The 56,036-nt window shown below is 72.6% G+C and carries 52 protein-coding genes (1 of these 52 running past the window's edge); 25 read left to right on the forward strand and 27 right to left on the reverse strand.

Features of this window, described 5'->3' with window-relative positions:
- Together ACIP4P_RS33215 and xseA are read left to right on the forward strand one after the other, a co-directional pair.
- On the forward strand, positions 1-194 hold the end of the coding sequence (locus ACIP4P_RS33215) for an APC family permease (protein ID WP_400924842.1). It extends 1,165 nt beyond the left edge of the window; the window shows 194 of its 1,359 coding nt (coding positions 1,166-1,359); its start codon lies beyond the left edge, outside the window; the stop codon is at positions 192-194.
- Between the two features lie 10 nt (positions 195-204).
- Positions 205-1,419, forward strand: a complete 1,215-nt coding sequence (xseA, locus tag ACIP4P_RS33220; RefSeq protein ID WP_400924844.1) for an exodeoxyribonuclease VII large subunit — start codon at positions 205-207, stop codon at positions 1,417-1,419.
- Positions 1,420-1,451: 32 nt separating this feature from the next.
- On the opposite strand, the gene ACIP4P_RS33225 is transcribed toward xseA, so the two are convergent.
- Positions 1,452-1,940, reverse strand: a complete 489-nt coding sequence (locus ACIP4P_RS33225; RefSeq protein ID WP_400924846.1) for a GNAT family N-acetyltransferase — start codon at positions 1,938-1,940, stop codon at positions 1,452-1,454.
- Between the two features lie 94 nt (positions 1,941-2,034).
- On the opposite strand from ACIP4P_RS33225, the gene ACIP4P_RS33230 reads away from it, so the two are divergent.
- Positions 2,035-2,292, forward strand: coding sequence for an exodeoxyribonuclease VII small subunit (locus tag ACIP4P_RS33230; RefSeq protein ID WP_400924848.1), 258 nt, complete (start codon positions 2,035-2,037; stop codon positions 2,290-2,292).
- Positions 2,293-2,431: 139 nt separating this feature from the next.
- Positions 2,432-3,034: a malonic semialdehyde reductase gene (locus ACIP4P_RS33235; RefSeq protein ID WP_350515086.1), complete on the forward strand. Its 603-nt coding sequence runs from the start codon at positions 2,432-2,434 to the stop codon at positions 3,032-3,034.
- Positions 3,035-3,110: 76 nt separating this feature from the next.
- Here the strand turns inward: ACIP4P_RS33235 and ACIP4P_RS33240 are convergent, their stop codons facing one another.
- A complete protein-coding gene (locus tag ACIP4P_RS33240; protein ID WP_400924850.1) occupies positions 3,111-3,644 on the reverse strand; it encodes a DUF4245 domain-containing protein in 534 nt (177 codons plus the stop codon).
- A gap of 215 nt (positions 3,645-3,859) precedes the next feature.
- Here ACIP4P_RS33240 and glpX point away from each other — a divergent pair, with 215 nt between their 5' ends.
- Positions 3,860-4,900 carry a class II fructose-bisphosphatase gene (glpX, locus tag ACIP4P_RS33245; RefSeq protein ID WP_350515084.1) on the forward strand — a complete coding sequence of 347 codons (1,041 nt, stop codon included), beginning with the start codon at positions 3,860-3,862 and terminating at the stop codon, positions 4,898-4,900.
- 127 nt (positions 4,901-5,027) lie between these two features.
- Here glpX and ACIP4P_RS33250 read toward each other — a convergent pair whose 3' ends face one another.
- Positions 5,028-5,405: a WhiB family transcriptional regulator gene (locus ACIP4P_RS33250; protein WP_400924940.1), complete on the reverse strand. Its 378-nt coding sequence runs from the start codon at positions 5,403-5,405 to the stop codon at positions 5,028-5,030.
- 314 nt (positions 5,406-5,719) lie between these two features.
- Complete coding sequence (locus ACIP4P_RS33255) at positions 5,720-6,412, reverse strand: DUF1707 domain-containing protein (RefSeq protein ID WP_350515114.1); 693 nt, start codon at positions 6,410-6,412, stop codon at positions 5,720-5,722.
- A 237-nt stretch (positions 6,413-6,649) separates the two neighbouring features.
- Between ACIP4P_RS33255 and ACIP4P_RS33260 the strand changes: the two genes are divergently transcribed.
- The 3 genes from ACIP4P_RS33260 (at position 6,650) to ACIP4P_RS33270 (ending at position 9,132) form a co-directional block, all read left to right on the forward strand.
- Complete coding sequence (locus tag ACIP4P_RS33260; protein ID WP_350515082.1) at positions 6,650-8,317, forward strand: fumarate hydratase; 1,668 nt, start codon at positions 6,650-6,652, stop codon at positions 8,315-8,317.
- A 159-nt stretch (positions 8,318-8,476) separates the two neighbouring features.
- Positions 8,477-8,710, forward strand: a complete 234-nt coding sequence (locus tag ACIP4P_RS33265) for a type II toxin-antitoxin system VapB family antitoxin (protein WP_400924853.1) — start codon at positions 8,477-8,479, stop codon at positions 8,708-8,710.
- Entirely contained in the window at positions 8,707-9,132 is a 426-nt protein-coding gene (locus ACIP4P_RS33270) for a PIN domain-containing protein (protein ID WP_400924855.1), read from the forward strand. The genes ACIP4P_RS33265 and ACIP4P_RS33270 overlap by 4 nt, the downstream gene beginning before the upstream one ends.
- Positions 9,133-9,147: 15 nt before the next feature.
- On the opposite strand, the gene ACIP4P_RS33275 is transcribed toward ACIP4P_RS33270, so the two are convergent.
- Positions 9,148-9,906 carry a GntR family transcriptional regulator gene (locus ACIP4P_RS33275; RefSeq protein ID WP_350515079.1) on the reverse strand — a complete coding sequence of 253 codons (759 nt, stop codon included), beginning with the start codon at positions 9,904-9,906 and terminating at the stop codon, positions 9,148-9,150.
- Between the two features lie 137 nt (positions 9,907-10,043).
- Between ACIP4P_RS33275 and ACIP4P_RS33280 the strand changes: the two genes are divergently transcribed.
- A complete protein-coding gene (locus ACIP4P_RS33280; protein ID WP_400924858.1) occupies positions 10,044-10,262 on the forward strand; it encodes a hypothetical protein in 219 nt (72 codons plus the stop codon).
- Between the two features lie 497 nt (positions 10,263-10,759).
- Here the strand turns inward: ACIP4P_RS33280 and ACIP4P_RS33285 are convergent, their stop codons facing one another.
- On the reverse strand, positions 10,760-11,032 hold the full coding sequence (locus ACIP4P_RS33285; protein ID WP_400924860.1) for a hypothetical protein: 273 nt from the start codon (positions 11,030-11,032) through the stop codon (positions 10,760-10,762).
- A 214-nt stretch (positions 11,033-11,246) separates the two neighbouring features.
- On the opposite strand from ACIP4P_RS33285, the gene ACIP4P_RS33290 reads away from it, so the two are divergent.
- The 3 genes from ACIP4P_RS33290 (at position 11,247) to ACIP4P_RS33300 (ending at position 17,434) form a co-directional block, all read left to right on the forward strand.
- Positions 11,247-14,210 (forward strand): BTAD domain-containing putative transcriptional regulator, encoded by a 2,964-nt coding sequence (locus ACIP4P_RS33290; RefSeq protein WP_400924862.1) that lies wholly within the window; start codon positions 11,247-11,249, stop codon positions 14,208-14,210.
- 482 nt (positions 14,211-14,692) lie between these two features.
- A complete protein-coding gene (locus ACIP4P_RS33295) occupies positions 14,693-15,457 on the forward strand; it encodes a methyltransferase domain-containing protein (protein WP_400924864.1) in 765 nt (254 codons plus the stop codon).
- Between the two features lie 81 nt (positions 15,458-15,538).
- A complete protein-coding gene (locus tag ACIP4P_RS33300) occupies positions 15,539-17,434 on the forward strand; it encodes a SpoIIE family protein phosphatase (protein WP_400924866.1) in 1,896 nt (631 codons plus the stop codon).
- A gap of 116 nt (positions 17,435-17,550) precedes the next feature.
- Here ACIP4P_RS33300 and ACIP4P_RS33305 read toward each other — a convergent pair whose 3' ends face one another.
- Positions 17,551-19,734, reverse strand: a complete 2,184-nt coding sequence (locus ACIP4P_RS33305; protein WP_400924868.1) for an MMPL family transporter — start codon at positions 19,732-19,734, stop codon at positions 17,551-17,553.
- A gap of 144 nt (positions 19,735-19,878) precedes the next feature.
- Between ACIP4P_RS33305 and ACIP4P_RS33310 the strand changes: the two genes are divergently transcribed.
- Positions 19,879-20,559, forward strand: coding sequence for a TetR/AcrR family transcriptional regulator (locus ACIP4P_RS33310; protein WP_400924870.1), 681 nt, complete (start codon positions 19,879-19,881; stop codon positions 20,557-20,559).
- 9 nt (positions 20,560-20,568) lie between these two features.
- Here the strand turns inward: ACIP4P_RS33310 and ACIP4P_RS33315 are convergent, their stop codons facing one another.
- Positions 20,569-21,591, reverse strand: a complete 1,023-nt coding sequence (locus ACIP4P_RS33315) for a LysR substrate-binding domain-containing protein (RefSeq protein ID WP_400924872.1) — start codon at positions 21,589-21,591, stop codon at positions 20,569-20,571.
- 192 nt (positions 21,592-21,783) lie between these two features.
- Here ACIP4P_RS33315 and ACIP4P_RS33320 point away from each other — a divergent pair, with 192 nt between their 5' ends.
- The 3 genes from ACIP4P_RS33320 to ACIP4P_RS33330 all read left to right on the forward strand — a co-directional run bounded on the left by ACIP4P_RS33320 (position 21,784) and on the right by ACIP4P_RS33330 (position 24,623).
- Positions 21,784-22,335, forward strand: coding sequence for a peroxiredoxin (locus ACIP4P_RS33320; RefSeq protein ID WP_350515070.1), 552 nt, complete (start codon positions 21,784-21,786; stop codon positions 22,333-22,335).
- A gap of 3 nt (positions 22,336-22,338) precedes the next feature.
- Positions 22,339-22,881, forward strand: a complete 543-nt coding sequence (locus ACIP4P_RS33325) for an alkyl hydroperoxide reductase (protein ID WP_400924874.1) — start codon at positions 22,339-22,341, stop codon at positions 22,879-22,881.
- A 104-nt stretch (positions 22,882-22,985) separates the two neighbouring features.
- The gene (locus tag ACIP4P_RS33330; RefSeq protein ID WP_400924876.1) at positions 22,986-24,623 is read left to right on the forward strand and encodes an alpha/beta hydrolase; all 1,638 of its coding nucleotides are present in this window, start codon (positions 22,986-22,988) and stop codon (positions 24,621-24,623) included.
- 12 nt (positions 24,624-24,635) lie between these two features.
- Here the strand turns inward: ACIP4P_RS33330 and ACIP4P_RS33335 are convergent, their stop codons facing one another.
- From ACIP4P_RS33335 to ACIP4P_RS33350, 4 genes are all read right to left on the reverse strand, one after another.
- Positions 24,636-26,108, reverse strand: coding sequence for an AI-2E family transporter (locus ACIP4P_RS33335; RefSeq protein WP_400924942.1), 1,473 nt, complete (start codon positions 26,106-26,108; stop codon positions 24,636-24,638).
- Between the two features lie 518 nt (positions 26,109-26,626).
- Positions 26,627-27,367: a transglycosylase SLT domain-containing protein gene (locus ACIP4P_RS33340; RefSeq protein ID WP_350515068.1), complete on the reverse strand. Its 741-nt coding sequence runs from the start codon at positions 27,365-27,367 to the stop codon at positions 26,627-26,629.
- Between the two features lie 448 nt (positions 27,368-27,815).
- Positions 27,816-29,150 (reverse strand): PhoH family protein, encoded by a 1,335-nt coding sequence (locus ACIP4P_RS33345; protein WP_350515067.1) that lies wholly within the window; start codon positions 29,148-29,150, stop codon positions 27,816-27,818.
- A gap of 242 nt (positions 29,151-29,392) precedes the next feature.
- Positions 29,393-30,187 carry an isoprenyl transferase gene (locus tag ACIP4P_RS33350; protein ID WP_350515066.1) on the reverse strand — a complete coding sequence of 265 codons (795 nt, stop codon included), beginning with the start codon at positions 30,185-30,187 and terminating at the stop codon, positions 29,393-29,395.
- A gap of 374 nt (positions 30,188-30,561) precedes the next feature.
- Between ACIP4P_RS33350 and ACIP4P_RS33355 the strand changes: the two genes are divergently transcribed.
- The gene (locus ACIP4P_RS33355) at positions 30,562-32,172 is read left to right on the forward strand and encodes a chitinase (RefSeq protein WP_400924880.1); all 1,611 of its coding nucleotides are present in this window, start codon (positions 30,562-30,564) and stop codon (positions 32,170-32,172) included.
- 164 nt (positions 32,173-32,336) lie between these two features.
- Here the strand turns inward: ACIP4P_RS33355 and ACIP4P_RS33360 are convergent, their stop codons facing one another.
- Entirely contained in the window at positions 32,337-33,056 is a 720-nt protein-coding gene (locus ACIP4P_RS33360) for a prepilin peptidase (protein WP_400924882.1), read from the reverse strand.
- Between the two features lie 270 nt (positions 33,057-33,326).
- Here ACIP4P_RS33360 and ACIP4P_RS33365 point away from each other — a divergent pair, with 270 nt between their 5' ends.
- The gene (locus ACIP4P_RS33365) at positions 33,327-34,541 is read left to right on the forward strand and encodes a pyridoxal phosphate-dependent aminotransferase (RefSeq protein ID WP_350515063.1); all 1,215 of its coding nucleotides are present in this window, start codon (positions 33,327-33,329) and stop codon (positions 34,539-34,541) included.
- A 182-nt stretch (positions 34,542-34,723) separates the two neighbouring features.
- Here ACIP4P_RS33365 and ACIP4P_RS33370 read toward each other — a convergent pair whose 3' ends face one another.
- Positions 34,724-36,553 carry a phosphoenolpyruvate carboxykinase (GTP) gene (locus tag ACIP4P_RS33370; RefSeq protein WP_400924884.1) on the reverse strand — a complete coding sequence of 610 codons (1,830 nt, stop codon included), beginning with the start codon at positions 36,551-36,553 and terminating at the stop codon, positions 34,724-34,726.
- Between the two features lie 285 nt (positions 36,554-36,838).
- On the opposite strand from ACIP4P_RS33370, the gene ACIP4P_RS33375 reads away from it, so the two are divergent.
- Positions 36,839-37,531: a hemolysin III family protein gene (locus ACIP4P_RS33375; RefSeq protein ID WP_400924886.1), complete on the forward strand. Its 693-nt coding sequence runs from the start codon at positions 36,839-36,841 to the stop codon at positions 37,529-37,531.
- On the opposite strand, the gene ACIP4P_RS33380 is transcribed toward ACIP4P_RS33375, so the two are convergent.
- The 3 genes from ACIP4P_RS33380 to ACIP4P_RS33390 form a co-directional block, all read right to left on the reverse strand.
- Positions 37,502-38,092 carry a hypothetical protein gene (locus tag ACIP4P_RS33380; RefSeq protein WP_400924888.1) on the reverse strand — a complete coding sequence of 197 codons (591 nt, stop codon included), beginning with the start codon at positions 38,090-38,092 and terminating at the stop codon, positions 37,502-37,504. The two genes, ACIP4P_RS33375 and ACIP4P_RS33380, sit on opposite strands and share 30 nt — an antisense overlap.
- Before the next feature lie 299 nt (positions 38,093-38,391).
- On the reverse strand, positions 38,392-39,315 hold the full coding sequence (locus ACIP4P_RS33385; RefSeq protein ID WP_400924890.1) for a hypothetical protein: 924 nt from the start codon (positions 39,313-39,315) through the stop codon (positions 38,392-38,394).
- An 8-nt stretch (positions 39,316-39,323) separates the two neighbouring features.
- The gene (locus tag ACIP4P_RS33390; protein WP_400924892.1) at positions 39,324-40,013 is read right to left on the reverse strand and encodes a papain-like cysteine protease family protein; all 690 of its coding nucleotides are present in this window, start codon (positions 40,011-40,013) and stop codon (positions 39,324-39,326) included.
- Between the two features lie 268 nt (positions 40,014-40,281).
- On the opposite strand from ACIP4P_RS33390, the gene ACIP4P_RS33395 reads away from it, so the two are divergent.
- A complete protein-coding gene (locus ACIP4P_RS33395) occupies positions 40,282-41,208 on the forward strand; it encodes a hypothetical protein (protein ID WP_400924944.1) in 927 nt (308 codons plus the stop codon).
- 12 nt (positions 41,209-41,220) lie between these two features.
- Here the strand turns inward: ACIP4P_RS33395 and ACIP4P_RS33400 are convergent, their stop codons facing one another.
- Both ACIP4P_RS33400 and ACIP4P_RS33405 read right to left on the reverse strand, forming a co-directional pair.
- A complete protein-coding gene (locus tag ACIP4P_RS33400) occupies positions 41,221-41,793 on the reverse strand; it encodes a hypothetical protein (protein WP_400924894.1) in 573 nt (190 codons plus the stop codon).
- A gap of 38 nt (positions 41,794-41,831) precedes the next feature.
- On the reverse strand, positions 41,832-43,508 hold the full coding sequence (locus ACIP4P_RS33405; protein ID WP_400924896.1) for an alpha/beta hydrolase: 1,677 nt from the start codon (positions 43,506-43,508) through the stop codon (positions 41,832-41,834).
- 124 nt (positions 43,509-43,632) lie between these two features.
- Here ACIP4P_RS33405 and ACIP4P_RS33410 point away from each other — a divergent pair, with 124 nt between their 5' ends.
- A complete protein-coding gene (locus tag ACIP4P_RS33410; RefSeq protein ID WP_400924898.1) occupies positions 43,633-43,962 on the forward strand; it encodes a hypothetical protein in 330 nt (109 codons plus the stop codon).
- 11 nt (positions 43,963-43,973) lie between these two features.
- Here the strand turns inward: ACIP4P_RS33410 and ACIP4P_RS33415 are convergent, their stop codons facing one another.
- The 4 genes from ACIP4P_RS33415 to mca form a co-directional block, all read right to left on the reverse strand.
- Positions 43,974-44,840 carry a GNAT family N-acetyltransferase gene (locus ACIP4P_RS33415; RefSeq protein WP_400924900.1) on the reverse strand — a complete coding sequence of 289 codons (867 nt, stop codon included), beginning with the start codon at positions 44,838-44,840 and terminating at the stop codon, positions 43,974-43,976.
- 119 nt (positions 44,841-44,959) lie between these two features.
- On the reverse strand, positions 44,960-47,035 hold the full coding sequence (locus ACIP4P_RS33420; protein ID WP_400924902.1) for a thioredoxin domain-containing protein: 2,076 nt from the start codon (positions 47,033-47,035) through the stop codon (positions 44,960-44,962).
- Positions 47,036-47,220: 185 nt separating this feature from the next.
- Positions 47,221-47,412, reverse strand: a complete 192-nt coding sequence (locus ACIP4P_RS33425; RefSeq protein ID WP_350515052.1) for a hypothetical protein — start codon at positions 47,410-47,412, stop codon at positions 47,221-47,223.
- A 48-nt stretch (positions 47,413-47,460) separates the two neighbouring features.
- Positions 47,461-48,366, reverse strand: a complete 906-nt coding sequence (gene mca / locus ACIP4P_RS33430) for a mycothiol conjugate amidase Mca (protein WP_400924905.1) — start codon at positions 48,364-48,366, stop codon at positions 47,461-47,463.
- 238 nt (positions 48,367-48,604) lie between these two features.
- Between mca and ACIP4P_RS33435 the strand changes: the two genes are divergently transcribed.
- Both ACIP4P_RS33435 and greA read left to right on the forward strand, forming a co-directional pair.
- Entirely contained in the window at positions 48,605-49,018 is a 414-nt protein-coding gene (locus ACIP4P_RS33435) for a DUF4307 domain-containing protein (RefSeq protein ID WP_400924907.1), read from the forward strand.
- A 350-nt stretch (positions 49,019-49,368) separates the two neighbouring features.
- The gene (gene greA, locus ACIP4P_RS33440; protein WP_350515049.1) at positions 49,369-49,869 is read left to right on the forward strand and encodes a transcription elongation factor GreA; all 501 of its coding nucleotides are present in this window, start codon (positions 49,369-49,371) and stop codon (positions 49,867-49,869) included.
- 114 nt (positions 49,870-49,983) lie between these two features.
- On the opposite strand, the gene ACIP4P_RS33445 is transcribed toward greA, so the two are convergent.
- From ACIP4P_RS33445 to ilvA, 3 genes are all read right to left on the reverse strand, one after another.
- Positions 49,984-50,841, reverse strand: coding sequence for an ABC transporter permease (locus ACIP4P_RS33445; protein ID WP_400924910.1), 858 nt, complete (start codon positions 50,839-50,841; stop codon positions 49,984-49,986).
- A 1-nt stretch (position 50,842) separates the two neighbouring features.
- Positions 50,843-51,916 (reverse strand): ATP-binding cassette domain-containing protein, encoded by a 1,074-nt coding sequence (locus ACIP4P_RS33450; protein ID WP_400924912.1) that lies wholly within the window; start codon positions 51,914-51,916, stop codon positions 50,843-50,845.
- A 192-nt stretch (positions 51,917-52,108) separates the two neighbouring features.
- Positions 52,109-53,320 (reverse strand): threonine ammonia-lyase, encoded by a 1,212-nt coding sequence (gene ilvA / locus ACIP4P_RS33455; protein WP_400924914.1) that lies wholly within the window; start codon positions 53,318-53,320, stop codon positions 52,109-52,111.
- 147 nt (positions 53,321-53,467) lie between these two features.
- Here ilvA and ACIP4P_RS33460 point away from each other — a divergent pair, with 147 nt between their 5' ends.
- The gene (locus ACIP4P_RS33460; RefSeq protein WP_350515046.1) at positions 53,468-53,950 is read left to right on the forward strand and encodes a MarR family transcriptional regulator; all 483 of its coding nucleotides are present in this window, start codon (positions 53,468-53,470) and stop codon (positions 53,948-53,950) included.
- Positions 53,951-53,962: 12 nt separating this feature from the next.
- Here the strand turns inward: ACIP4P_RS33460 and ACIP4P_RS33465 are convergent, their stop codons facing one another.
- The gene (locus ACIP4P_RS33465; protein ID WP_188303140.1) at positions 53,963-55,117 is read right to left on the reverse strand and encodes a cystathionine gamma-synthase; all 1,155 of its coding nucleotides are present in this window, start codon (positions 55,115-55,117) and stop codon (positions 53,963-53,965) included.
- A gap of 192 nt (positions 55,118-55,309) precedes the next feature.
- On the opposite strand from ACIP4P_RS33465, the gene msrA reads away from it, so the two are divergent.
- Positions 55,310-55,975, forward strand: coding sequence for a peptide-methionine (S)-S-oxide reductase MsrA (gene msrA / locus ACIP4P_RS33470; protein WP_400924946.1), 666 nt, complete (start codon positions 55,310-55,312; stop codon positions 55,973-55,975).
- Positions 55,976-56,036: the final 61 nt, after the last annotated feature.

A 56,036-nucleotide genomic window follows, 5' to 3' on the forward strand; every position in this document is an offset into this window, starting at 1 on the left:
ACACCCTCCGGCACGGCTCGCGGGACCGGCTGCGACACCTGGTCGTCCCGCTGCTGGGGATCGCGGTGATCGGTGCGGTGGTCTACGAGGCCTCGACCACGGCGCAGCTGGTCGGGCTGGTCTGGCTGGCGGTCGGCCTGGTGGTGCTCGGTGTCCAGGGCAGTACGGCGGCCGGTGTCGGCGGGCGCCGCTAGCCTCGTACGCATGGCCAACTCCAGCTCCCCCGAAGCCCCGATCCCGGTCGGCAAGGTCTCCGCGCTGATCGGCGGCTGGATCGACCGGCTCGGCGCGGTGTGGGTCGAGGGTCAGATCACCCAGCTCAGCCGCCGGCCGGGGGCGGGCGTGGTGTTCCTGACCCTGCGCGACCCGCAGGCCGACGTGTCGCTCACGGTGACCTGCTTCCGCTCGGTGTTCGAGCAGGTCGCGGACGTGGTGCAGGAGGGCTCGCGGGTCGTCGTGCACGCCAAGCCGGAGTGGTACGCGGCGCGCGGGCAGCTGTCGCTGCGGGCCTCGGAGATCCGCCCGGTGGGCCTGGGCGAGCTGCTGGCCCGGCTGGAGCAGCTGAAGCGGCGGCTGGCCGGGGAGGGCCTGTTCGCGGCCGAGCGCAAGCGGCGGCTGCCGTTCCTGCCGCAGTGCGTCGGGCTGGTCACCGGGCGCGGCTCGGCGGCCGAGCGGGACGTGCTGGAGAACGCCAGGCGGCGCTGGCCGGCCGTGCGCTTCGAGGTGCGCAACGTCCCGGTGCAGGGGGTCAGCGCGGTGGAGCGGGTGAGCGCGGCCGTCCGGGAGCTGGACGAGCACCCCGAGGTGGACGTGATCATCGTGGCCCGCGGCGGCGGCAGCGTGGAGGACCTGCTGCCGTTCTCCGACGAGGGGCTGGTGCGGCTGGTCGCGGCCGCCCGTACTCCGGTGGTCAGCGCGATCGGGCACGAGCCGGACCAGCCGCTGCTGGACTTCGTCGCCGATCTGCGCGCCTCGACCCCGACCGATGCCGCCAAACGGGTGGTTCCGGACGTCGGCGAGGAGCTGGCCAAGGTCCGCCAGCTGCGCGACCGGGCCCGCCGGCACGTGCAGTCCCGGGTCGAGCGCGAGCAGCACGGGCTGGACGGGCTGCGCAGCCGCCCGGCGCTGGCCGCCCCGCACCGGATGCTGGACGGGCGCGGCCAGGAGGTGGAGGGCCTGCTGGAGCGGGCCCGCCGGACGCTGCGGCACCGGCTGGACCACGCCCAGAGCGACCTCGGGCACACCCTGGCCCGGGTGGTCGCGCTCTCCCCGGCGGCCACCCTGGAGCGCGGCTACGCGGTGCTGCAGCGGGCCGACGGCACGGTGGTGACCGACCCGGCGCAGGTCGCGGCCGGGGACGGGCTGCACGCCCGGGTGGCGGGCGGCGGCTTCGACGTGACCGTGGGGCCTCAGCACTAAGGCCTCAGCAGTGGGGCCTCGGTAGCGGGGCGTCAGTAGGAGCGCTGGCGGGAGAGCGCCGTCGAGTGCTCGCCGAAGCCCAGGCTGCGGTAGAGCGCCTCGCCGCCGCTGCTGGCGTGCAGGTCGATCCGGCCGGTCCGGCGGTCGTCGAACCAGTCCAGGAGCGCCTCGGTGCACGCCCTGGCGTGGCCGCGCAGCCGGTGGCCCGGGTCGGTGCAGATGTTGAAGACGAAGCCGAACAGGCCCTCCGGGTTGCCGGGCGAGGGCAGACGGCGCTCCAGGGTGCCCACGGCGCAGGCGGCGAGCCGGCCGGGCCGCCCGGGGTCGTCCACCACGAAGGCGGGCATGGTGAGCTCGCCGGGCGGGACGGCCAGGCGCTCGCGCAGCAGCCGCTCGGCGGCGGCCTGCCAGGGGCCGGGGCCGGCCACCGCGGCCATGCTGGGCATCGCCTCGAACATCAGGTTGCGCAGCCGGACGAGTTCGGAGGCGTCGTCCGGGACGGCGGGGCGGACCTCGGTCATGCGGCGGAGGCTAGCGCCGGGCGGGGCCCGGCCGCACCCGGGTTTCGGCCCGTGGAACCGGCCGCTGTCGGCGCCAGCCCCTACGCTGGCACGCATGGCAGAGCAGCAGGAGCAGCAGGACGCGGCGGCGCCGACCCCGGACGACGCGCTGGGCTACGAGCACGCCCGGGACGCGCTGCTGGACGTGGTCCGGCAGCTGGAGAACGGCGGCACCTCCCTGGAGGAGTCGCTGGCGCTGTGGGAGCGCGGCGAGCAGCTGGCGAAGGTCTGCCAGCGCTGGCTGGACGGCGCCCGGGCCCGGCTGGACGCCGCGCTGGCGGCCGAGGAGGGCGAGGGCCCGGGCGGGGAGTGAGCACCCCGGGTCCGCACGGCCGTCCGTGAGGCAGGTCACAACGGCTTGGGGAATCGTTGAATCTTCACCTATGTTGGATCGTGTGATCGGCCGCGCCGGTCACTCCGACGAACCCCCCTCCCGCATGAGGTGCAGAAGCATGACCACCGACGCCCTGGTACTCGACGCCGCCGCTCAGGACCTGCTGTTCCGCGAGGCCCGCACCGCGAACACCTTCACCGACGAGCCGGTCACCGAGGAGCAGGTCCAGGCCATCTACGACCTGGTCAAGTACGGCCCGACCGCCTTCAACCAGCAGCCGCTGCGCGTCGTCCTGGTCCGCTCGACCGAGGGTCGCGAGCGCCTCGTCCAGCACCTGGCGGACGGCAACAAGGCCAAGACCTCCACCGCCCCGCTGGTCGCCATCCTCGCCGCGGACAACGAGTTCCACGAGGAGCTGCCGACCCAGTTCCCGCACTTCCCGCAGGCCAAGGACGTCTTCTTCTCGGAGCGCTCGGTCCGTGAGTCCTCCGCCGCGCTGAACGGCGCCCTGCAGGCCGCGTACTTCATCATCGGCGTGCGCGCCGCCGGCCTGGCCGCCGGCCCGATGACCGGCTTCGACGCCGAGGGCATCAACAAGGAGTTCTTCGGCGAGGGCGACCACTCGGTGCTGGCCGTGGTCAACATCGGCAAGCCGGGCGAGGATGCCTGGTTCCCGCGTTCCCCGCGCCTGGCCTACGACGAGGTCGTCACCACCGTCTGATCGCGCCCCGCGACGGCGAAGGGCCCGCACCGGTTCGTCCGGTGCGGGCCCTTCCGCGTGCGCGGCCGGCCGGGCGCTACTTGAGCGCCTGGGCGAGCTCGGCCAGTTCCTCGTAGGAGGCGGTGCCGGTGATCAGTGTGGTCGCCGAGCCGGTCTGGGCGGCCAGCGCCCGGGACTTGTCGCCCTGCACCCGGTCCCAGCTGTGCCCGGCCGCGTCCGAGCTGCCGTCCGGCTGGGCGCCGGCGACCTTGTCGGCGAGCAGCCGGTCGCGCGGGACGTCGGCCTGCTCGACCGCCGCGTACTGGCCGGAGGGGGTGACGAAGCCCAGGTGCCAGGCGTTGCCCTTGCCGTTGTTGATGGCGGCCGGGGTGTAGCTGACCGAGGTGGCCCGCCACTTGTCGGGCAGCCCCTCCGGGGACAGCAGCGGGTAGGGCGCGGCGCGCTTCGCCGAGGCCGCCTCCACCTTGTACCCGACCACGTGCACCGGGTCGCTGTCCGCGTCGTGCGGGAGGAACAGGTATCCGATCCAGACGACGAAACCGACCGCCAGCATCGACAGGACCATGTCCCGTACGGTCTGCCGACCCCTCATGCCCTTGTTTGCAGCCACCCCCACATGGTGACTCATCCACATCCCGGCCCGGCCACCAGGGGTGGGCACGTACGGGTGAACCGGGACGAACCGGTGGTTTCCGCTCCGGGATGGCGACCCGCGCCACAGACAGTCATCTCGTGGGCAGATACGATCGCAATACCCTCACCACGGCGTTCGACCAGGCAGTAGTCGGGCGCTCACTGGCCGTCGCGTACAGAGAGGTAACGACGATGACCGCGCAGTACCCGCACCACCTTCCCAGTGCCCTGGAGGTCGCGCCCGAGGCTCCGGACCGGAACCTCGCACTCGAGCTCGTCCGGGTCACCGAGGCCGCCGCCATGGCCGCCGGCCGGTGGGTCGGCCGGGGCGACAAGAACGGCGCGGACGGTGCCGCCGTGAAGGCGATGCGCACCCTCGTCTCGACCGTCTCGATGAACGGCGTGGTCGTCATCGGGGAGGGCGAGAAGGACGAAGCCCCGATGCTCTACAACGGCGAGCGGGTCGGTGACGGCACCGGCGCCGAGTGCGACGTCGCGGTCGACCCGGTGGACGGCACCACGCTGACCGCCAAGGGCATGAACAACGCGGTGGCCGTGCTGGCCGTCGCCGACCGCGGCACCATGTTCGACCCCAGCGCCGTGTTCTACATGGACAAGCTGATCACCGGGCCGGAGGCCGCCGACTTCGTCGACATCACCGCTCCGCCGGCCGTCAACATCCGCCGGGTCGCCAAGGCCAAGGGCAGCGCCGTCGAGGACGTCACCGTGGTCGTGCTCGACCGCCCGCGCCACGACGACCTGGTCCGGCAGATCCGCGAGGCGGGCGCCCGGATCAAGTTCATCTCCGACGGCGACGTGGCCGGCGCCATCATGGCCGCCCGCGAGGGCACCGGCATCGACCTGCTGATGGGCGTCGGCGGCACCCCCGAGGGCATCATCGCGGCCTGCGCGATGAAGTGCATGGGCGGCGTCATCCAGGGCCGGCTGTGGCCCAAGGACGAGGCCGAGCGGCAGAAGGCCCTCGACGCCGGACACGACCTGGACCGGGTGCTCACCACCAACGACCTGGTCAGCGGCGAGAACGTGTTCTTCGTCGCCACCGGCATCACCGACGGCGAGCTGCTGCGCGGCGTGCACTACCGCTCGGAGACCGCCACCACCAGCTCGCTGGTGATGCGCTCCAAGAGCGGCACCATCCGCGAGATCAACTCCGTCCACAAGCTGTCGAAGCTGCGGGCCTACAGCGCGATCGACTTCGACCGCGCCAACTGACCCGGCCACGACCGGCCCAGCACGAGGCCCCGGCGGAATCCCCCTCCGCCGGGGCCTCGTGGCGTTCCGGCCACGGTCGCGGTCGCGGCCCGACCGCCCGCCCGCCGGGCGGGTCTTCGGCCCGCCGTCAACCCGCTATCCGACGCCCGGCCGTGGCCACCCGGGCCGCCTCGCGCAGCTCCGCGTCCCGGCGGCGCCGCCGGGCCAGCACCACCCGGCGCTCGGCGGCCGTCAGCCCGCCCCAGACCCCGTACGGCTCCGGCTGGGCCAGCGCGTGCTCACGGCACTCCAGCAGCACCGGGCAGCGGGCGCAGACCTGCTTGGCCTGCTCCTCCCGCGACAGCCGGGCCGCCGTCGGCTCCTTCGAGGGCGCGAAGAACAGCCCCACCTCGTCCCGTCGACAGGCCGCACCGGTGTGCCACGGATTGTCCTCGCCCGCGGCCGTGCCCGCCGTGCCGCCCGGGGGCTGCGGCTGGGGGCGGACGGCCGGACGACGCTCCAGCAACTGGGCGGCGGCGACTGGCGAAGTGGTGCGGGACTCGATCGGATGCAGCACGGCCGTACTCCTGACGAGGCTCTCGGACACGGGGAACCCCGCTCCCCTGCACGGCTGCGAGCCCCCGCTGTCCAGCACCCGACACGGCCACGGGGCCGCGTCCGGTGCACAGCCGTTCAAGAAGCGATGTGCGGAAGGAACTACCCCGCCCGGCCGCGATTCATGCACACTGCACGCAATCGACTACGGAGTGCACCGATCACAACGCCGAACGCCCGGCCGGGAGTTGATCCACGGACGGGCGTTCATCGGGTCAATTCGGGCTAATCCGTGCCAAGTTGCTTACGGACCCACTCCTTGAGCTTCTTGCCCCGGCGCGGCTTCGCGTCACAACCCCCGAACATCGCAACGCCCTTGACCCGCACGACCGGAGCGTACGGGTCCGCCGCGGTCTGCTCGCGGACGTCGAAGCCGCCGAAGATGCCGACCCCGGAACCGAGCAGGCTGACGTTCTCCGGCACCCGGATCTCCACCCCGCCGAAGATCGCCGTCACCGTGATCTCCACCTCCGGGGACTCGAAGACCGCGTCGGACAGGTCGATCTCCACCCCGCCGAACGCGGCGAAGGCGGTCAGCTGCGAGCCCACCCGCCAGCGGCCCTTGCGGGAGGCGCCGCCGAACACCGCCACCACCGACGGGGACTCGTGCCGCGCGGGCGGCAACGGCCGGGCGCCCGACGGACCCTGCGCGGGGGCGTCCAGCGGCGGCTTGTCGAAGGACACCGACCGGTGCGCCGGCAGGTCCCTGGTCAGCGGGACCAGATCACCGAAGGTCTTGGCGGCGTACGCGGCCTCGATCCGCTCGGCGTGCTCGTCCGCGTCCAACCGCCCCTCGGCGTAGGCGTCCCGGAGCAGCTCCGCGATCCGCTCGCGGTCGGCGTCCGAGACCCGCATCTCCGCCTGCGCCACCGGGGCGTGCGCGGGCTGCGGCGTGGCCACGGGCTTCGGCTGGGGCATCGGTTCGGGCTTGGTCAGGGGTACGGGCGCCGGCACCGGCGGCTGCCCCGGATCGTCCTGCGACGGCGAGTTGTCCGGCGTGTTGTTCACGGCCCAAGCCTAGTCGGTCGTACTGCTGCCCGAGTGAGCCCCGTCACGCAAGGGCGACCTGTCCGCATGCGTCCCGCGGCCGGGTCCTACCCTGGATGGTGCTTCGCCGACGCAGCCGCACCAACTGGACACCTAAGGACCGCCCCGATGGCTCCCACGCCAGACTTCGAGTACAGCGACCTGCTCCCCCTGGGCGCTGACCCGACCCCGTACCGCAAGCTCACCTCCGAGGGCGTCTCCACCTTCGAGGCCGGCGGCCGCACCTTCCTCCAGGTGGAGCCCGAGGCCCTGCGGCTGCTCACCGCCGAGGCGATGCACGACATCTCGCACTACCTGCGCCCCGCCCACCTCGCCCAGCTGCGCCGCATCCTGGACGACCCGGAGGCCAGCCCGAACGACCGCTTCGTCGCGCTCGACCTGCTGAAGAACGTCAACATCTCGGCCGGCGGCGTCCTCCCGATGTGCCAGGACACCGGCACCGCGATCGTCATGGGCAAGCGCGGCCAGAACGTGCTCACCCCCGGCGCCGACGAGTCCGCCATCGCGCGCGGCGTGTACGACGCGTACACCAAGCTCAACCTGCGCTACTCCCAGATGGCCCCGGTGACCATGTGGGACGAGAAGAACACCGGCAACAACCTGCCGGCCCAGATCGAGCTGTACGCCACCGACGGCGACGCGTACAAGTTCCTCTTCATGGCCAAGGGCGGCGGCTCCGCCAACAAGTCGTACCTGTACCAGGAGACCAAGGCCATCCTGAACGAGGCCAGCATGCTCTCGTTCCTGGAGCAGAAGATCCGCTCGCTCGGCACCGCGGCCTGCCCGCCGTACCACCTGGCCATCGTGATCGGCGGCACCAGCGCCGAGTTCGCGCTCAAGACCGCCAAGTACGCCTCCGCGCACTACCTGGACAACCTGCCGACCGAGGGCAACGCCAAGACCGGCCACGGCTTCCGCGACCTGGAGCTGGAGGCCAAGGTCACCGAGCTGACCCAGAAGATCGGCATCGGCGCCCAGTTCGGCGGCAAGTACTTCTGCCACGACGTGCGGGTGGTCCGACTGCCCCGCCACGGCGCCTCGCTGCCGGTCGCGATGGCCGTCTCCTGCTCGGCCGACCGCCAGGCGCTCGGCAAGATCACCGCCGAGGGCGTGTTCCTGGAGCAGCTGGAGACCGACCCGGCGAAGTACCTGCCGGACACCACCGACGAGCACCTGGACGACGACGTGGTGCGCGTCGACCTCAACCAGCCGATGTCCGCGATCCGCGCCGAGCTGTCGAAGTACCCGGTCAAGACCCGGCTCTCGCTGACCGGCACCCTGGTCGTCGCCCGCGACATCGCCCACGCCAAGATCAAGGAGCGCCTGGACGCCGGCGAGGGCATGCCCAAGTACCTCCAGGACCACCCGGTCTACTACGCGGGCCCGGCCAAGACCCCCGAGGGCTACGCCTCCGGCTCCTTCGGCCCCACCACGGCCGGCCGGATGGACTCCTACGTCGACCAGTTCCAGGCGGCCGGCGGCTCCCTGGTGATGCTCGCCAAGGGCAACCGCAGCAAGCAGGTCACCGACGCCTGCGCCGCGCACGGCGGCTTCTACCTCGGCTCCATCGGCGGCCCGGCCGCCCGCCTCGCCCAGGACTGCATCAAGAAGGTCGAGGTGCTGGAGTACGCCGAGCTCGGCATGGAGGCCGTCTGGCGCATCGAGGTCGAGGACTTCCCGGCCTTCATCGTCGTCGACGACAAGGGCAACGACTTCTTCCGCGAGACCACCGAGGGCCCGCTGATCACCAACCTGCGGATCCGCTCCAAGGAGTAGCCGCCCACTGGGGCGGCCGTCAGTTCGCACGCCCTGCACGCCCCCGAACCGCCCCGCACGCCCCTGCGTCCGGGGCGGTTCCACGTTCCGGGCGGAACCGCATGTGGGTACCGTGGACGATGTAGGTGGCCCATCCACATGACCCACGGAGGTGCACCGATGAGCATGACCAACGTCGACGTCGACGACACGATCCTCGCCGAGGCCATGCGGCTGATGGGGACGACGACGAAGAAGGACACGATCAACAACGCCCTCGCCGACTACGTCAACCGTCTGCAACGGATCGAGGCCATGGAGAAGCTGGCCCGCCGGGCCGAGGCGGGCCAGTTCGAGCCGACCCTGCGGGTGCACGAGGCGCGCAAGCGGGCGCAGCGAGAGGAAGCGGAATGATCGGGGGCTTCCTGATCGACACCTCGGCCTACGTCCGTCTGGTGTCGGACCGGGACCTCCGGTCGCAGTGGTGGAGGCACATCGAGTCCGGCCTGATCAGGATCAGCAAGTCGACCCGGACCGAAATCCTCTTCTCCGCCCGGAACTCGGCGGACCGGGACGAGCTGGAGGACGAACTCGCGGCGCTGTTCGGCGCGGCCGTCAGTGCCCCGAAGTCGATCTGGGACTGGATCGACACCACCCAGTACAAGCTGACCCAGAAGGGCCAGCACCGGGCGGCCGGACTCGCGGACCTGTTGCTGGCCGGAACCGCCGTCCACCACGACATGACCGTGCTGCACCTGGACGACGACTTCGCCACGGTCGCCCGAGTGGTCGGCGAGTTGCGCGAGCAGGACATCCGCCGATCCGCCGCCGACTGACGGAGGTGCCGCCGGTCAGGCGTCGAAGTCGTACTCCAGGACGTAGGAGGCGGCGTCCAGGATCATCTCGTTGAGCTCGACGACCTGGCCCTCGTCGGCGAAGGCGGTGCGGCAGATCAGGATGACCGGGGTGCCGGCGGAGAGTTCGAGGCGGGTGGCCTCGTCGGCGGCGGGCATCCGGGAGCGGACCTCCTCGCGGAAGTGCACCGGCTTGGCGCCGATCTCGGCCAGTCGGGCGTAGGTGCCGCCCGGGCCGGTGTCCTCGCGGGTGATCGCGGTGCCGGCGACCAGGACGGCCGGCAGGTAGGAAGTGGAGAGCAGCACCGGCTTGCCGTCCAGGACGAAGCGGCGGTGCCGCACGCACATCGGGACGCCCGGCTCCACCCCGAGCACCCGGGCCACGTGCTCGGGGGCGCCCCGCTCGGTGACCGACACCTGGTCGACCACCAGACTGCGGTTGTCGATGTCCGCGGACCATATCGACCGGCCGGAGCCCCACTGACCCTGCGCCAGCCGCTGGATGCCGCGCCGGCGCAGCGGCCGGAAGTCCCGGACGAACACCCCGGCGCCCCTGCGGGCCTCCGCGATGCCCTCGCTCTGCAGCACGCCGAGCGCCTGACGGGCGGTCATCCGGGCCACGCCGTACTCGTCCATCAGGTCGTTCTCGCCGGGCAGCCGGTCGCCCGCGCGGTAGCGGCCGGTGTCGATGGCCGCCTTCAGGGACTCGGCGATCCGCTGGTACTTGGGCTGTTTGTCGCCACCGCTGCCGCTCATCGCCGCTCCCTCTCCCTCGGATGAATCGTAGGCGCGCCCGCGGTCGCTGATAAGGAGATACGACCGTTGACATCTCTAGAGATATTAGCTTCTCTAGAGATGTCTGCCAGTCGCTGACCGAGCGAAGGAGCAGTGCGGTGAGCACCCGACAGCGCAACGCCCCGGCCTACCGGCCGCACGTGGGTGAACTCGTCCTCGACCGGAGGACCGGACGCACCGGCATCTACATGGACACCATCGGCGGCGAGTACTACCTGCGCCCCGAGCACGGCGGTCTGGAATGGGCCGCCGAACCGCACGACGTCTCCCCGGCCCCCCAGCCCCGCGATTCGGCTGAATGCGATCAGCCTCGGTAATTGCGGATGAATCCACGCAAACCATGGCATTCGGAACCCGGTAATCCCCCCGGTGAATCCGGAATTCCGGAACGCCCCGGGCGAGCCGCCGGGCACGTTACGGATGACGACGGTCACCTTGCGTGCACCGGGGACGGGAATCGGCCACCCGATGGACCGGCACACGAATTGGCACGCACATCACCGACAACAACGCCCCCGCACCCGGACGGGATGCGGGGGCAGTGGACCGGAACGGCCTACGGGTGGCCGCCAATGATGCTCGCGAAGGCGCCAGCGGCGGTCGCCATGTAGCCGGCGGTCACGATGGCGGTCGACACGGCGACCACAGCAACCCGACGAAGCTTGCTCACAGAACCCCTCCAACTCATCAGGCCCACCCCTCCGGGTGAACACTGGTTCGATGATGCAACATCATCAGGCGCTTTGTTCCAGGACCGACATGTACGTACCCCCGGCACCCGGACGGGGGCGCGGAGGCTCTGGCCGGGGACCGCCTACGGGTGACCGCCGACGGCGCTCTCCGGCTTGAGCGGGCCGCCCGGCACGCCGGCGGGCTCGTTCACGTAGTCGCCCTCGTCGCCGAACGTGCCGTTCTCGAACGCGATCTTGTCGGCGTCGGTCGGCGCGGTGTACCCGGCCGGGTTCGAGGAAGCGGTCACCGCACCCTCGACAGCGCTGCCCGCCTCCACAGCGGCTGCCGGGGCCACGGTCTGCGTCGCGGTCTGCGGCGTCGACGGCACCGGGGTCTCGCTCTGGTCATTGGCCATTGGGCGGCCGCCTTTCGGTCATCAAAGGTGTTCGGCCCGACCTCCGTGGCGCGGGCACGCGGACAGTATCGTAGGGTTGATTAAATGTCCGATAAACATCGTGCGGCTTGCGGTGCCGTCCGGCAGAGTCGGGCGCCCGCCTAAGCTGATCCATCGCGGCGGACCGCCGAGCGCCCAATCACGGAATCGACATCTCAGGCCATCGGGGGACCTCATGGAGTTTCGGGAGACGCCGCAGGAGCATGCGCTGCGCTTCCAAGTCCTCGGCCCGGTGGAGGCCTGGCTCGACGGCAAACCGCTATCGCTCGGATCCCCCCAGCAGCAGGCCGTCCTGACCACCCTCCTGCTGCACTCCGGCCGTCCGGTCACCACCCAGGACCTGGTCGACGCGCTGTGGGGCGATCGGCCCCCGACCCAGGCCGTCGCCGCGCTCCGCACCTACGTCTCCCGCCTGCGCGCGGTCATCGAGCCCCAGCGGGTGGTGCGCCGACCCGCCGAACTGCTGGTCTCCGTCGCCGACGGCTACGCACTGCGCATTCCGGGCGAGGCCCTCGACCTGTCGGTCTTCGAGCGGCTCTCCACCGAGGCCGCGGCCGCCCGCGCCGCAGGTGACAAGCGGGAGACCCACCGTCTGCTGGCCCAGGCGCTGGACCTGTTCAGCGGCCGTCCGCTCACCGGCATCCCCGGCCCGTACGCCGACACCCAGCGGCTGCGGCTGGCCGAACGTCAGGTCGCCGCCGCCGAGGAGCTGTGCGCGGCCGCCCTCGACATCGGCCTGCACGCCGAGATCGTCGTCGAGCTCAACAACCTGACGACCGAGCACCCGCTGCGCGAACGCCTGCGCGAACTGCTGATGTTGGCGCTGTACCGGTGCGGACGGCAGGCCGAGGCCCTCGGCGTCTACACCGACACCCGCAAGCTCCTGATCGAGGAGCTCGGCGTCGAACCGGGCACCGGCCTGTCCAGGATGCACAACCGCATCCTGGCGGGCGACCCGGCGCTCAACCTCCCGGCCGTCCCCGCGCCCGCCGCCCGCGAGGACGGCCCGGCCAGTCCGCCGGCTCCGGCTCAACTCCCGGCCGATGTATCGGACTTCAGCGGGCACTCCGAGCTGGTGGACGACCTCTCGGCGGTCCTGATGAACGTCACCGGCCAGGCAGTGGTGGTGACCTCGTTGGCCGGCATCGGGGGCGTCGGCAAGACGACTCTCGCCGTCCACGTCGCCCACCGGGTCCGCTCCGACTTCCCTGACGGCCAGCTGTACGTCGACCTGCGCGGAGCCGGCGCCTCGCCGGCCGACCCGGCAGTCGTCCTCGGCGATTTCCTGCACGCCCTCGGCGTCACCGAGAACCCCGAGTCGCTCGAACAACGGGCCGCGCTCTACCGCTCGTTGCTCGCCAGCCGGCGGATGCTGATCCTGCTGGACAACGCACGCGACGCCGACCAGATCCGACCGCTGATCCCCGGCGTCTCCGGCTGCGCGGTGCTCGCCACCAGCCGGTCCCGGCTGGCCGGCATTCCGGGTGCCCAGCTGTTCGACGTCGAGGAGCTGACACCGGACGAGGCACTCTCACTGTTCTCGGCCATCGTCGGCGAGCACCGGGTCGCCGCCGAGCCCGAGGCGTCCATGAAGGTCGTCACCGCCTGCGGTCTCCTGCCGCTGGCCGTCCGCATCGCCGCCGCCCGGCTGGCCAGCCGACCGCGCTGGAGCGTCTCCGACCTGGCCAGTCGGTTAGCAGATCAGCGGCGTCGACTGGACGAACTCCAGCTCGGCAACCTCGCCGTGGAGACCACCATCGGGCTCGGCTACGGACAGCTGTCCGTGGACGAGGCCCGCGCCTTTCGACTGCTCGCCCTGATCGACTCGCCCGACATCCCGCTGGCGGCCGCCGCGGCGCTGCTCGGCGTGGCGGAGTACACCGCCGAGGACCTCGCCGAGGCGCTGGTCGAGGCGAACATGCTGGAGTGCTTCGCCCCAGGCCGCTACCGCTACCACGACCTGCTCCGGCTCTACGCCCAGCGAAAGAACGAGCGGATCGGGGACACGGACGAGCAGGAGCGGGCGATCCTGCGGCTGCTCGCCCTGCTGATCCCGACCGTGCGCAACGCGCTCCAGGTCATCGAGCCGGACGAACCGCTGATCGAGCAGCTGACCACGCTCTCCTCGCCGGGAATCGGCTTGCCCACGAGCCACGCGGCACGGGACTGGCTGCGCACCGAGGGCGGCCTTCTGCTCAGCGCCGTCGAGGCCGCCGCGAGCGGCCCCAGCACCCTGCAGCGCGCAGCCGTCGACCTGCTGAACTACCTCGTCAGCATCGATCCGGACCCGACCCGCGGTCCCCGGGCGCTCCGGAGTCTGAAGGCCCTCGGCGAAGAAGCGGAGCGTCGTGACGACTCGGCCGCACTCGCCCGGGTGTACTTCGCCCGCGGCACCTTGCAGTCCGTCATCAGCGACTTCCAGGGAGCCGGGCAGTCCTTCCGCCGGAGCCTCGACCATCAGGTGCCGGACGACTCGGCCGTCCTGCTCGTGGCCACGGCCAACATGCTGGGCGTGATGCTGAACGTCAGCAATCGTCCGGCCGAGGCGCTGGTGTTCCTCGAACAGGCCCGGGCCACCAGCCAAGCCGTCGGCGCACCGGACATCGAGGCGCGGGTGGTCAGCAACATGGCCCGGGTACAGCACCGGCTCGGCATGATCGACACGGCGGTCCAGTCCGCCGGCGAAGGTGTCGCCGCCGCTCGCGCGGCCAAGAACGACCCGCTGCTCGCCCAGACCCTCTACCAACTGGGCGTGGTGCTCCCCGGCCCCGAGGCCGTGCCGCACCTGCGCGAGGCCCATGAGCTCTACCGGTCCCAGCGCAACGCGCTGTGGGAGGGCTACGCCCTCGCGCGGCTGGCCTCCGCCCTGTTCGCCGCCGAGCAGCACACCGAGGCCGCCGAGGCCGCCGGCGAGTCGCTGGCGATCGCCCAGGAGATGGACTTCGCCTTCTGCCAGGGCCTGGCCAACGCCGCCCTCGGTGAGGCGCTGCTCGCCCTGGCGCAGCCGGCCCGTGGCCTGGCCTGCCTCCAGGAGGCGCACGCCATCTTCACGCGGCTCGGTGTGCCGGAGGCCTCCCCCGTAGCGGACCTCATCTCCCGACAGCACACCGAGCCCTTCTCATCTCCCCCCGCGCCTTGAGGCCTCCGCTCCCCCTCGGAGCACCTCCCCCGATCCGCGCGTCGGCGCTCCCGCAGCCCCCCGGCTGCGGGAGCGCCATCAACGCTTCCCCGGCGCTGGGCTCCACTGTGCACCGCGCCGATTGACGTTCGATAAACGTCCGATAGTCAGCCCGCGGACCGGTGAAACCGCAGGTCAGCGCCGCCACCCCGGCGCGCCCTGCGGCGTGCGCGGCCGGACGCACCACCCGGCCCGCACCCCTGTGCTTCCGCGGACCCGGTCCAGATCGGCCCAAGCATGACGAGTTGGCCGGAAAGGCACCCCATGGCGCAGTGATCACGCATATTCTCAGATGCCAGTACGCACACGAGTGTCTGCCGGCAACGTGTCGGGGTGCAGGCCGTCTGTGTGATGCGGGGAGCGTGACGTACCGCCACCGGCAGCGGCCCAGGAGGCTGCGGAGGAGCCGACCGGAGGCCACGGGTGGAAGGGTGTCCCTCAACGTGACGACCGGACAGATATCCGACGCTTTCCCGGTCGGCGAGGACGCCGGCGACGACGGCCCCGACGTGCGACGACGCCGGGCGGCCCGGGCCCTGCAGGCGGTCGCCTTCGACACCATCGGGGCCTGTTACGGCGAGGCGTTCCCGGCCAAGGACGGCCAGTTGGAGTGCGGGCGGCAACTGCTCGCCGAGCTCGAACCCGGGGCCCGGGTGCTGGACGTCGGCTGCGGCACCGGCGAGCCGACCGTCCGCCAGCTGACCGCCGGCGGGCTGCGGGTGACCGGGATAGACCTGTCCGACGGGATGCTCACGCTGGCCCGGCAGGCCGGGTTCGCCGGCCCGCACCCGGCCGAGTTCCACCGCATCGACCTGTACGATCTGGCCACCGAGCGGGCCGGCCGGGTCTGGGGAGCCCCCGGGCTGGGCCCGACGGGCCGGGGCGGGTTCGCCGCGATCACCGCGTTCTTCTCGCTGATCCTGCTGCCGCTGGACGAGATCCCGACCGTGCTGGGGCGGCTGCGCGAACTCCTGCGGCCCGGCGGACTGCTGGTGCTCGGTATGGTCGAGGCGGACCTGGATCACGTTCCGCTTCCGTTCCTTGGCAGAGAGCTGCGGATCAGTGGGTATCTGAGGGAGGATCTGGAGCGGGTTCTGGTCGCGGCCGGTTTCGCCGTCGAGGAGTGCTCGGGGCATCCGTACGCGCCGGCCAGTACCACGCTGCCGCCGGAGGAACAGCTGTTCCTGTGCTGTCGACGCGTCGGCTGACCGACCGCAGGACCGCCGCAGGACCAGCAGGCCCACCGACCAGACCGCCCGACCACCACACCGAATCCAGGACAGGCAGCCGTGCGCGACCAGCTCAAGACCGAGGCGGAGCAGCCGCCCGCCGTCCCGGGCCAGCGCAGCGTGGTCCCGCCCCGGGCGCACGCCCCGGTGAGGCCGCCGACCGCCCGGCCGGCCCCCGCCACCCCGGCGGAGGGGGCGGCGGCGGGAACGGCGACAACCGGAGCACCCGCGACCGGGGTGGCGGACCGCCTGGCCTACCTCGACGCGGCGACCCGGCGGATCAACAGCGCCCTCGACCTGGCCGCGACCCTGCGCAACATCGGCCGGGTGCTGGTCCCGACCCTCGCCGACGCCGCGGTCGTCCACCTGCGCGACCCGCTGCCCAACGTCGAGCGCGAGCCGGGCTTCCCGGAGGAGCTGCGGATCCACCACAGCACCGGCACCCGGATCGGCCGGCGCGGCCGCAAGAGCGGCGCGGACGACCGGCACCGCTCCCGGTTCGGCTCCCGCTCGACCGCGGACACCGGCCCGGCCACCCCGGTCACCCGCGGCGGGCCGCTCGCGCACATCCTGCTGAGCCGCCGCCCGGCCGAGTCGGCCGTCCTCGGCACGCCCGCCGCCGAGCGCACCGAGGCGCTGCTGCGCGAGCTGTACGGCACCCGCGGGCTGGCCCGGCTGGCCGCCGGCACCTCGGTGGTGGCCCTGCCGCTACGCGGCCGCAAGGCCGTCCTCGGCCTGCTGGTGCTGATCCGCCGTCCCCCTGAACGCACCGGCCGCCCGGCCTTCGACGCGGCCGACACCGCGACCGCCGCGCACCTGGCGACCCAGGCCGGACTGGCCGTGGACACCGCGCTGCGGTACGCCCGCGAGTGGGAGATAGCCAACGAACTCCAGCGCAGCATGCTGCCGTTGCGCCTGCCGCAGTCGCACGGCGTCCGGCTCGCCCAGCGCTACCTGCCCGGCGAGCGCGGCGCCCAGGTCGGCGGCGACTGGTACGACGCGGTCCCACTGCCCGGCAACCGGGTCGCCCTGATCGTCGGCGACGTGATGGGCCACTCGCTCACCTCGGCCGCCATCATGGGCCAACTGCGCACCAGCGCCCAGACCTTGGCCGCCCTCGACCTGCCGCCGCACGAGGTGCTCTACCACCTGGACGAACAGGCCCAACGGCTCGGCCGGGAACAGCACCTGGCCACCTGCGTGTACGCGGTGTACGACCCGATCGCCAACCGGGTGGTGCTGGCCAACGCCGGACACGTCCCGCCGGTGCTGGTCCGCCCGGACGGCACGGCCGAGTTGGTGGAGCTGGACTCCGGGGCGCCGATCGGGGTCGGCGGGGTGGACTTCAACTCGGTCGAACTGCCCGCGCCGCCCGGCTCGGCGCTGCTGCTGTTCACCGACGGCCTGGTGGAGACCCGCACCCGCCCGCTCAGCGACGGGCTGGAGGTGCTCCGCGCGCGGATCGAGGCCGCCCGCTGGCAGTCTCCCGAGCAGCTGTGCCAGGAGGCGCTGCGGATCCTGCCGCCCGGGGACCGCGGCGACGACATCGCCCTGCTGGGCGCCTGCTTCGACGGCATCCCGGCCGGGGACGTCGCCCACTGGTACCTGCAGCCGCGCAACGAGACGCCCGGCCGGGCCCGCCGGCTGGCCGCGCACACGCTGCGCCGGTGGGGGCTGGACGAGTTGAGCGAGGCGACCGAGCTGATGGTCAGCGAGCTGGTGACCAACGCCGTCCAGCACGCGACCCGGCCGGTCACCCTGAGCCTGGTGCGCACCGCCCGACTGCGCTGCGAGGTGGGCGACGACAGCCCGCTGCTGCCGCGCCCGCGCCGTACCGGTCCGGAGGACGAACGCGGGCGCGGGCTGCAGATAGTGGCCCGGTGCGCGGACCGCTGGGGCGCCACCCGGCTGGGCACCGGCAAGGTGGTCTGGTTCGAGCAGCGGCTGCCGCAGTAGCTGCGCGCGGCAGCCGCCGCGCGTGGCTACGAGCAGGAGCTACGAGCAGGAGCTTCGAGCAGCGCCCGCCGCAGGGGCGGAGCGGGCCCGGCGGGGTGCGCCGGGCCCGCCGCCGGTCACACCTTCACCGGCTCCTCGGCCCGGTCCCGCTCCAGCCGGGCGATCAGCTGCTCGCCCTCCATGTCGACCTTCGGCACGACCTTCTCCAGCCGCTTCGGGAACCACCAGGCGGCCCGGCCGAACAGCGCCATCGCGGCCGGCACCAGCGCCATCCGCACCACGAAGGCGTCCACCAGCACGCCCACCGCGAGGGCGAAGCCGATCGGTTGGACGATCGGGTCGTGGCCGAGGACGAAGGCGCCGAACACCGAGATCATGATCAGCGCGGCCGCCGTCACCACCCGGGCGCCGCCCTTCACCCCGCCGACGACCGCCTCGCGCGGCGCCTTGCCGTGGACGTACTGCTCCTTCATCCCGGAGACCAGGAACAGCTCGTAGTCCATCGCCAGCCCGAACAGCACACCGATCAGCAGGATCGGCACGAAGCTGACCACCGGGCCGACCTTGGGCACGTCGATCAGGCCGTCCAGCCAGCCCCACTGGTAGACCGCGACCACCGCGCCGAGCGAGGCCAGGATGCTGAGCAGGAAGCCCAGCACCGCCTTGAGCGGCACCAGCACCGAGCGGAAGGCCAGCGCCAGCAGCACCAGGGCGATGCCGACGATCACCGCGACGAACGGCGGCAGGGCCTGGCCGAGCTTGTCGGAGACGTCGATGTTGGCGGCGGCGGTGCCGGTGACGGCGATGCTCGCGCCGGTCGCGGACTCGATCGCGGCGCGCTGGTCGCGGATCTCGCCGACCAGCGCCACGGTGGCCTGGTCGTCCGGGCCGGTCTTCGGGATGACGGGCAGCAGGGCGGTGCCGCTGGCCTGGTCGACCTTCGGCGGCAGCAGGGTCTGCACGCCCTTCAGGCCCTGCAGCCGGCCGGCCGTCTCCTTCACCGCCTGCTCCGGGTGCGGCGCGCCGTGGGCGTCCACGACCACCACCAGCGGCGCGTTGAAACCGGGCCCGAAGCCGTCGCTGACCAGGTCGTACGCCTTGCGGGCGTCCGTCCCGACGGCCTGTGAACCGCCGCCGGGCAGGCCCAGGTCGAGGCTCGCGGCGGGCACCGCCATGGCGCCCAGCCCGGCCAGGCCGACCAGCAGCACGGGCAGCGGGCGGCGGACCACGAAGCGGGCCCAGCGCTCGCCCAGGGTGACCTTGCCGTTGGTGGTCAGCGCCCGCTTCCAGATCGGCAGCCGGTCGATCGCCCGGCCGGTGAAGCCCAGCACCGCGGGCAGCAGGGTGATCGCGACCAGGACGGCCACCACGACGGCGCCGGAGGCGGCCAGGCCCATCACGGTGAGGAACGGGACGCCCGCGACGGCGAGTCCGGCGAGCGCCACCACCACGGTCAGCCCGGCGAAGACGACGGCGCTGCCGGCGGTGGCGGTGGCCCGGGCGGCGGACTCCTCGGGCTCCAGGCCCTCGTCCAGGTGGCGGCGGTAGCGGAACAGGATGAACAGCGCGTAGTCGATGCCGACCGCGAGGCCGACCATCAGCGCCAGCACCGGCGCGGTGGTGATGATCTCGAACGAGCCGGTCAGCGCGAGCAGTCCGGCCATCGCGACGGCCACCCCGACCAGCGCGGTCAGCAGCGGCAGCCCGGCCGCGACCAGGGTGCCGAGGGTGATCACCAGCACCAGCCCGGCCACCACCAGGCCGATCGCCTCGGAGCCGCCCTCGATCTGGGCGAACCGGTTGTAGGCGTCGCCGCCGAAGGCCACGTCCAGCCCGGCCGCGCGGGCCGGTTCGGCGGCGGCCCGGACGGCGTCCCGCTGCTGGTCGGTGACCTCGGCGAGCTTGTGGTCGAAGGAGACCAGCGCGATCGCGACCTTCCCGTCCGGGGAGACCGCGCCGGTGGCGTACGGGTCGGGCGCCGCGGCCACGCCCGGGACGTGGGCGATCCGGGCGACGGCCTCGCCGACCGCCTTGGCCGACGCGGGCGAGGCGATGCCGCCGGGCGCGTCGGCGGCGAAGACCACCTGGGCGGAGCCGTGGCCCTGCTCGGGGAAGGTGCCCTTGATCCGGTCCAGGGTGGCCTGCGCCTCGGTGCCGGGGACCTTGAACTCGTCGCTGGTCTTGCCCGCGAAGGCGCCCGCGGCCCCGCCGATCGCGATCAGCAGCGCGACCCAGACGGCCAGCACGGCGCGCCTTCTCCGGAAGCAGTGGCGGCCCAGTCGGTACAGGTACGTGGCCAAGGTCTGACCCCTCGCGGTGCGGTCGGCGGACAGGCGGATGCCTGAGCGAACCCCTCCCACGGTAGACCTAAGTTTGTCGGGTGACAAAGTTGGGTGACAAGATCGACTGACACAGTTGTCCGATCGTGGCGCTACCCTGGCCCAATGGCTCATGTCCCCGCCTCCGAACGCCGACCCCAACTGGTCCGGGCCGCGATCGACCTGATGACCCGGGAAGGGGTCTCCGCCGGCAGCACCCGCGCGATCGCGGCCGAGCTGGGCGTGGCACAGGCGACGGTGCACTACACCTTCGGCACCAAGAAGGACCTCTACCGGGCCGTCGTCGAGGAGGTCGCCGCCCAGTTCATCGGCCAGGTGCGCGCCGCCTCCCCGGGCGACGGCCCGTTCGGCGAACAGGTCCGCACCCTGGTACACGCGCTCTGGGACGCCGCCACCGGCGAGGAGGGGCGCTGCGTCCTGCTGAGCGAGTTCGGCGCGCTGGCGATGCGCGACCCGGACGTCCGGGAGATCATGCTCGGGCTCCAGCGCGCGATCGAGGGCACCGCCACCGAGATGCTCGCCACCCTCGCCGCCACCCACGGGCTGACCCCGGCACTGCCCGCCGAGCGGATCGCCGTCCACTTCCTCAGCGGCTTCGACGGCCTGACCGCCCGCCACCTGATCCGCCGGCAGCCCGGCGAACAGCCCGACCGGAACACCGTGGAGGCGCTGGACCTGCTGGTGGCGAGCACGGTCGGACTCTGCCTCGGCGAACCGGCGACCGAGGACCGGCCGCAGGCCCAGGGCCGGGCCCGGTCGACGCCCCGGGCCCAGCCCCAGTCCTAGTCCCAGCCCTTAGTCCTGATCCTGGTCCGCGGCCCGGTCCTGGTCCGCGCCCCGGCCCTGGTCCGCGCCCCGACCCTCGCCGCCGTCGACGATCCGGACCGGCAGTTCGGCCAGCACCTCGCGCAGCGCGGCGGCGAAGCGCTCGTACTCGGCGCTGCGGGCCGAGCCGGGCCGGGTGGCCAGGCCGATCCGGCGGCCGGGCGCCGGGGCGGCGAAGCGGACGGCGGCCAGCCGGTCGGCGCGGCCGGCCTCGACGTCCAGCGCGGTGGCGGGCAGCAGGGTCACCCCGAGGCCGCCGGCGACCAGCTGGACCAGGGTGGACAGCCCCGCCGCCCGGGTGGTGGAGCCGGCCGGGTCGGCGCCGACCTCACGGCAGATGTCCAGCGCCTGGTCACGCAGGCAGTGGCCCTCCTCCAGCAGCAGCACGTCCAGGTCGAGCAGCGCGTCGCGCGGGACGTCGACCCGCCCGGCGAGCGCGTGCCCGGCCGGGGTGACCAGCACGAAGTCCTCGTCGAACAGCGGGATGTCCCGGGTCGGCGAGGAGCCGCCGGCCGGCAGGGCGAGCAGCAGGACGTCCAGCCGCCCGGCGGCCAGGCCCTCCAGCAGCGAGGGGGTGCGCTCCTCGTGGACGTGCAGCTCCAGCTCCGGGAAGCGGTCGCGGACCAGCCGCAGCACGGTGGGCAGCAGATACGGTGCGACGGTGGGGATCACCCCGAGGTGCAGCGGCCCGGTGAACGGACGGCGGGCGGCCTCGACCTCCTCGGTGAGAGCCTGCAGCGAGGCGAGCACCCGGCGCGCGTGAGCGTGCACACGCTCCCCCAGTGGGGTGACAATCACCTTGCGCGTCGTACGCTCGACCAGCTGCGCGCCCAGCGACTCCTCCAGCGCCGCGACCGCCCCGGACAGCGCCGGCTGGCTGGTCCCGGTCGCGGCGGCGGCCTCCCGGAAGTGCCGGTGCTCGGCCACCGCGACGAAGGCCCTGAGCTGGGCCACCGTCGGGGTGCGCGGGTTGCGGAATGTGGCGCTCCCCACAGTCGGCTCGGGTTTGCCGGCGACGGCCCTGCGGGGGCGGGGACGGGACGTGGGCGGTTCGGTACTGATAGCAATCTCCGATCAGACACATCCAGTCTAGCTATTTCCCTGATCAGTCCACGATGTGGAATTGTGGGTGGTGTCCGGAATCCGGACAAAACTCCCCTCAGTCTCACTTCAGGAGAAGCGAACGTGCTCACGATCGGTGACAAGTTCCCCGAGTTCGACCTCAAGGCCTGTGTCGACCTGGATGCCGCGAGCGCCTTCGCCGACATCGACCACAAGACCTACGAGGGCAAGTGGAAGATCGTCTTCTTCTGGCCGATGGACTTCACCTTCGTCTGCCCGACCGAGATCGCCGCGTTCGGCAAGCTGAACGACGAGTTCGCCGACCGTGACGCCCAGATCCTCGGTGTCTCCGGCGACTCCGAGTTCGTGCACCACGCCTGGCGCAAGGACCACAAGGACCTGCGCGACCTGCCCTTCCCGATGCTGGCCGACATCAAGCACGACCTGATGCGCGCCTGCGGCGTCGAGGGCGAGGACGGCACCGCCCAGCGCGCCGTGTTCATCGTCGACCCGAACAACGAGATCCAGTTCGTCATGGTCACCGCCGGCTCCGTCGGCCGTAACCCCAAGGAGGTCCTGCGGGTGCTGGACGCCCTGCAGACCGACGAGCTGTGCCCGTGCAACTGGACCAAGGGCGAGGACACCCTCGACGCCCAGGCCCTGCTGGCGGGCTGACCCATGGCCCTCGACGACCTGAAGGCCGCCCTCCCGGACTACGCCAAGGACCTCAAGCTCAACCTGGGCTCGGTCATCGGCAACTCCGACCTCCCCGCCCAGCAGCTCTGGGGCACCGTGCTGTCCTGCGCGATGGCCACCCGCAGCCCCGGCCTGCTGCGTGAGCTGGAGCCCGAGGCCAAGGCCAACCTCTCCCCGGAGGCGTACACCGCCGCCAAGGGCGCGGCCGCGATCATGGGGATGAACAACGTCTACTACCGGACGCTGCACCTGCTCTCCGACAAGGAGTACAGCACGATGCGGGCCGGTCTGCGGATGAACATCATCGGCACCCCGGGCGTCGAGAAGGTCGACTTCGAGCTCTGGTGCTTCGCCGTCTCGGCCATCAACGGCTGCGGCCAGTGCCTCGACTCGCACGAGGCCGTGCTGCGCAAGGCCGGTGTCGAGCGCGAGGTCGTCCAGGCCTCGATGAAGATCGCCGCCGTCCTGCAGGCCGTGGCCAGCGTCCTCGACTCCGAGGCCGCCCTCGCCGCCGCCGGCGCCTGACGCACCCCGCACTCCCTGACGGGCCCCTCCGCTTGCCGGAGGGGCCCGTCGGCGTTTGCGCAGGCAGCTGGCGAGCCCAACTCCGCTACAGTGCAAGGCGATCCGTGCACGACACCACTGCGGGCAGGGGGCCGACGGCCATGGACCTCGCGACGCTGCGCGACACCGACTTCACCCTGCTGCACGGCACCGCCGACGCGTACGAGCGACTGCGCGGCGACTTCGGACGACACCTGGAGAACTGGCGCGACGGCGTCGAGCGACGGCTGACCGCCGCCGACTGGACCGGCCCCGCCGCCGACGCGGCGGCCCCCGCCCTCCGGCGCGCCACCGGCGGACTGACGGCGGCCCGCACCGAACTCGGGCAGATCGGCCAGGCCCTCCGGACCGGCGCCGACGCCCTCGTCCTCGCCCAGTCGGCCCTGCGCAAGGCCCTGGAGGACGTACGGGCCGCGGGCATAGCGGTCGACGAACACGGCGTCGTCGACCCGGCATCCGCCTCCCCCGCCGACCGACACGACTCCGCGGACGAGGGCGCCCGTGCCCGGACCGCCGAGGCCCTCGCCACCCGCATCGGCACCGCCCTCACCGAGGCCGACACCGTCGACCGGGCCCTCGCCACCCGGCTCCGGCACTACACCGCCCGCGCCCGCGACGGCACCGGCCTCGACCCGCACCGCGCCCTCGGCGACCGGCTCGACCTCGGCCTCGCCCCGGACAACCTGCTGCTCGGCAGCGTCCCGGCGGACGGAGCGTCACCCGTCGAGGTGAACGCCTGGTGGAACGCGCTGCCCGCCGACCGGCAGCGCTGGCTGATCGAGGAGCACCCGGACCTGGTCGGCGACCGCGACGGCGTCCCCGCCGCGGCCCGGGACCGGGCCAACCGGATCCTCCTGCCGCGACTCATCGCCGGGTACCGGCCCGGCGGGCCGTCGTCCGACCCGTACGGCGAGCTGAAGCTGAGCGGGTACCTGGGGATCGCCGAACGGCTGCGCCGGACCGACGGGACGGACCCACCGGTCCTGCTGCTCGGCGTCGGCGGGCGCGGGCAGGGCCGCGGGATCATCTCCTTCGGCGACCCGGACACCGCCGACGACGTCACCACCCTGGTCGGCGGCCTGGGCACCACGCTGCGGCGGATCGGCGGCGGGGACGCCGACCGGGCGAAGGCCGTGTACGACGCGGCCCGGCGCGCCGACCCGACCCGCAGCACGGCGTCCATCGCCTGGCTGGGCTACGACGCCCCGCTCACCTTCCCGGAGGCCGGCGACCGGGCCCGCGCCCGGGGCGGCGTCGACGCCTACCGCAGGTTCCTCGACGGACAGCGCGTCACCCACCGGGGTCCGCCGGCCCATGTCACGGCCCAGGGCCACAGCTTCGGTTCGCTGCTGGTCGGCCTCGCCGCGCGGGGACCGGTCGGGATCGCGGCCGACGACGTCATCCTGGTCGGCAGCCCCGGCACCGACGCGTCGCACGCCTCGGAGTTCTCGGTGGGCGCCGATCACACCTACGTCGGCGCCGCCGCCTGGGACCACGTCTCGCACCTCGGCTGGTACGCCCGGGACCCGGCCGGCGCGGACTTCGGCGCCCGCCGCTTCGCCGTGGACGGCGGCTCCCCCGACTTCACCGCGCACTCGTCCTACTGGGACGACGGCCCCGGCGACGACCACACCTCGATCGACAACATCGGCCGGATCGTCAGCGGCCACGGCGACCGGATCAGCCCGGACGACCCCCGGTGACGGACCGACGTCCTAGTCCACCGCAGGTTGGGCCGTTGTCGCCGGTGTCGGCTGGCCCGTTGTCGCCGGTGTCGGCTGGGCCGCGGCGGTGCGTTCGGCGGCCTCGCGGGCGGCTTCGAGGGCCGTGAACACCGCCTGGCCGGCTTCGTTGCGGCGCCGCAGATGGGCGACCACGGTGTTGATGACGGCGATCAGCGGGACGGCGACCACCGCACCGCCGATGCCGCCGATGATGCCGCCGGCCGCGACGCCGAGGACCACGCCGAGCGGGTGGACCCGGACGGCCCGGCCGAGGATCAGCGGCTGGAGGATGTGGCTCTCCACCTGCATCACCGCGATCAGCACGACCAGCACCATCAGCGCCGTCCACGGCCCCTGGGTGACCAGCGCGATCAGCACCGCGACCGTTCCGGTGACCAGGGCGCCGACCAGCGGGACGAAGGCACCGAGGAAGATGATCACGGCCAGCGGCATGGCCAGCGGCACGCCCAGCAGGTCGATCCCGACGCCGATGCAGACCGCGTCGATGAAGGCCACGCAGACGGTGCCGCGCACGTACGCGGTGAGCGTGATCCAGGCCTTCGGGCCGGCCCCGGCCATCGCGAAGCGGGACTGCCGGGGCAGGCCGCGCAGCGCCCAGTTCCAGATCTTCGCGCCGTCGTAGAGGAAGAAGAAGGTGGTGAAGAAGGTCATCAGCAGCGCGGTCAGGATCTCGACGGCGATCTGCGCGCCGGTGATCGAGGCCGAGGTGATCTGGTCGGTGTTGGTGGTGATGGCCTTGGTGATCTGGTTGGCGAAGTCGGTGATCTGCTGCTGGGTCAGGTGGAACGGCCCGGTGATCAGCCAGTCGCGCAACTGGTTGACGCCGGTCTTCACCTGGTTGGTGACGTCCGGCAGGTTGGTGGACACCTGCCAGACCACGAACCAGCCGACCAGCCCGATCCCGGCCAGGCCGCTGAGGAACACCCCGCCGGCCGCCAGCGAGCGCGGCACCCCGCGCCGGCGCAGCCAGGAGACCGAGGGCTCCAGCAGCGCGGTGATCAGCAGCGAGGCCAGCACCGAGAAGGCGACCAGCCGCAGCATGTCGACGACGTAGAAGAGGACGTAGAGCGCGGCGCCGAGCAGCAGCAGTCGCCAGGTCGACTCGGCGGCCACCCGCAGGCCCCAGGGCACCGCCTCGGCGGGGGTGGCGGGCCGTCCGGGGTGGTGCTCCCGGCCGAGTCCGCCGGGCGCGGCGGGCGCGGGGACCGCGGGCACCGGGGCCGGAGCCGCGTCGGCGACCGGCTCGGGACCGGGAACGGCGGGGACGGCGGCAGGGACAGGAGTGGGAGCGGGAGCCGGGTCGGCACGCGGGACCGGCACCGGGCCCGGCACCTCCGCGTGGACGGGAACCGGGAGCTCGTGCGGATCGGCCGCCATCCCGGCGCGTCGGCGCCGTTCGATCACGGCGGCCGCGCTCGCCACCACGGCCATGCCCTTGGCCACGGCCTTCAAGGCCTTTCCGCCCCGCGCCATCCGCACTACCACCGCTTCCCTACCGGACCCGCCGAGTCCGGCGGTACGCCGTGGGTCCCGCCACGGCCGTCAGGGATGACGCTACCCGGCAGGGGTGGGGCGAGTCCGCCCGCCAGGGGTGTTCGACTCGACGGGTTCTTTCCACAAAGTGGGACAAATCGCCGGATTCACGATGGTTTCGCCCAGGTTTCGCTGGGGAGGAGTCCGAACGGGACGACGAGTCGTTCCTGCGGAACCACTCGTCCCCGTCGGACCAACCGCCGGCGGACCGGCCGGTGCGGGAAGCATCCAGGACCCCTTCCCGCGCCCCGCGTCCGCACCCAGGACCGCACCGCCCGCGGGCGCACTGGTCAGCGCAGCCCGGGCGGCGCGGCCCGCCCTCCTCCGGCGCCCGCCGGAGAACGCCACGGCCCCCGGCCGCCCGTCGAACGGGACGAGCGGCCGGGGGCCGTGCGGAAGGGTTCGCTGCCCGGGGGCGGCGGTCCCTCCTAGTACCAGCTGTGGGCCTGCCAGAACGACCAGGCACCGCAGGGGCTGCCGTAGCGGCTGTTCATGTAGCCGACACCCCACTTGATCTGGGTCGCCGGGTTGGTGCGCCAGTCGGCACCGGCCGAGGCCATCTTGGAACCGGGCAGCGCCTGGACCAGGCCGTAAGCACCGGAACCGCTGTTGGTCGCGGTGTAGTCCCAGCCGCTCTCGCGCTTCACGATCTGGCTGAAGCACTGGAACTGGGCGTCGTTGCCGACGATCTGCCGGGCCATGTCCTGGACGGAGCCGGGGCTGACCGAGACCGGCGGCGCGCTGTTGTCGACCGCGGACATCGCCGAACGCGCCTTGGAGCGGTTGGCGGCGGCGTCGGCGGCGGCGCGCTGGTCGGCGGCGGCCTTGGCGGCCTTGTCCGCGTCGGCCTTCGCCTGGGCGTCGGCCTTGGCCTGGGCGTCCGCGGCGGCCTTCTGGCGCGCGGCCTCCTCGGCGGCCTTCTGCTCGGCGGCGGCCTTGGCGGCCGCGTCGGCGGAAGCCTGCTGGGCGGATGCCTGCTGTCCGATGTTGTCACTGGCGGTCTGTGCCTGGGCGCCTGAGGGGACTTCGGCGAGCAGGGTCGCGCCGGCGACGTCGACCGTCTGCGTGGTCTTGCCCTCGCTGCCCGAGGCCATACCCACGACGGCACCGACAGCGGTGACGGCGGTGGCGGAGGCCACAGCAACTCCCCGGACCGAGATCCGAGTCACATGGTTTCCTTCCAGCATCGCCCACGCGTGACCGTGCGGACGCAACATGCCCCTTGGCACGGACCTCCGTAGGTGCTCTGGTCACGGGAGGTGCTGACCCGGCGTCCGGTCGGTTGAGGCGACCGGGCGTTGGAATCGGGCGGCGTACGGCTCTCGGTCTTCAATTGTGCGTCCACCGACCGGAGTTGGCGGACCTTCCGGGGCCGGACTCCCGGAGTCCGGAAGCCCTGCCGCGCCGTACGCGGGGCCTGACAGAACCCTCACCATGCCGCACCGGGCACTGTCGACGCAATTCCCGCCTGCGTGGCGCATGTCACATTCACCGTGCGGGAGTTCTCCGGACAGAAAGCACTCGATGTGATGAAAGGGACGGGGCCTGCCCCGTCAGGAGCAGGCCCCGCGCCGCGAGTTGACCCTATTGTCCGACTATGCCCCGATCAGGGGCAGTTCACGGGTTGATGTCCTCCAGCATCTCCGTGACCAGCGCCGCGATCGGCGAACGCTCCGAGCGGGTGAGGGTGATGTGGGCGAAGAGCGGGTGCCCCTTCAACTTCTCCACCACCGCCACCACGCCGTCGTACCGGCCGACCCTGAGGTTGTCCCGCTGCGCCACGTCGTGGGTGAGCACCACCCGCGAGCCCTGGCCGATCCGGGACAGCACCGTCAGCAGGACGTTGCGCTCCAGCGACTGCGCCTCGTCCACGATCACGAAGGCGTCGTGCAGCGAGCGCCCCCGGATGTGGGTCAGCGGCAGGACCTCCAGCATCCCGCGGGCGATGACCTCCTCGATCACGTCCGGGGTGGTGACCGCCGAGAGGGTGTCGAAGACCGCCTGCGCCCAGGGGCCCATCTTCTCCGCCTCGGAGCCCGGCAGGTAGCCGAGCTCCTGGCCGCCGACCGCGTACAGCGGCCGGAAGACCATCACCTTGCGGTGCTGCCTCCGCTCCAGCACCGCTTCCAGTCCCGCGCACAGCGCCAGCGCCGACTTGCCGGTGCCGGCCCGACCGCCCATCGAGACGATGCCGATCTCCGGGTCGAGCAGCAGGTCCAGCGCCACCCGCTGTTCGGCACTGCGACCGCGCAGCCCGAACGCCTCGCGCTCACCGCGCACCAGCCGGACCCGCCCGTCGCCGGTCACCCGGCCGAGTGCCCGGCCGCGCTCCGAGGTGAGCACCAGTCCGGTGTGCACCGGCAGCTCCTCGACCCCCTCGACGTCCACCGCGGCGTCGTGGCCGGCCGCGAACAGCGCGTCCACCTGGTCCGCCGCGACGTGCAGCTCGGACATCCCCGTCCAGCCGGAGGTGATCGCCAGCTCGGCCCGGTACTCCTCGGCGAGCAGGCCCACCGAGCTGGCCTTGATCCGCAGCGGGAGGTCCTTGGAGACGACGGTGACGTCGTACCCCTCGGCCTGCAGGTTGCGGGCGACCGCCAGGATCCGGGTGTCCGCCTCGCCGCCGCCCGCCCGGTAGCCGACCGGCAGTATCGAGACGTCCGAGTGGTTGAGCTCGACCCGGATCGTGCCGCCCAGCTCGCCGACCGGGATCGGCTCGTCGAGCCGGCCGTGCCGGATCCGGTAGTCGTCGAGCAGGCGCAGCGCCTGGCGGGCGAAGTAGCCCAGCTCGGGATGGTGGCGCTTGGCCTCCAGCTCGGTGACGACCACCACCGGGAGGACGACCTCGTGCTCCTCGAAGCGCGTCATGGCGAGCGGGTCCGCCAGCAGCACGCTGGTGTCGAGAACGTACGTGCGCCGGTCTGGTGTCCGGCGGCTCTTGGAACTGACCACTAGGCCTCCAGAGCGGATGACCCTGCGTCATCCGCGGCATGCCGGCCCCCGCTGCCCCGGTGGCCTCGGGACCGGACTGACTGGAGTATTCCCAGGCGGGGGGCGGTGCATTCGCGCCCCCGGCGAACTGACGGATCATTGCCGGTGAACGTTTGGCCTCGCGCGGGGCCCGGGTAGGCCATCCCAACGGCGGTCATTCCACCCGGATGCGCCACCCGGGATGCCCGGACGGGCGCCCCGGGTCAGAGGCCGAGCCGCCGGTTCCGCTGTTCGAAGGCGCGCAGCGCGCGGAGGAAGTCGACCTTGCGGAAGGCCGGCCAGTACGCCTCGCAGAAGTAGAACTCGCTGTGGGCGCTCTGCCAGAGCAGGAATCCGGACAGCCGCTGCTCGCCCGAGGTGCGGATGATGAGGTCCGGGTCGGGCTGGTTGCGGGTGTAGAGGTGCTCGGAGATGTGTTCGACGGTCAGGATCTCGGCCAGTTCCTCGATCGCGGTGCCGCGCCCGGCGTGCTCCTGGAGCAGCGAGCGGACGGCGTCGGCGATCTCGTGCCGGCCGCCGTAGCCGACCGCGACGTTGACGGTGATGCCGTCGATCCCGGCGGTCTCGTCGGCGGCGCGCTTGAGCACGTCGGCGGTGTGCTGCGGGAGCAGGTCCAGCGCGCCGACCGGGTTGACCCGCCAGCGGCGGGCGGCGGCCAGGCCGGTGACGGCGTCCTCGATGATGCCGAGCAGCGGGACCAGCTCGTCGGCCGGGCGGTCCAGGTTGTCGGTGGAGAGCATCCACAGGGTGACGACCTTGACGTGGGTCTCGTCGCACCAGCCGAGGAACTCGCTGATCTTGTCGGCGCCGCGCTGGTGGCCGTACGCGGTGGAGCCGCCGGCGGCCTTGGCCCAGCGGCGGTTGCCGTCCAGGATCACGCCGATGTGGTGCGGGGTGCGCGCGAGGTGGACCTCGACCCGGCGGCCGTAGAGCCCGTACATCCCGCCCAGCAGGGTGCGGAGCCCCGGCGTCCGTTCGGCGACATCGCGCAGACCCATGCTTTTCCCGGCCCCTCCGTGCTCGTTCGGGCTGGTGCGGCACCGCCCCGGCGCAGCCTACTCCCGCGTGCGGGTACTGGGTAAAGCAGCAGGTAGCGGTCTGGTCACGGTCCTGTACGAAGTCTGTCCCGACGGGCGTGTCCGGACCTCCGGGGCGGGGCTCCTGTCGTGGACACGGAACGGTCTCCGGTTCCTTAAGGGAGCCGTAAACCGGTCCACCGATGCTTGACGGCCGGCAATGGTCTAGTCCAGCTTTTGACCCGGGGCGGAACGAAACCCGAACCGCCCCGTGAGTCACCTGCGGACCCCTCCCCCACACGCGGCCGCCGCGCCCCCCACCGCGGCGGCCGCTCCTTCCCCAGGAGCGTCACCCCATGGCCCGTACGCCGAACCAGCCCGCGCACCGGCGCCGGCGCAGCCCCCTCCCGGCCCTCGCGGCCGGTGCCACCGCCCTCGCCCTGGCCGGCGGCGGCCTCGCCCTCTTCGCCGGCGGCGCCAGCGCGGCGGACGGCAACCTGGTCACCAACGGCGGTTTCGAGTCCGGCCTGAGCGGCTGGTCCTGCACCGGCGGCGCGGCCGCGGTGTCCTCGCCGGCGCACTCCGGCAGCGGCGCGCTGCAGGCCACCCCGGGTGCGGGCGACACCGCCGAGTGCACCCAGACCGTCAGCGTGCTGCCCAACACCAGCTACTCGCTGAGCGCCTGGGTGCAGGGCCCGTACGTCTACCTCGGCGCGCGCGGCACCGGCGGCACCGACCCGTCCAGCTGGTCGAACCAGAGCAGCTGGAACCAGCTGTCCAGCACCTTCACCACCGGGGCCAACACCACCAGCGTCACGGTCTACCTGCACGGCTGGTACGGGCAGAGCGCCTACCTCGCCGACGACGTCGCGCTGGTCGGCCCGGGCGGCGGCGGCTCCACGCCCTCGCCGACGGCCACCCCCAGCTCCACCCCGACGCCGACGGCCACGGCCAGCCCGTCCCCGACGGTCACCCCCACGGCGACGCCCACCCAGACGCCGACCTCCACCCCGACCCCCACGGCCACCCCGACCCCGACGCCGACCGGCACCACCCCGCCGGCCACCGGGCTGCCCGCGCACGCGCTCACCGGCTACTGGCAGAACTTCGACAACGGCTCCACCCCGCAGCGCCTGAGCGACGTCCAGAACGCGTACGACATCATCGCGGTCTCCTTCGCCGACGCCGTCCCGACCCAGACCGGCGCGATCAGCTTCACCCTGGACCCGGGCCTGTCCAAGGCGCTCGGCGGCTACACCGACGCCCAGTTCCGCGCGGACATCAAGGCCAAGCAGGCGGCCGGCAAGAAGGTCGTCCTCTCCATCGGCGGCCAGAACGGCGCGATCAGCGTCGGCGACGGCACCGCCGGGGCGAACTTCGCCAACAGCGCCTACTCGATCATCAAGGACTACGGCTTCGACGGCATCGACGTCGACCTGGAGAACGGCGTCCAGGCCGGCCCGCTCGGCGACGCGCTGCACGCCCTGCAGGCCAAGGTCGGCCCCGGCTTCGTGCTCACCATGGCCCCCGAGACGATCGGGATGTACAGCACCGCCGGCGCCTACTTCCAGCTGGCGCTGAACACCAAGGACATCCTGACCGTCGTCAACACCCAGTTCTACAACTCGGGTGGCATGAACGGCTGCGACGGCAAGGTCTACAACCAGGGCACGATCGACTTCATCACCTCCCAGGTCTGCACCCACATCCAGGGCGGCCTGCGGCCCGACCAGGTCGGCATCGGCGTCCCGGCCTCCGGCAAGGCGGCGGGCGGCGGCTACGTCGACCCCTCGGTGGTGAACAACGCGCTCAACTGCCTGGCCACCGGCAACAACTGCGGCAGCTTCGTGCCGCCGGCCAAGTGGCCCACCATCCGCGGCGCGATGACCTGGTCCACCAACTGGGATGCCAACAACGGCAACGCGTTCTCCAACGCGGTCGGCCCGTTCGTCCACAAGATGCCGTAGCACTCCTCCTGAGCCGCAACTCCCTGCGGCGCGCCGCTCCTTGAGGGTGGGGCTCGCGCGCCGACGGCGGGGCCCGTCGTACCGGAACCGGTACGGCGGGCCCCTTCCGCGTCAGCGGGCCTTGCGTATCAGCGGGCCCTTGCACGCCAACCGGCCCTTGCGCGTCAGCGGGCCAGCACCGCCGTGAGGGCGCCGAGCAGCAGGAACGGGCCGACCGGAACGTCGAGCCCCCGCCACGGGCGGCGGCGGACCAGCAGGGCGAGCGCCCGCAGGGTGCCCCACAGCCCGGCCAGCACCACCGCGGCGACCAGCCCGCCGATCGCGACCCACCAGCCGTACCAGCCGAGCAGCCCGCCCAGGACGAACCCGAGCGGGGAGTCGCCGGGCCCCAGGGCCCCGACCTGGACGGCGACTTCGAGCAGCGCCCCGACCGCCAGCGCGACCAGCAGGCAGCGCAGCAGCACGCCCGGGCGCCCCTCGGCCAGCGCCGCCACCGTCAGCAGCACGGCCACCCCCGCCAGCAGCGGCCCGGTCAGCCGGTACGGCAGCCGGCGCACCCGGACGTCGGTGAAGCCGAGCGCCACGCCGAGCGCGCCGGCCCAGGCGAGCGCCGCCACCGCCGCCCCGTCCGCCGCGTACGCGACCCCGACCGCGACCGCCGCCGTGACCGCCTCCACCGTTCCCGCGCCCGCGCCCAGCCGCCCCCGGCAGCCCGGGCAGCGACCGCTCGGCGGCAGCAGCAGCCCGACCGCCCGGCCGCACAACGGGCAGGCCCCGCACCGGGGTTCGCCCTCGGGCACGGCGAAGCGGGCGATCAGTCCGCGCAGCAGCGGAGCCAGCAGGAGCCCGACCAGCACCGCCCCGGTCACCATCACGACCACCACCGGCGCACCCCCTCCTCGTCGACGCACCGGGCCCCATCTTCCCGTCCCGTCCGGACGGACGGTGTGCCGTCCGTCTCGTTCGGGGCGGGATTCCATCCCAGGATTCGGCGGCCTTCCTCGCATACGTGAGCATTCCGGACATTCGGCCAGCGGTTTGGAAGGCGGTTCGACGCCCCCGCCTGTCGATCCAAGGAGGCCCGTCCGGGCCCGGCGAGCCACCCTCCCGGACTCCCCGCGCGGGGCCCCGAGGTGCCCCTAAAGTAGGCAGGCATGCAGGTCATCCAGTCCAGCAAGCTCGCCAACGTCTGCTACGACATCCGCGGCCCGGTGCTCGACGAGGCGATGCGGCTGGAGGAACAGGGCCACCGCATCCTCAAGCTCAACACCGGCAACCCGGCCGTCTTCGGCTTCGAGGCGCCCCCGGAGATCCTCCAGGACATCCTCCGCAACCTCTCGAACGCGCACGGGTACGGCGACTCCAAGGGCCTGCTCTCGGCCCGCCGCGCGGTGGTGATGCACTACGAGGACCGCGGGCTGCACGGGCTCTCCGTCGACGACGTCTTCCTCGGCAACGGCGTCTCCGAGCTGATCCAGCTCGCCATGACCGCGCTGCTGGACGACGGCGACGAGGTGCTCGTCCCGGCGCCGGACTACCCGCTGTGGACCGCCTCGGTCTCACTGGCCGGCGGCACCGCGGTGCACTACCGCTGCGACGAGCAGGCCGAGTGGTACCCGGACCTCGCCGACATCGAGTCCAAGGTGACCGACCGGACCAGGGCGATCGTGGTGATCAACCCGAACAACCCGACCGGCGCGGTCTACCCGCGCGAGGTGCTGGAGGGCATCGCAGAGATCGCCCGCCGGCACCAACTCGTGGTCTACGCGGACGAGATCTACGACAAGATCCTCTACGACGACGCCGAGCACGTCCCGCTGGCCACCCTGGCCCCGGACCTCTTCTGCGTCACCTTCAACGGACTGTCCAAGTCCTACCGGGTCGCCGGTTTCCGCTCCGGCTGGATGGTGCTCTCCGGCGACCGCCAGCGCGCCCGCAGCTACGTCGAGGGCCTGACCGTGCTCGCCTCGATGCGACTGTGCGCCAACATGCCCGCCCAGCACGCGGTGGCCGCCGCGCTCGGCGGACGGCAGTCGATCAAGGACCTGGTACTGCCCGGCGGCCGGCTGCTGGCCTCCCGGGACGCGGCGTACGAGCTGCTGAACCAGATCCCCGGGGTGAGCTGCGTCAAGCCGAAGGGCGCGCTGTACGCCTTCCCCCGGCTGGACCCGAAGGTCTACAAGATCAAGGACGACGCCCAGATGGTGCTGGACCTGCTGCGCTCCCAGCGGATCCTGCTGGTCCAGGGCACCGGCTTCAACTGGCCCGAGCCGGACCACTTCCGGCTGGTCACGCTGCCCCGGCCGGAGGAGATCACCGACGCGGTGACCAGGATCGGCGACTTCCTCAGCGGCTACACCCAGCCCTGACCACCTCACCGGAGGGGGAACACCCGGCGAGGGGCCAGGGGAAAGCACTACGGCCGGAGTCCCGGCCCGGGCGGTCTCCTTGGTCGGGGAAAGACCGCCCGGCGGAACTCCGGCCGTCCTGTCACTCGGTCGGCGCGCCGTTCGTGCGGCGCGCCGACCTCTCGCTCGACTGAGGCTCAGGCTCAGCCGAGGCGCGCGACGAGGCTCCGGTACTCGTCCCACAGCTCCTTCGGGGTGTGGTCGCCGAACAGCTCCAGGTGGGCCGGCACCAGCGCGGCCTCCTGGCGCCAGATGTCGGCGTCCACGGTGAAGAGCAGGGCGAGGTCCTCCTCGGACAGCTTCAGGTCACCCAGGTCGAAGCCGTCGACCTTCGGCAGGACGCCGATCGGGGTCTCGACGCCCTCGGCGGTGCCCTCCAGGCGCTCGACGATCCACTTGAGCACGCGGCTGTTCTCGCCGTAGCCGGGCCAGACGAAGCTGCCCTCGGCGTTCTTGCGGAACCAGTTGACGTAGTAGATCTTCGGCAGCTTGGCGGCGTCCGCCTCGGCGCCGACCTTCAGCCAGTGGGCGAAGTAGTCGCCCATGTTGTAGCCGCAGAACGGCAGCATCGCGAACGGGTCGCGGCGCAGCTCGCCCACCGTGCCCTCGGCGGCGGCGGTCTTCTCGGAGGCGATGTTGGCGCCCAGGAAGACGCCGTGCTGCCAGTCGAAGGACTCGGTGACCAGCGGGACGGCGGTGGCCCGGCGGCCGCCGAACAGGATCGCCGAGATCGGCACGCCCGCCTGGTCCTCCCACTCGGGGGCGATGGTCGGGCACTGCGCGGCCGGGACGGCGAAGCGGGCGTTCGGGTGGGCGGCCGGGGTGCCGGACTCGGGGGTCCAGTCGTTGCCGCGCCAGTCGGTCAGGTGCGCCGGGGGCTCCTCGGTGAGGCCCTCCCACCACACGTCGCCGTCGTCGGTGAGGGCGACGTTGGTGAAGACGGTGTTGCCCCAGAGGGTGTCGATGGCGTTGGCGTTGGTGTCCACGCCGGTGCCGGGGGCGACGCCGAAGAAGCCGGCCTCGGGGTTGATCGCGTAGAGGCGGCCGTCCTCCTTGTTGAACCGCATCCAGGCGATGTCGTCGCCGATGGTCTCGACCTTCCAGCCCGGGATCGTCGGCTGGAGCATGGCCAGGTTGGTCTTGCCGCAGGCCGACGGGAAGGCCGCCGCGACGTACTTGACCTCGCCGGACGGCGGGGTGAGCTTCAGGATCAGCATGTGCTCGGCGAGCCAGCCCTCGTCGCGGGCCATGGTCGAGGCGATGCGCAGCGCGTAGCACTTCTTGCCGAGCAGGGCGTTGCCGCCGTAGCCCGAGCCGAAGGACCAGATCTCCTTGGTCTCCGGGAAGTGCGAGATGTACTTGGTGCTGTTGCACGGCCACGGCACGTCCGCCTGGCCGTCGGCCAGCGGGGCACCGACGGTGTGCACGGCCTTGACGAACTCCCCGTCCTCGCCGAGCTGGTCGAGCACGGCCTGGCCCATCCGGGTCATCACGCGCATCGACACCGCGACGTAGGCGGAGTCGGTGATCTCGACGCCGTACGCGGCCAGCGGGGAGCCGACCGGGCCCATCGAGAAGGGCACGACGTACATCGTGCGGCCCTTCATCGAGCCGCGGAACAGGCCCTGCTCGCCACGGAAGATCTCCCGCATCTCGGCGGGGGCCTTCCAGTGGTTGGTCGGGCCGGCGTCCTTCTCCTGCTCGGAGCAGATGAAGGTGCGGTCCTCGACGCGCGCCACGTCCGAGGGGTCCGAGGCGGCGTAGTAGGAGTTGGGGCGCTTCTCCTCGTTCAGCTTCCTGAAGGTGCCCTGAGCCACCAGCAGGTCCGCGAGGCGCTGGTACTCCTCGTCGGAACCGTTGCACCACTCGATGCGGGCCGGCTGGGTGAGCTCGGCGATCTCGCTCACCCAAGCGAGCAGCTGCTTGTGGCGGGTGGGCGCGGATGCGCTGAGAGCAGAGATCTCGTACGACACGATCGCTCCGTTTCACGCCATCCCGGCGGGGAGATGGCGTTGCGGGGGTCTGAGGGTGCTTGCAGCGTAGCTCCGGGTCTGAGCCCCCAACGCGGCACTGCGGCGAAATTGACGCATCTTTTACTACAGTAAGTACGATTACTGATCGGTAACCAGACGCCCGCGCCGGAGCCGGAGTGCGCGGCGCCACACTCCAATTGCTCCAAAACGTCTAAGAGTGATGAGCGCCACTTCATTACGCGCTAGTAACCTACGGTTCCGTAGGTAACGGGTAGCATGCTGCCCATGACTGCTGCTGCGCTCGCGGAGAGCACTGGGGAGGGCCCGGCCGGACACCGGGAGGACAAGCCGAAGTGGCGCGGCTGGCTGCACGCCGGGATGTTCCCCGCCACCGTCGCCGCCGGGATCGTGCTGATCTGCCTGGCCGACTCCACGCCGGCCAAGATCGCCTGCGCGATCTACTCGGTCAGCGCCTGGCTGCTGTTCGGCGTCAGCGCGGTGTACCACCGCTTCACCTGGGGCCCGCGCGGGGACGCCGTGCTGCGCCGGCTGGACCACGCGAACATCTTCCTGATCATCGCCGGCACCTACACGCCGTTCACGATGCTGCTGCTCAAGGGCGCCGACCAGCAGATCCTGCTCTGGGTCGCCTGGGGCGGAGCCCTGGCCGGCATAGCCTTCCGGGTGTTCTGGGTCGGCGCGCCGCGCTGGCTCTACACCCCCGTGTACATCGCGCTGGGCTGGGCCGCCGCGTTCTTCCTGCCGGACTTCCTGCGCACCGGCGGGGTGGCCGTCCTGGTGCTGATGATCGTCGGCGGGGTGCTCTACAGCATCGGCGGCGTGGTGTACGGGCTCAAGCGGCCCAACCCCTCACCGCGCTGGTTCGGCTTCCACGAGGTGTTCCACGCCTTCACCCTCGGCGCCTTCATCGTGCAGTACGTCGGCGTCTCACTGGTGGCGTACAGCGCGGCCGGCTGAACCCGGCGCACCCCGACGGGCGGTCGTCCGGTCCGCGGACCGGGCGGTCGCCCGTTCCGCCGTCCAGGGCCGCTCGTACCCGGCCCGGCCCTGCGGGCGGTGCGGGAGGGACGGGTGCTCGGCACCGTCCGAGGCCGACTGCGCCGACCGTGCCGACGGCCGGGCATCCGGGAAGTGCAGCGCGTCGGCCGACTCCAGCGGCTCCAACGCCTCCGGCAGCTCCGACTCGATCTCCGGACGCACCGCCCGGGCGGCCGACCCGCCCCGCCCGCGCGCCTGCCGGGCGTCCAGCGCCTCGCGGGCCCGGCGGCAGCGCTCGCAGTGGGCGGCGTCCGGGATGCCCCGCCGGGACCGGTGCCCGGCCGGGGAGGCCTGCCGGTGCATCGCCCGCCACCGCCGGCCGACGTACACCATGAGCAGCAGCGTCTCGATCCCGGCGACCGCGAGGACCAGCGGCGCACCCTTGATCAGATAGGCCGCGACCACGGCCAGCGCGGACCCCACCACCACGACCGCGCCCCACATCTGGGCCATCGCCTGCCTGTCGTCACTGTCGGCCACTTCGGCTCCCCTTTCCCGGCGCCGGGCTCGTGGTCGGCTCCTGCCGCCCCACCCCTTCTCCGCTCTCGGCACGCGTCCGGTCAGCACTGACCGATTGCCACATGCTATCTACCGTCAGTCACCCGTCACCGCCCCGGGGCGGCGAACGACAGATCAACGTTGCGTCAATTCCTCGTGCGGAAGCCGCACTTCCAGGACACATCACGGAGCGTGATCGCTCGGTCGGCCCTATCGGGGCGCCCCGGACGCCGAAGGGGCCCGGCTCTGGTGAGCCGGGCCCCTTCGTGGTGCTCCGTCCGTCAGTCGGCGCTCCGCCTGCGCCGCAGCACCGCCCCCGCGCCGACCAGCGCGGTGGCCCCGAGCGCCGCGGCCGCCGTCACGGCCGGCAGCGTCGAGCCTCCGTCCGACCCGGCCGCCGTGGTCACCGTGGTCACCGTGGCGTTCCCGGCGTTCCCGGCTTGCCCGGCTTCCCCGGCTTCCCCGGCGGCGTTCACGTCGTACCCGCCGCCCTTGCCCGCCCGGTCGTACGCCGAGCCGGGCAGCTTGTCCCCGTACCGCTGGTGCACCAGCTTCTGGTACGCGGCCAGCGACACCCCGCCCGCGCCCACCGAGCGCCGGGCCTCGTCGTCCAGCGGCAGCACCCGGCCGTCCCGCAGCACGTACCAGGCGTTGACCTGCGGCTCCCGGAAGGCCGTACCGCCGCCGCCGTCCGCCGCCTTCGCCGCGTAGTCGCTCTCGTCGCCGCCGGAGGCGATGTTCACCACCCGCCAGGCGTCACCCTGGCGGACCGTCCAGACCGAGGCGGTCTGCCCGTCCGCCGCGACCACCTTGCTCGCCGTGAACTCGGCCTTCGCCACCGGTGCACCCGGGGTGCCGGCCACGAAACCGGCGTCCAGGGTGTAGACCGGCACGGTGTCCCCGGCCAGCCGGGGCGCCGCGTCACCGGCCGCCTTCGCCTCCTCGGCGGCGCCGATGGTCAGCTGCTGGGTCGGCGGGACGCCCTTGCGGGCGAAGAAGTGGCCCACCTTGTCGAGCACCGACGGGTCCTGGACCGCGCTGCGGGCCTGGGCCAGTTCACCGGCGGGCACCGGTACCGGGGCACCCGGCGCGGCCTGGGCGTCGGCGCGGGCGTCGGCCTGGGCGACCGGGGCGAGCCCCAGTCCGAGGCCGGCGGCGAGCAGGACGGTGACGGCGGCCCGACGGGCCTTGCTGAGCTCGGTCATGGTCGTCCTCACGCGCCGATCCGGTACAGGGAGTGGGTCCAGGAGAACGTGTCGTTGTTCACGTAGTACCAGTAGTCCGCCCAGTTGTAGCGGTAGTTGGACGGCCACGGGTCGCCCCAGTAGACCCAGTTGTTGCCGGTGTCGTAGCCGTACAGGACGTGCATGTGCCCGCCGCCCGAACTCCACTGGATGCGCGTCTCCACCGGCCGGTTGGCGTCCACCTCGGACTGCACGGTGCTGTAGCGAAGGTAGCCGGTGACGTACGAGCCGGGGGTGATGCCCACCCAGCTCAGCCCGTTCTGCACATCGGCCAGCGAGGCCTGGCTGTTCGGGCAGTTGGAGTCGACCGAGCGGCCGAACGCGGCGTTGCAGAACTGGTTCTGGCTGTAGTTGTAGCCGAACCAGGTGGCGATGGTGTTCCCGCTCGCCGCCCAGCACCAGTTGGTCTGCTGTTGCTGCTGCATGGTGATGTTGAGCTTCTTGAACGTGCCGGCCAGGTCGGCCGTGCTGCCGGGCGCGGCCGCCGGGCGGACCTGGGCGGGTCGCCCCTGGACGCCGGCCGGGTCGGCGAGCGCCGGGGTGGCCGTCGCGGCGGTCAGCGCCGGGCCCAGCACGCCGAGGGCCAGCAGGGAGACCGCGCGGCGCAGCCGGACCCCGGGCGCGGTTCGCGCCCGGGTCCGTATCCGTGGAACTGGCATGGGGGAATGCCTCCTTGCACGAGTGGAGCGAGGTGCCGTGTGGGGGACGCGGTCCGGATCGCGCCCCGAGCATCGCGCCGTTGACGAAGGCTGGTCAACGGCGCCGGAACGGGCCGGAACACGGTGTGAACGCGACGGCGTGAATGTGAACGGCACCCCGGAAACCACCGCGCGAGCTGCCCGGACCGGTGACAAACCGCCGTGCGGATGTGAATATTCACGGTCAAAACCCGGTCCGCGACCGACCGGTACCAGCCAGGAGGCCGCCATCCACCGAAGCGACCCAGCCGACCTCGCCGCCGCCCTGCGCACCGGCCCCTTCCACCTCGCCCTGCGCACCGCCATCACCGCCCGCGGCCTCGCCCTGCACCGCGTCCGCCGCCACCTCGCCCTGCGCGGCGTCAACGTCGGCCTCACCAGCCTCAGTTACTGGCAACAGGGCCGACGCCGCCCCGAACGCCCCGAATCACTGCGCGCCGTCGCCGCCCTCGAAGACGTCCTCGAACTCCCCGAACACTCCCTCACCCGACTGCTCGGCCCCCGGCGCACCGCCACCACCCCCGGGCCACCCGTCCGCCCCTACCGCGACCTGATCTCCCCGCCCACCGCCGTCGACGACCTCCTCGCCACCCTCGCCGGCCCGCGCGACACCGGCCTGCACACCATCACCCACATCGAACGCATCCGGATCGGCCCCGACCGCCAACTCACCCGCCGCGACTCCCAACACGCACTCCGCGCCCACCGCGACGGCATCGACCGCTACCTCGCCCTCTACCAGGGCGACCCCGGCAGCGACATCACCCGCGTCGGCGTCCGCGCCGAGGAGAACTGCCGCCCCGGCCGCATCCGCCGCGACCACACCCACCACCTGCTCGCCGCCGAACTCCTCCTCGACCGCCGCCTCCGCGCGGGCGACACCCACCTCCTCGGCTACGGCTTCGACGACGCCCCCTCGCCCGAACCCAGCTGCGAATACGTCCGCGGCTTCAACTCCGGCGCCGGCCAGTACGTCCTCCAGATCACCTTCCACCCCACCGCCCTCCCGGTCCGCTGCCACCGCTTCGCCCTCCACTCCCCGGGCGAAGCCCCCTACGAGACCGAGGAGTTGACCCTCGACGGCCACCACTGCGTACACCTGGTGGCGACGGCCCTACGACCGTGCATCCTGGGGATCCGGTGGGACTGGGAGTGAGGCGTGGGGCGGTCAGTGCGACCAGTACGGATCGTCGACATCGGGGGCGGGCTCGTGGCCGGTCAGCCGCGGGCCGACCGGGGAGACGCCGTAGTGCCCTGCGGGCTGGTAGCGCACCTCGAACGCCTCCGCGCTCATGAGCACCCGCACGGTCGAGTCGTCCGTGGAACTGACGACCGACAGCGTGAACAGGGCGTCCCCGCGTCCGGAGCAGTTCAGGTCCGTGTAGCGTTTCGCGCCGTCTTCCGTGGTTCCCTCCGGTCGGCACCCCCCACCCCAGAGCTGCTTCACCCGGTCCAGCAGCACCGGCACCTTCGCGGGGGTCACCTTCGTCCGGACGGAGACCGAAGCCGTGACGCTGGAGCGCAGGCTCGGCTCGCCATCGGCGTGCTCCGGAGCGCGTTCGACCACGTAGACCCCGCCGAAGTAGCTCAGCGACGGGCTGATCGCGCCCATCGCCGCCTGCAGGGTGTCGTCGAGCTGCCCCTTCGCCTCACGCGCGCTCCGCGTGGAGTTCCGGTCCATCAGGGCCATCGGACCGTACCCCTGGTGGAACAGACCCGCCGCCGTGGCCAGCACGACCACCGCTGCCACGGAACAGCCCAGCGCACGTCGCGGCCGCTTCACCCGCGTTGGCCCTGCAGTCTGACGCCCCCGCTGCCGCTGACGACGGCCGCGATGTTGTCCAGCGAGGGCCCGCCCCGCCCGTTCAGATACTTGGTGTGCGCGTCGATGGGGTTGCCACGGCTCCAGTCGTCGACGGTGAAGCGGTTCGCGCCGAAGTGCTTGCTCGACGGGTCCCGCCCGTACCAGCGCTCGTCCGGGTCGAGGCTGAGCTTCGACGGGGCGTGCGTCACGATGTCGTTGTCGGCGGCGCCGACCCAGACGTGGCCGGAGGGCATCTTGAGGTCGGCGGCCTTGTCCACTCCGACGCCCGGGCTGCCGATGAAGACCACGTCGTCCGGGGGCACGTAGTGCGACCCCGGCTGGGTGGCGAGCTTGGTGGCCTGGCCGACCAGGTACGAACCGTAGCTGTGCCCGACCGAGGTGAGGTGTGGCGGCTGAGTGCCCTCATGGCTCGCCCGCACGCCGCTCAGGAACCTGGCGTACTCCGGAGCGCCATCCTTGCCCGCCTTCGTCGACGCTGCCCCGAGGTCCATCCCCGGCGAGTCGTACCCGAGCCAGACGACCGAGGCGACGGAGTGGCCGGCCGGAGCCTTGCCGCTCGCGGCGCGGTAGAGGTTCAGCGCGTTCTCCGCCTCGTTGGTCCCGTCGTTCGCCCCCGGCCCGAGGCTGGCCATGGTGGTGGTGATTCCCGGCACGTAGGAGGAGATGTCGGTGGCGGTGTCCGGGTTCCCGAACGAGAGGACCGCCCGGCCCTGGCCTTCGCTGCCGAGGCGCAGGAGGTAGATCGGCGGGTCGCCCTTGCTGTCGCCGAGGCGGGCGCCGATCGGCCCGTAGAGGGCGAGGTTCGCCTTGTCACTGGAGTCCAGCGGCTGGCCCAGCCTCTGCTTGGTCCTGATGGGCTCCATCAGGTCGTTCAGGTGCTTGCGGTTCACCTGGTCCCGGACCTCCGCCGGGATCCCGTCGAGGTTGCCGAGCACCTCCGGGTGGTGGCTGAGGAACCACTGCCGGCCCTGCGGTCCGAGCCCCTTCCACCACGAGTTGACCTCCGTCGGGGCGGCGTCCTTGAGCGGCATGCTCCGCTGCCACATCGGATTCGACGCATCGCCGAACTGGGCCAGGTACGCATCGGCGGCGGCCGTCTTCTCGTCCAGGCCCGACTTGTCCTTGGCATGCCGCGCGAACAGGTTGAGCATGCCGGCCAGGCTGGTGTCGGCCTCGACCGCGTCGGACAGGGCCTTGGCGATCTGCTTGCTGATCCCGTCGGCAGCCGCCTTCTGCTTGGTCTCCCAGTCCGTGGCCTGGTACGGGTTGGTCGACGCCGGCCAGCTCACGGAGCCGGTGTCGCTGACCGAGAAGCCCTTGGACTGCGCCTCGAACAGCGCCTGGGTGAGCTCGCCCTGGGCGAGCGTCATGGCGTCGGCACAGTCCCGGATCCCCTTGCCGATGAGGCTGACCTCGGTCAGCGCCGCGCGCATCTTGTCGGTGAGGCCGTCGAGTACCGGGATCGCGGCGTCGGCCGAGGGCCCGGTCCACTGGGAACCGTGGACCCGGTCGGCGGTCCCGCTCTGCCAGTCCGTGACGTGCTGCGACATCGCCTTGGACAGCGTGTCGTACGCCCCCGCCGCCGTGTAGAGGTCCGCCAGTCTGGCGTTCCGCAGGCTTGCGACGTCCATCCCCAGCCCCCCGCGCTCCTTGTGTCCCCCGCGACACTCACAGCTACCATAATGTCCGCAGCCGACACGGATGTCAGGGGAACCAGTGGGTCAGGATCCGGGATTCACGGTCAGGCCGGGCGAGTTGACCGCCGCCGGGAACAACGCGCTGACGGTCGCCGGGAAGATCCCCGACGAGACCGCGAAGCTGGCGGAGCCCAGCAGTGCGGCCGCCGGGAGCCTGGCCGGCTGGCAGAGCGGGGCGGCGCTGACGGGGTGCAGCAGTGCGTGGAAGACGCTGCTCGACGGGCTCGCCGCGGACCTGAAGACGGCCGGGGGCAATCTGATCACCTGCGCGCAGGGCTACCAGAACGCCGACCACCTGCCGGCGCCGACCGCCGCGAGGACGGTCTCCGACCCCTTCGGGACGAAGGTGGTCGGTGTGACCGGCGGCCACCTGACCAAGGACGCCTGACCGCCCCACCCCTACCCCTCCCGGAAGTCCAGCACCAGGCAGTCCTCCACCGGCCGGTAGCCGATCTGCTGGTAGATGGAGTTGCTGGTCGGGTTGGCGAGGTCGGTGTAGAGCAGTGCCTCCGCCGCCCCGAGTCCGAGGGCGTGGGCGGACGCCGCCGCCGTGACGCCGCTCGCGTAGCCCCGGCCGCGGTTCTCGCGCGGGGTGTAGACCGGGCCGATGCGGGACATCCCGGCGAGGACGGGACTGGCGCCGGCCATCGCGACCGGGCGGCCGTCGTCCTCCCAGAGGTGGAGGCCGCGGGCCGCGATCCGGTCGTCCACCACCCGTGCCACGTCGGCGAGTTCGGGGACCCTCGCCTCGGCCGTGAACTCCTGGTACCAGCGGATCAGCAGCTCCCGGTCGGCCGCTTCGGCGAGCCGGTGGCGGCCGGCCGGGGGGCGCGGCGGGTCGGTCAACTCGCCCAGCCGGTAGAGCCGTTCCTCGACGCTGTCGCCCCGGACCGCGCCGGTGGCGGCCGTCCAGGCGGCGGCGAAGGCCCGGACCGCCCCGGCTTCGCCGCCGACGCCCGTCACCTCGGCGAACTCCCCCTCGGCGGTGGCCAGTCGGGCCGCCAGTTCGGCGGCGGCGGCTTCCGGCATGCAGGAGAGCCGGTGGGCGTACGGCGGGGTCCGCAGGAAGGCGCCGCCGATCGGGCCGCCCGGCTCGGCCCGCCACCAGCCGAAGACCGGCGGCCGCTGCCCGAACACGTCCAGCCCGGCCTCGGCGAGCCGGTGGGCGATGGTGAGCAGCACGGTGTTCTCGGCCGGGCGGGCGGCCAGAAAGCGACCCGCCCGGGCCCGGAACTCGTCGAGCGAGGTGCTGAAGGTCCAGGTCATGGCCCATCGTCGCCCCACCCGCCGCCCGCCCGCCAGCGATTATCCGAGCGCGGCGACCACTCCGACCGCGCAGGCCGCCCCGACCACGCAGGCCACCCCGACCGCGTGCCCGCACCGGGTCACTCGACCACGACCCCCAGCCGCTCGCCGAGCACCCCCGGATCGGTGGTCGGCGCCTCGCAGGCGAAGTGCCGGCACACGTACGCCGTCGCCGCACCGCCGACCAACGGCCGGTCCGCCAGCAGCGGCACCTCGGCTCCGTCCCCGTCAGGCAGCTCCCCACCCGGCTCGCGCCCCGGCTCGCCGACCGCGACCACCGCCCCCGGCGCCGTCCCCAGCAGTGCCGCCCGCCGCAGCGCCGCCGTGGCCGGGTCCCCGGCCGGGCCGACGACGGCGACCTCGCGCGGCCCGTCCAGCAGCGCCTCGGCGACGGCGAGGCCCCAGCCGATGAACCGCGGGGCCCGCCCGGCGAGCGCGCCGACGACGCCGAGGGCGCGTTCGGCGGCGGTGCGGTGCCGCTCGGAGCCGGTGTACGCGGCGTAGCCGAGCAGGGCGCCGGCGGCGGCGGTCCAGCCGGACGGGGTGGCGTTGTCGGTCGGGTCCTGGGGGCGGCGGATGAGCTCCTCGGCGTCGTCGGCGGTGTCGTACAGGGCGCCGGAGGCCTCGTCGGTGAAGTGCTTGAGGACGGTGTCGAGCAGGCCGCCGGCCAGCTGGAGCCATTCCGGCGCACCGGTGACGGCGTACAGCGCGAGAAAGCCCTCGGCGGTGTCGGCGTAGTCCTCCAGCACGCCCGCGTTGGTGCCGGCCCGGCCGTCCCGGGAGGTGCGCAGCAGCCGGCCGTCGGGGGTGAGGTGGACGGCGAGCAGCAGGTCGGCGGCGCGTTCGGCGGCCTCGACGAGGTCGGGGCGCTCCAGCAGGGCGCCGGTCTCGGCGAGGGCGGCGATGGCCAGGCCGTTCCAGGCGGCGACCACCTTGTCGTCCCGGGCCGGTGCGGGCCGGGCGGCCCGAGCCTCGGACATCCGCCGCCGGATCTCCTCGAACTCGGCGAAGTCCTCGGGCTCGGCGAGGAGTTGGAGCACCGACTTACCGTCCTCGAAGGTCCCGGTGGCGGTCACCGTGAACAGCCGGGCGGCGGTGGCCGCGTCGGCCGGGCCGAGCAGGTCGACCAACTGGCCGGGCTCCCAGGCGTAGTAGGCACCCTCGGCCATCGCCCCGGTCTCCTCGTCCAGGCTGTCGGCGTCCAGCGCGGAGGCGAACGCACCCTCGGGCGTGCGGAGTTCGCGCAGCAGGAAGTCGGCCGTGGACAGTGCGACCCGCCGCCACAGGCCGGTCCCGGTGGCCCGCCACAGGTGCAGGTAGGCGCGCAGCAGCAGGGCGTTGTCGTACAGCATCTTCTCGAAGTGCGGCACCACCCAGCCGGCGTCCACCGCGTACCGGGCGAAGCCGCCGCCGAGCTGGTCGTGGATGCCGCCGCGGGCCATCGCCTCGCCGGTGCGGACGGCCATCTCCAACGCCGCCTCGGAGCCGGTCCGGGCGTGGTGGCGCAGCAGGAACTCGATCACCATGGCCGGCGGGAACTTGGGCGCCCCGCCGAAGCCGCCGCGGGTCTGGTCGAAGTCCCGGCTGAGCGTGACCAGTGCCTGGTGCAGGTCCCCGTCGGCGGGCGGGTGGTGGGCGCCGGCCGAGTAGACGGCGGCCCGCTCGGCCAGGTCCGCCCTGATCCGCGCGGCGACCTCCCCGACCTCCTGCCGCCGGTCCCGCCAGGCCGCGTCCACCCCTTCCAGCACCTGCCGGAACGAGGGCATCCCGTGCCGGGGCTCCGGCGGGAAGTACGTCCCGAAGTAGAACGGCTCCTTCTCGGGCGTCAGGAACACCGTCATCGGCCACCCGCCCTGCCCGGTCGCCGCCTGCACGGCCTCCATGTACACCGCGTCGACGTCCGGCCGCTCCTCCCGGTCCACCTTGACCGCGACGAACCGCTCGTTCAGGTACCCGGCGAGCCCGGCGTCCTCGAAGCTCTCGTGCGCCATCACATGGCACCAGTGGCACGCCGCGTACCCCACGCTCAGCAGCACCGGCACCCCCCGCCGCCGCGCCTCCTCGAAGGCCTCCGGCCCCCAGGGCCACCAGTCGACCGGGTTCTCGGCATGCTGCTGCAGGTACGGCGAGGTCGCGTCCGCGAGACGGTTCGGCATGCGCCCATCCTCCCGCATCGGACGGTCCGTCGGGCGCCCGCACGCGCCGGGCCGGGCCCACGCGCCGAGCCGGGCCCGGCGGCCGAGTCGGGGCCCGGGAGGGCGCGCGGACCGCCGGACCGGCTCACGGGAAGCCGGTCCGGCGGTCGTCGGGCCCTCGTGTCCTCACCCGTGGGCGGGTGGGGTCACTCCTTGGGTGCCTCCGGCTCCTCGGCGAAGTCGACCTTCTTGAACTGCCGGTTCATCGACTTGGCCAGGAACCACGTCGCCACGCCGAGGGCGGCGAAGACGACGAAGCCGAGGAGACCGGGGGTGACCTTGGCGTCGTCGACGGCGAGGTCAGCGGCGAGGTGGATGAGGTTCACGGGGGCGCTCATATCTCTATGGTGGCCCGGCTCACGCCGAGCCGGACCGTCGGGGGTGGGTCAGTCGCGCGTGTCGGCGGCCTCGGCCGCCAGGGTGGGGGTGCGCAGTCCGGCGAACAGGTCGTCCTCCGGGAGGTCCACATCGATCAGGGTACGGGCGAGCTCGTAGTCCTCGGTGGGCCAGACCTCGCGCTGGACGTCCAGCGGGACGCGGAACCAGGGGCCGTCCGGGTCGATCTGGGTGGCGTGGGCGATCAGCGCGCGGTCGCGGGTCTCGAACCAGTCGTCGCAGCGCACCCGGGTGGTGATCTCGCGCTCGGTGCGGCCGCTCTTCTCCCAGCCGGCGATCCACTCGCCGTACGGGGAGTCGTGGCCGTGCTCGGTGAGGTACTGGTGCAGGGCGCGGATCCGGCCCATCGGGAAGCCGTGGTTGTAGTAGACCTTGAGCGGCTGCCAGGGCTCGCCGGCCTCCGGGTAGGCGTCCGGGTCACCGGCGGCGTCGAAGGCCAGCATGGTGATCTTGTGGGTCATGATGTGGTCCGGGTGCGGGTAGCCGCCGTTCTCGTCGTAGGTCGTGATGACCTGCGGCTTGAACTCGCGGATCAGCCGGACCAGCGGCTCGGCCGCCTCCTTGACGTCCTCCAGGGCGAAGCAGCCCTCGGGCAGCGGGGGCAGCGGGTCGCCCTCCGGCAGGCCGGAGTCGACGAAGCCCAGCCAGGCCTGCTTGACGCCGAGGATCGCCCGCGCCTCGTCCATCTCCTTGCGGCGCACCTCGTGGATGTTCTCCTCGACGTACGGGTCCCCCTGCAGCTTGGGGTTGAGAACCGACCCGCGCTCGCCCCCCGTGCAGGTGGCCACGAGCACGTCCACACCCTGCTCGACGTACATGGCCATGGTGGCCGCGCCCTTGCTGGACTCGTCGTCCGGGTGGGCGTGCACCGCCATCAGTCGCAACTGCTCAGTCAACGCCTTGCGTTCCTTCCACATTGTCGGGCGTTCCGCGAAGTCCGGTCTGCCCACCGTACGAACCGCTCACTTCGGGACCACGTCGCCGCGAGGCCGGCTCGCGCCGGTCTCCGGCGCGGCCGGGCCCCGCCCCCGCCGGACCGGCCGCGGGCGTGCCCCTCCTATAGTGACGGACTGGAGGACCGTCGCATTCCCCGCACCGCCCGCACGGCCCCTCCCCAGGAAAGGACGGAGTCCGATGACCGCACAGAGCACCGCCGCGCAGCCTCCCGCGGGCCGTTACGGCCGCAGTGGCAACGGCGAGTCGGACCGCCGGCTGAAGGTGATCGGCGCGGTCTGCGGCGTGCTGGGCCTGGGCCTGGTCGCCTGGCTGGGCGGCTCCTACATCCTCCGCGAGTCGAAGATCAACGGTTCGGTGCCGACCTTCCAGGTGCTCTCCGACTCCGAGGTGCAGCTGCACCTGACCGTGCGCAAGAGCGACGGGACGGCCGGCACCTGCACCGTCCGCTCGCAGAGCGACGACCACGCGGTGGTCGGGGTGGCCGACTTCCCCGTTCCGGCGGCCGGGTCGAGCTACGAGGCCACCGTCACCCTGCGCACCACCGCCCGCGGCACCACCGCCGAGCTGCTGGGCTGCACCCCGGCGAAGTGACGCGCGGGGCGCGTCCGCGACCGGAGAACCACCGGGAACCCGCCGGGGAACCACTGGGAAACCACCGGGGAACGCCCCGAGGGCGCATACTCGTTCGGCAGAACGGGCATCCGTAGGGAGTCCCGTACCCGGTTGCCGTACACCGTGGCGTAACGCCCGCGTCAATGGCGCGCCAACACCTCTCCCGCTTGTCGGCAGGACTTGTTAGGCTCGTGGTTTCGCCCCTTCCGTACCGGATGGCACGGGAGCGGGCGTTGCTTTGTAGTTAAGACCGTTATCACCGTCATCACCGTCGACCCTGCTGACGACTCACACCCTCAGCACAGCCCCAGCACCTACGAGGAGCACCTGTGACCCAGACCAGTGAGAACGTGACCTGGCTCACTCAGGCCGGCTACGACCAGCTCAAGGCCGAGCTGGACCACCTGACCGGGCCCTGGCGCATCGAGATCGCCCAGAAGATCGAGGCGGCGCGCGAGGAGGGCGACCTCAAGGAGAACGCCGGCTACCACGCGGCGAAGGAGGAGCAGGGCAAGTACGAGCTCCGCATCCGCCAGCTGAACCAGCTGCTGGAGCGCGCCAAGGTCGGCGAGGCCCCGGCGGACTCCGGTGTGGTCGCCCCGGGCATGATCGTCACGGTCGCCTTCGACGGTGACGAGGACGACCTGATGGAGTTCCTGCTCGCCTCCCGCGAGGTGGCGTCCGCCGCCGACCTGGACGTCTACTCGCCGCAGTCGCCGCTGGGCCGCGCGATCGACGGCAAGACCATCGGCGACGAGGCCACCTACGAGCTGCCGAACGGCAAGCCGGCCATGGTGAAGATCGTCAAGGTCGTCCCGCACGCCGGCTGACCGGCCCCCGAACACCGCACGACACCGCCGAGGGCGGTCGCCCGGTCCTGGGACCGGGCGACCGCCCTCGCGCGTTTCGGCGGAAACGACAGCGGAAACGGCGGCCGAAACGGTTCAGCCCGCGGCCGAGCGGTACTTGCGCACCGACAGCCAGGAGAACACCGCCGTGATCACCACCGACCACAGCACCGACACCAGCGCCGCGTGCTGCATCGGCCAGGCGCTGTCCACCGGCCCGACCTGGTTGCCGAAGAGGTCCCGGCAGGCCTGCACCGTCGCGCTGAACGGGTTCCAGTACGCGACGCCCTGCAGCCAGCCCGGCATCGAGCTGACCGGCACGAAGGCGTTGGAGATGAAGGTCAGCGGGAACAGCCAGATCAGCCCGGCCGAGGTGGCCGCCTCGGGGCTGCGCACCGACAGCCCGATCAGCGCGCCGATCCAGGAGAAGGCGTAGCCGAGCAGGAGCAGCAGGGCGAAGGCGCCGAGCGCCTTGAGCGGCCCTTCGTGGATCCGCCAGCCGACCAGCAGCGCGACCAGGGCCAGCACGACCAGGGTGAACGCGGTCTGGCACAGGTCGGCGAGGGTGCGGCCGACCAGCACCGCCGAGCGGGCCATCGGCAGCGAGCGGAAGCGGTCCACCAGGCCCTTGGTCATGTCCTCCGCGATGCCGGCCGAGGCACCGGCCACCGCGAAGGTGACGGTCTGGGCGAAGATGCCGGCCATCAGGAACTGGATGTACGTGTGGGAGCTGGAGTTCGTCCCGGGGATCTTGATCGCCCCGCCCATGACGTACGAGAACAGCAGCACGAACATGACCGGCTGCATGAGCCCGAACACCACGATCTCGGGAATCCGGGACATCCGGCGCAAATTGCGCTTGGCGACCACCCAGGAGTCATGCAGGGTCGCGGACAGGCCCCGGCGCTGCGTGGGCATCGCCGGGCCGATGGCGTGCTCGGTGGCGGTGGTCATCTCAGCGCTCCGTTCCGGCCGTGACGGCCTGCTGCTGGTCGGGGTCCTGACCGTCGCCCTCGCCGCCGGTCCGCCCGTGGCCCCGGCCGCCCCGGCCGCGGCCCTTGGCGCGGGCGCCGTCGCCCTCCTCGGTCGTCTCGGCGACATGGCCGGTGAGGGTGAGGAAAACGTCGTCCAGGGTCGGGCGGCGCAGGCCGATGTCGTCGATCTCGATGCCCCGGCCGTCCAGTTCGCGGATCGCGTCGGCGAGCATCCGGGCGCCGCCGCTGACCGGCACGGTGATCTTCCGGGTGTTCTTCTCCACCGCGGGCTCGCCCAGCGCGTACCCGGACAGCGCCGCGACCGCGTCGGCGACCAGGCCCGGGTCGTGCACCACGACCTCGATCCGCTCGCCGCCGATCTGCGCCTTCAGCTGGTCGGCCGTGCCGCGGGCGATCACCCGGCCGTGGTCGACCACCGCGATGTCGTGGGCGAGGCGGTCGGCCTCCTCCAGGTACTGGGTGGTGAGCAGCAGCGTGGTGCCCTGCTCGACCAGGGTCTCGATGACCTCCCAGAGCGCGATCCGGTTTCGCGGGTCGAGCCCGGTGGTCGGCTCGTCCAGGAACATCACCGGCGGCCGGACGACCAGCGCGGCGGCCAGGTCGAGGCGGCGGCGCATGCCGCCGGAGTACGTCTTGGCGGTGCGGTCCTTGGCCTCGGTGAGGTTGAACCACTCCAGCAGTTCCAGCGCGCGGGCCTTCGCGTCCCGGGTGCGCATCTGGTAGAGCTCACCGACCATGGTGAGGTTCTCGAAGCCGGTCAGGTACTCGTCGACCGCCGCGTACTGGCCGGACAGCCCCATCAGGCTGCGGACCCGGTTCGGGTGCTTGAGGACGTCCACGCCGGCCACCACCGCGCGGCCGGAGTCGGGGCGGAGCAGGGTGGTGAGGACGCGCACGGTGGTGGTCTTGCCGGCGCCGTTCGGGCCGAGCAGCCCGAGCACCGTGCCCTCGGGGACGTCGAGGCTGACGCCGTCCAGGGCCCGTACGTCACCGAAGGTCTTCACCAGGTTCTCGGCTTGGATGGCTGGCGCCATGGCCTGCCTCATCTCCTCGGACGAATGTGAGCGATCTGTCCCACTTTGCCCCCAATGGGCGCACGTGGGCGACTCGGTTCCCAGCACCGACACAGAACGCGATGTATCGCGAGTCTGGCAACTCGCGATACATCGCGTCAAGGGGATTTGTCGACGGGACCTCGGCGGACCGGGGCGGACGGCCCGGAGCCCTCACCCGGAGACCACGTACCCCGCCTCCCGCAGCTCGCCCGTCACCAGCGCGCAGTGCTCCGGCCCCTTGGTCTCCAGGTGCAGGTCCACCTCGACCTCGGTCAGCCCCAGCCGCGGATCGATCCGCACGTGCGCGACGTCCAGCACATTGGCGTCCACCCTGGTCAGCACCCCCAGCAGGTCCGCCAGCGCGCCGGGCCGGTCCGCCAGCCGCACCCGCAGCGACAGGTAGCGCCCGGCCGCCGCCAGCCCGTGCCGCAGCACCCGCTGCATCAGCTGCGGATCGATGTTGCCGCCGGACAGCACCGCCACCACCGGCCCCTCGAAGGAGTGCGGCTGCTCCAGCAGCGCCGCGATCGGCGCCGCCCCGGCCGGCTCGACCACCAGCTTCAACCGCTCCAGCCCGAACAGCAGGGCCCGGGACAGCGCGTCCTCGGAGACCGTCCGGATGCCGTCCGCCAGGGTGTTCACCACCTCGAACGGGATGTCCCCGGGCCGCCCGACCATGATCCCGTCGGCCATGGTGGCGAAGTGCTCCAGCGAGACCGGCCGCCCGGCCGCCAGCGAGGGCGGGTACGCGGCCGCGGCCGCCGCCTGCACCCCCACCACCCGGACGTCCGGCCGCAGCGGCTTGACCGCAGCGGCGATCCCGGCCAGCAGCCCGCCGCCGCCCACCCCGACCAGGATGGTGCGCACCTCGGGGCACTGCTCCAGGATCTCCAGCCCGACGGTCGCCTGGCCGGTGACCACGTCCCAGTGGTCGAAGGGGTGGATGAACACCGCGCCGGTCGCCTCCGAGTACCGCTGCGCGGCCTGCAGCGCCTCGTCCACGGTGGCGCCGTGCAGCCGCACCTCGGCGCCGTACTCCCGGGTGGCCGCGACCTTCGGCAGCGGCGCCGCGACCGGCATGAACACGGTCGAGCGCACCCCCAGCAGCGAGGCCGCCAGCGCCACCCCCTGGGCGTGGTTCCCGGCACTCGCCGCCACCACCCCGCCGGCCCGCTGCACCGGCGAGAGGCCCGCGATCCGCACATACGCCCCGCGCAGCTTGAAGGAGCCGGTGCGCTGCAGGTTCTCGCACTTCAGGTGGACCGGCGCGCCGATCAGCCCGGACAGGTGCCGACTGCCCTCCATCGGGGTGACCCGGGCGACCCCGGCGAGCATCTTCTGGGCGCCGCGGACGTCGTCGAGGGTGATCGGCCAGTTGTGCATGATCCCAGCCTAGGGCCCGTCAGGCGGGGGTACCCCCCGGCGCGCGACACCGGCAATCCGGGACGTCCGCGCTGTTCCCGGGCCCGCCCCGCCCGCGTACGCTGCTGCTTCTGAGCTTCTCTCACCGCATGACGATCGTGAGCCGCGATGACGACGACCTCGCCCCAGGCCACCGACCGAACCGAGCCCGTGCACACCCAACTCCAGTACCAGCTGGCGCTGTTCGCCCGCCGGATGGAACAGGTCCGGACCTCCGGCGGCGGCGTCGCCGCACTGGACCGGGCCGCCTACCTGCTGCTCGACCGCCTGGAGCGGCACGGGCCGGCCAACGTCAAGGCGCTGGCCGAGGCGCTCGGCGTGGACTCCTCCACGGTGACCCGGCAGGTCGCCCCGCTGGTCGCGGCCGGGCTGGTCGGCCGGGTCCAGGACCCGGCCGACCGCCGCGCGGTGCGGCTCGCACTGACCTCCTGCGGCGCCGGCCGACTCACCGAAGTCCGGGACGGCCGGGCCGAGTTGACCCGCCGCCTGGTGGCCGGCTGGCCACCCGAGGAACAGCAGGCGTTCTGCGCCCTGCTGGCCCGCTTCAACCTCGCGATGGAGTCGTACACGGCGGACCAGCAGGGGCAGTGACCGGCAAATCCCTCAGCCCAGCGCCTGCTTGAGGTCGGCCAGCAGGTCGTCGATCGACTCGATGCCGACCGAGACGCGCACCAGGTCGGCCGGCACCTCCAGCGGCGAACCGGCCGCCGAGGCGTGGGTCATCCGGCCCGGGTGCTCGATCAGCGACTCCACGCCACCCAGCGACTCGCCCAGGGTGAACAGCTGCGCGCGGTTGCAGACCTCGACCGCCGCCTCCTCGCCACCGGCGACCCGGAACGAGACCATGCCGCCGAAGGCCTTCATCTGCTTGGCCGCGATGTCGTGGCCGGGGTGCTCGGGCAGGCCCGGGTAGAGCACCTGGCTGACCTTGGGGTGGCTCGCCAGCAGCTCGGCGACCTTCTCCGCGTTGGAGCTGTGCCGGTCCATCCGGACACCCAGGGTCTTGATGCCGCGCAGCACCAGCCAGGCGTCGAACGGCCCGGAGACCGCGCCCATCGCGTTCTGGTGGTACGCCACCTCCTCGCCGAGGCCCGCCTCGGCCAGCACCAGCGCACCGCCGACCACGTCCGAGTGGCCGCCCATGTACTTGGTGGTGGAGTGCACCACCGCGTCCGCGCCGAGCGCGATCGGCTGCTGCAGGTACGGGCTGGCGAAGGTGTTGTCGACCACCAGCAGCGCCCCGGCGCCGTGCGCGACCTCGGCCAGCCCGGCCAGGTCGGTGATGCCCAGCAGCGGGTTGGACGGGGTCTCCACCCACACCGCGCGGGTGTTGGGGCGCAGCGCGGCGCGGACGTCGTCCAGCTTCTGGGTGTTGGCGACGGAGAACTCGACGCCCCAGCGGGTCAGCACCTTGGCGAACAGCCGGAAGGTGCCGCCGTAGGCGTCGTTGGGGATCACGATGTGGTCGCCCGGCTTGAGGATGGTGCGCAGCAGGGTGTCCTCGGCCGCCAGGCCGGAGGCGAAGGCGAGGCCGCGGGCGCCGCCTTCGAGTGCGGCGAGGCACTCCTCCAGCGCGGTGCGGGTCGGGTTGGCGCTGCGGCTGTACTCGTAGCCGCCCCGCAGGCCGCCCACCCCGTCCTGCTTGTAGGTGGACACCTGGTAGATCGGCGTGACGACGGCCCCGGTCTGGGGGTCTGCTTCCTGACCCGCGTGGATGGCGAGGGTCTCGAAGCCCTGGGGAAGCTGGTGCTCGGTCATGGCTCCGAGCCTAACGGCCGTACGGCGGTGCGCCCGCCGGAACCGGAACGGCGGCCGTAAACCGCCGTCGCCCGCCGCAAACCGGCACCGCCCCGAAGCGGGAGCACCGCGAACCGGCACCGCCGGAATCCGCGGACCGCCCGGTGCGTTGAAGACGGGGCAACCCTCCCTACCCCGCTGGAGCAGGCCGTGCTGTTCGATCGCCGCCACAAGACCTCGCTCGTTTCCGCCGACCAGGCGCTGCCCGGCCGCCCGGCCGCGGCCTTCACCCTGACCGAGCCGCACACCGTGCTCGGCCACCCGCTCACCGGCCCGTACCCGGAGGGGCTGGAGGTGGCCGACTTCGGGCTGGGCTGCTTCTGGGGCGCCGAGCGCACGTTCTGGCGGCTGCCCGGCGTCTGGACGACGCTGGTCGGCTACCAGGGCGGCCACACCCCCAACCCGACGTACGAGGAGGTGTGCAGCGGCCTGACCGGGCACACCGAGGCCGTGCGGGTGGTGTTCGACCCCGCGGTGATCTCCTACGAGCGGCTGCTGAAGACCTTCTGGGAGGCCCACGACCCGACCCAGGGCAACCGCCAGGGCAACGACGTGGGCACCCAGTACCGCTCCGCGGTGTACACCCACTCCCCCGCCCAGGCCGCCGCCGCGCTCGCCACCCGGGACGCCTTCCAGCCCGCGCTGACCGCGCTCGGTCACGGTCCGATCACCACCGAGATCGCCCCGGCTGGCCCGTTCCACCCGGCCGAGCCTTACCACCAGCAGTACCTGTCGGACGCCAAGAACCCCAACGGCTACTGCGGCCTGGGCGGCACCGGCGCCTCCTGCCCGATCGGGGTGGCCCGCACCCAGGGCTGAGCCCCGGCGGAGCCCCGACGGAGCGGTCCGGGGCGCGGACACCCTGGGTGACCGCGCCCCG

This window comes from Kitasatospora sp. NPDC089509 (assembly GCF_044749365.1).
GTDB lineage: Bacteria > Actinomycetota > Actinomycetes > Streptomycetales > Streptomycetaceae > Kitasatospora.

What these genes read in the sequence shown, in the direction of transcription:
- ACIP4P_RS33325 (WP_400924874.1), top strand. Translation starts at nt 22,339, where the DNA reads ATGGCCCTCGACGACCTGAAGGCCGCCCTCCCGGACTACGCCAAGGAC.
- ACIP4P_RS33375 (WP_400924886.1), top strand. Translation starts at nt 36,839, where the DNA reads ATGACTGCTGCTGCGCTCGCGGAGAGCACTGGGGAGGGCCCGGCCGGA.
- ACIP4P_RS33365 (WP_350515063.1), top strand. Translation starts at nt 33,327, where the DNA reads ATGCAGGTCATCCAGTCCAGCAAGCTCGCCAACGTCTGCTACGACATC.
- ACIP4P_RS33420 (WP_400924902.1), bottom strand. Translation starts at nt 47,035, where the DNA reads ATGCCGAACCGTCTCGCGGACGCGACCTCGCCGTACCTGCAGCAGCAT.
- ACIP4P_RS33255 (WP_350515114.1), bottom strand. Translation starts at nt 6,412, where the DNA reads ATGCCCCAGCCGAAGCCCGTGGCCACGCCGCAGCCCGCGCACGCCCCG.
- ACIP4P_RS33390 (WP_400924892.1), bottom strand. Translation starts at nt 40,013, where the DNA reads ATGCCAGTTCCACGGATACGGACCCGGGCGCGAACCGCGCCCGGGGTC.
- ACIP4P_RS33265 (WP_400924853.1), top strand. Translation starts at nt 8,477, where the DNA reads ATGAGCATGACCAACGTCGACGTCGACGACACGATCCTCGCCGAGGCC.
- ACIP4P_RS33310 (WP_400924870.1), top strand. Translation starts at nt 19,879, where the DNA reads ATGGCTCATGTCCCCGCCTCCGAACGCCGACCCCAACTGGTCCGGGCC.
- glpX (WP_350515084.1), top strand. Translation starts at nt 3,860, where the DNA reads ATGACCGCGCAGTACCCGCACCACCTTCCCAGTGCCCTGGAGGTCGCG.
- ACIP4P_RS33290 (WP_400924862.1), top strand. Translation starts at nt 11,247, where the DNA reads ATGGAGTTTCGGGAGACGCCGCAGGAGCATGCGCTGCGCTTCCAAGTC.
- ACIP4P_RS33275 (WP_350515079.1), bottom strand. Translation starts at nt 9,906, where the DNA reads ATGAGCGGCAGCGGTGGCGACAAACAGCCCAAGTACCAGCGGATCGCC.
- ilvA (WP_400924914.1), bottom strand. Translation starts at nt 53,320, where the DNA reads ATGCACAACTGGCCGATCACCCTCGACGACGTCCGCGGCGCCCAGAAG.
- ACIP4P_RS33405 (WP_400924896.1), bottom strand. Translation starts at nt 43,508, where the DNA reads ATGGACGTCGCAAGCCTGCGGAACGCCAGACTGGCGGACCTCTACACG.
- ACIP4P_RS33230 (WP_400924848.1), top strand. Translation starts at nt 2,035, where the DNA reads ATGGCAGAGCAGCAGGAGCAGCAGGACGCGGCGGCGCCGACCCCGGAC.
- ACIP4P_RS33450 (WP_400924912.1), bottom strand. Translation starts at nt 51,916, where the DNA reads ATGGCGCCAGCCATCCAAGCCGAGAACCTGGTGAAGACCTTCGGTGAC.
- ACIP4P_RS33270 (WP_400924855.1), top strand. Translation starts at nt 8,707, where the DNA reads ATGATCGGGGGCTTCCTGATCGACACCTCGGCCTACGTCCGTCTGGTG.
- ACIP4P_RS33465 (WP_188303140.1), bottom strand. Translation starts at nt 55,117, where the DNA reads ATGACCGAGCACCAGCTTCCCCAGGGCTTCGAGACCCTCGCCATCCAC.
- ACIP4P_RS33445 (WP_400924910.1), bottom strand. Translation starts at nt 50,841, where the DNA reads ATGACCACCGCCACCGAGCACGCCATCGGCCCGGCGATGCCCACGCAG.
- ACIP4P_RS33425 (WP_350515052.1), bottom strand. Translation starts at nt 47,412, where the DNA reads ATGAGCGCCCCCGTGAACCTCATCCACCTCGCCGCTGACCTCGCCGTC.
- ACIP4P_RS33385 (WP_400924890.1), bottom strand. Translation starts at nt 39,315, where the DNA reads ATGACCGAGCTCAGCAAGGCCCGTCGGGCCGCCGTCACCGTCCTGCTC.
- ACIP4P_RS33260 (WP_350515082.1), top strand. Translation starts at nt 6,650, where the DNA reads ATGGCTCCCACGCCAGACTTCGAGTACAGCGACCTGCTCCCCCTGGGC.
- ACIP4P_RS33355 (WP_400924880.1), top strand. Translation starts at nt 30,562, where the DNA reads ATGGCCCGTACGCCGAACCAGCCCGCGCACCGGCGCCGGCGCAGCCCC.
- ACIP4P_RS33285 (WP_400924860.1), bottom strand. Translation starts at nt 11,032, where the DNA reads ATGGCCAATGACCAGAGCGAGACCCCGGTGCCGTCGACGCCGCAGACC.
- ACIP4P_RS33225 (WP_400924846.1), bottom strand. Translation starts at nt 1,940, where the DNA reads ATGACCGAGGTCCGCCCCGCCGTCCCGGACGACGCCTCCGAACTCGTC.
- ACIP4P_RS33460 (WP_350515046.1), top strand. Translation starts at nt 53,468, where the DNA reads ATGACGACGACCTCGCCCCAGGCCACCGACCGAACCGAGCCCGTGCAC.
- ACIP4P_RS33350 (WP_350515066.1), bottom strand. Translation starts at nt 30,187, where the DNA reads ATGGGTCTGCGCGATGTCGCCGAACGGACGCCGGGGCTCCGCACCCTG.
- ACIP4P_RS33235 (WP_350515086.1), top strand. Translation starts at nt 2,432, where the DNA reads ATGACCACCGACGCCCTGGTACTCGACGCCGCCGCTCAGGACCTGCTG.
- ACIP4P_RS33435 (WP_400924907.1), top strand. Translation starts at nt 48,605, where the DNA reads ATGACCGCACAGAGCACCGCCGCGCAGCCTCCCGCGGGCCGTTACGGC.
- ACIP4P_RS33415 (WP_400924900.1), bottom strand. Translation starts at nt 44,840, where the DNA reads ATGACCTGGACCTTCAGCACCTCGCTCGACGAGTTCCGGGCCCGGGCG.
- xseA (WP_400924844.1), top strand. Translation starts at nt 205, where the DNA reads ATGGCCAACTCCAGCTCCCCCGAAGCCCCGATCCCGGTCGGCAAGGTC.